This window comes from uncultured Martelella sp., assembly GCF_963677965.2.
GTDB lineage: Bacteria > Pseudomonadota > Alphaproteobacteria > Rhizobiales > Rhizobiaceae > Martelella > Martelella mangrovi.
In genome coordinates this window covers 53,659-109,030 of sequence record NZ_CAXXFM010000003.1, presented here as the reverse complement: position 1 = coordinate 109,030, position 55,372 = coordinate 53,659, and the positions used below count along the sequence as shown (strand labels likewise).

60 protein-coding genes and 3 pseudogenes (1 of these 63 cut by a window edge) are annotated in these 55,372 nt (G+C 59.1%); 46 read left to right on the top strand and 17 right to left on the bottom strand.

From position 1 onward, the window contains the following. The 5 genes in view from ACHZCU_RS19830 to cysG are tightly spaced (at most 12 nt apart) and all read left to right on the top strand, a layout consistent with a single transcriptional unit that may run on beyond the window. A protein-coding gene (locus tag ACHZCU_RS19830) for an ABC transporter permease (RefSeq protein WP_319520247.1) crosses the window boundary here: on the top strand, positions 1-221 show its final stretch. Its footprint begins 856 nt before the window's first position; 221 of the gene's 1,077 nt are visible here — the last part of the coding sequence; its start codon lies off the left edge, out of view; its stop codon occupies positions 219-221. 7 nt (positions 222-228) lie between these two features. After that, positions 229-1,995: a nitrate ABC transporter ATP-binding protein gene (locus ACHZCU_RS19825; protein ID WP_319520246.1), complete on the top strand. Its 1,767-nt coding sequence runs from the start codon at positions 229-231 to the stop codon at positions 1,993-1,995. Between the two features lie 5 nt (positions 1,996-2,000). After that, entirely contained in the window at positions 2,001-4,448 is a 2,448-nt protein-coding gene (nirB, locus tag ACHZCU_RS19820) for a nitrite reductase large subunit NirB (RefSeq protein WP_319520245.1), read from the top strand. 10 nt (positions 4,449-4,458) lie between these two features. Continuing rightward, positions 4,459-4,794: a nitrite reductase small subunit NirD gene (nirD, locus tag ACHZCU_RS19815; protein WP_319520244.1), complete on the top strand. Its 336-nt coding sequence runs from the start codon at positions 4,459-4,461 to the stop codon at positions 4,792-4,794. Between the two features lie 12 nt (positions 4,795-4,806). After that, positions 4,807-6,294: a siroheme synthase CysG gene (cysG, locus tag ACHZCU_RS19810; protein ID WP_319520243.1), complete on the top strand. Its 1,488-nt coding sequence runs from the start codon at positions 4,807-4,809 to the stop codon at positions 6,292-6,294. 13 nt (positions 6,295-6,307) lie between these two features. On the opposite strand, the gene ACHZCU_RS19805 is transcribed toward cysG, so the two are convergent. Next, positions 6,308-7,059, bottom strand: a protein-coding gene (locus ACHZCU_RS19805) for an IS5 family transposase (protein ID WP_319520242.1) whose coding sequence is annotated in 2 segments (ribosomal slippage) — positions 6,308-6,729 and positions 6,729-7,059 — 753 coding nt in all. Because the reading frame shifts where the segments join, the coding sequence is not laid out codon by codon here. 120 nt (positions 7,060-7,179) lie between these two features. Then, a complete protein-coding gene (locus tag ACHZCU_RS19800) occupies positions 7,180-8,100 on the bottom strand; it encodes a LysR family transcriptional regulator (protein ID WP_319520241.1) in 921 nt (306 codons plus the stop codon). 97 nt (positions 8,101-8,197) lie between these two features. On the opposite strand from ACHZCU_RS19800, the gene ACHZCU_RS19795 reads away from it, so the two are divergent. The 10 genes and pseudogenes from ACHZCU_RS19795 to ACHZCU_RS19750 all read left to right on the top strand — a co-directional run. Then, positions 8,198-9,028: an SDR family oxidoreductase gene (locus ACHZCU_RS19795; RefSeq protein ID WP_319520240.1), complete on the top strand. Its 831-nt coding sequence runs from the start codon at positions 8,198-8,200 to the stop codon at positions 9,026-9,028. 695 nt (positions 9,029-9,723) lie between these two features. Then, complete coding sequence (locus ACHZCU_RS19790) at positions 9,724-10,356, top strand: TetR/AcrR family transcriptional regulator (RefSeq protein WP_319520239.1); 633 nt, start codon at positions 9,724-9,726, stop codon at positions 10,354-10,356. A gap of 13 nt (positions 10,357-10,369) precedes the next feature. Next, positions 10,370-11,059, top strand: coding sequence for a DUF899 domain-containing protein (locus tag ACHZCU_RS19785; RefSeq protein ID WP_319520238.1), 690 nt, complete (start codon positions 10,370-10,372; stop codon positions 11,057-11,059). Positions 11,060-11,221: 162 nt separating this feature from the next. Then, positions 11,222-11,572 carry a hypothetical protein gene (locus tag ACHZCU_RS19780; RefSeq protein ID WP_319520237.1) on the top strand — a complete coding sequence of 117 codons (351 nt, stop codon included), beginning with the start codon at positions 11,222-11,224 and terminating at the stop codon, positions 11,570-11,572. A 27-nt stretch (positions 11,573-11,599) separates the two neighbouring features. Beyond that, positions 11,600-12,022, top strand: a complete 423-nt coding sequence (locus ACHZCU_RS19775) for a VOC family protein (protein ID WP_319520236.1) — start codon at positions 11,600-11,602, stop codon at positions 12,020-12,022. Between the two features lie 32 nt (positions 12,023-12,054). Continuing rightward, positions 12,055-12,918: pseudogene (locus ACHZCU_RS19770) on the top strand (alpha/beta fold hydrolase). Positions 12,919-12,980: 62 nt separating this feature from the next. After that, positions 12,981-13,457, top strand: coding sequence for a VOC family protein (locus tag ACHZCU_RS19765; protein WP_319520235.1), 477 nt, complete (start codon positions 12,981-12,983; stop codon positions 13,455-13,457). Positions 13,458-13,503: 46 nt separating this feature from the next. Further along, entirely contained in the window at positions 13,504-13,857 is a 354-nt protein-coding gene (locus tag ACHZCU_RS19760; protein ID WP_319520234.1) for a GFA family protein, read from the top strand. A 406-nt stretch (positions 13,858-14,263) separates the two neighbouring features. Next, positions 14,264-16,138, top strand: a complete 1,875-nt coding sequence (locus ACHZCU_RS19755; protein ID WP_319520233.1) for an EAL domain-containing protein — start codon at positions 14,264-14,266, stop codon at positions 16,136-16,138. Then, positions 16,135-16,376: pseudogene (locus tag ACHZCU_RS19750) on the top strand (AAA family ATPase); the annotation flags it as partial. The gene ACHZCU_RS19755 and the pseudogene ACHZCU_RS19750, both read left to right, overlap by 4 nt. A 375-nt stretch (positions 16,377-16,751) precedes the next feature. On the opposite strand, the gene ACHZCU_RS19745 reads toward ACHZCU_RS19750, so the two are convergent. Next, positions 16,752-17,564: an SDR family NAD(P)-dependent oxidoreductase gene (locus ACHZCU_RS19745; RefSeq protein WP_319520232.1), complete on the bottom strand. Its 813-nt coding sequence runs from the start codon at positions 17,562-17,564 to the stop codon at positions 16,752-16,754. Between the two features lie 101 nt (positions 17,565-17,665). On the opposite strand from ACHZCU_RS19745, the gene ACHZCU_RS19740 reads away from it, so the two are divergent. After that, the gene (locus ACHZCU_RS19740; RefSeq protein ID WP_319520231.1) at positions 17,666-18,577 is read left to right on the top strand and encodes a LysR family transcriptional regulator; all 912 of its coding nucleotides are present in this window, start codon (positions 17,666-17,668) and stop codon (positions 18,575-18,577) included. Between the two features lie 828 nt (positions 18,578-19,405). Then, positions 19,406-20,311, top strand: coding sequence for an alpha/beta hydrolase (locus tag ACHZCU_RS19735; RefSeq protein ID WP_319520230.1), 906 nt, complete (start codon positions 19,406-19,408; stop codon positions 20,309-20,311). 178 nt (positions 20,312-20,489) lie between these two features. Here ACHZCU_RS19735 and ACHZCU_RS19730 read toward each other — a convergent pair whose 3' ends face one another. Next, a complete protein-coding gene (locus tag ACHZCU_RS19730) occupies positions 20,490-21,353 on the bottom strand; it encodes an NAD(P)H-binding protein (protein ID WP_319520229.1) in 864 nt (287 codons plus the stop codon). 119 nt (positions 21,354-21,472) lie between these two features. Between ACHZCU_RS19730 and ACHZCU_RS19725 the strand changes: the two genes are divergently transcribed. Then, entirely contained in the window at positions 21,473-22,402 is a 930-nt protein-coding gene (locus ACHZCU_RS19725) for a LysR family transcriptional regulator (protein WP_319520228.1), read from the top strand. A 262-nt stretch (positions 22,403-22,664) separates the two neighbouring features. Here the strand turns inward: ACHZCU_RS19725 and ACHZCU_RS19720 are convergent. The 6 genes and pseudogenes from ACHZCU_RS19720 to ACHZCU_RS19695 form a co-directional block, all read right to left on the bottom strand. Beyond that, positions 22,665-23,733: pseudogene (locus ACHZCU_RS19720) on the bottom strand (tyrosine-type recombinase/integrase). Positions 23,734-24,313: 580 nt separating this feature from the next. Continuing rightward, entirely contained in the window at positions 24,314-26,899 is a 2,586-nt protein-coding gene (locus ACHZCU_RS19715) for an SIR2 family protein (protein WP_319520226.1), read from the bottom strand. Between the two features lie 514 nt (positions 26,900-27,413). Next, positions 27,414-28,235, bottom strand: coding sequence for an HNH endonuclease (locus tag ACHZCU_RS19710; RefSeq protein WP_319520225.1), 822 nt, complete (start codon positions 28,233-28,235; stop codon positions 27,414-27,416). Positions 28,236-28,546: 311 nt separating this feature from the next. Continuing rightward, positions 28,547-29,923, bottom strand: coding sequence for a GGDEF domain-containing protein (locus ACHZCU_RS19705; protein WP_319520224.1), 1,377 nt, complete (start codon positions 29,921-29,923; stop codon positions 28,547-28,549). Between the two features lie 108 nt (positions 29,924-30,031). Next, positions 30,032-30,322, bottom strand: a complete 291-nt coding sequence (locus ACHZCU_RS19700; protein WP_319520223.1) for a pyocin activator PrtN family protein — start codon at positions 30,320-30,322, stop codon at positions 30,032-30,034. Continuing rightward, a complete protein-coding gene (locus ACHZCU_RS19695) occupies positions 30,319-30,972 on the bottom strand; it encodes a hypothetical protein (protein WP_319520222.1) in 654 nt (217 codons plus the stop codon). The genes ACHZCU_RS19700 and ACHZCU_RS19695 overlap by 4 nt, the downstream gene beginning before the upstream one ends. Before the next feature lie 453 nt (positions 30,973-31,425). Here ACHZCU_RS19695 and ACHZCU_RS19690 point away from each other — a divergent pair, with 453 nt between their 5' ends. After that, positions 31,426-31,977 carry a hypothetical protein gene (locus ACHZCU_RS19690; RefSeq protein ID WP_319520221.1) on the top strand — a complete coding sequence of 184 codons (552 nt, stop codon included), beginning with the start codon at positions 31,426-31,428 and terminating at the stop codon, positions 31,975-31,977. Positions 31,978-32,075: 98 nt separating this feature from the next. Here ACHZCU_RS19690 and ACHZCU_RS19685 read toward each other — a convergent pair whose 3' ends face one another. From ACHZCU_RS19685 to ACHZCU_RS19670, 4 genes are all read right to left on the bottom strand, one after another. Continuing rightward, positions 32,076-32,276 carry a hypothetical protein gene (locus ACHZCU_RS19685; RefSeq protein ID WP_319520220.1) on the bottom strand — a complete coding sequence of 67 codons (201 nt, stop codon included), beginning with the start codon at positions 32,274-32,276 and terminating at the stop codon, positions 32,076-32,078. A gap of 252 nt (positions 32,277-32,528) precedes the next feature. Continuing rightward, positions 32,529-33,311, bottom strand: coding sequence for a WYL domain-containing protein (locus ACHZCU_RS19680; RefSeq protein WP_319520219.1), 783 nt, complete (start codon positions 33,309-33,311; stop codon positions 32,529-32,531). Then, positions 33,304-33,696 (bottom strand): hypothetical protein, encoded by a 393-nt coding sequence (locus ACHZCU_RS19675; protein WP_319520218.1) that lies wholly within the window; start codon positions 33,694-33,696, stop codon positions 33,304-33,306. The genes ACHZCU_RS19680 and ACHZCU_RS19675 overlap by 8 nt, the downstream gene beginning before the upstream one ends. A 198-nt stretch (positions 33,697-33,894) precedes the next feature. Next, positions 33,895-34,536 (bottom strand): S24 family peptidase, encoded by a 642-nt coding sequence (locus tag ACHZCU_RS19670; protein ID WP_319520217.1) that lies wholly within the window; start codon positions 34,534-34,536, stop codon positions 33,895-33,897. A gap of 99 nt (positions 34,537-34,635) precedes the next feature. Here ACHZCU_RS19670 and ACHZCU_RS19665 point away from each other — a divergent pair, with 99 nt between their 5' ends. From ACHZCU_RS19665 to ACHZCU_RS19630, 8 genes are all read left to right on the top strand, one after another. Then, on the top strand, positions 34,636-34,860 hold the full coding sequence (locus ACHZCU_RS19665; RefSeq protein ID WP_319520216.1) for a hypothetical protein: 225 nt from the start codon (positions 34,636-34,638) through the stop codon (positions 34,858-34,860). 367 nt (positions 34,861-35,227) lie between these two features. Further along, entirely contained in the window at positions 35,228-35,710 is a 483-nt protein-coding gene (locus ACHZCU_RS19660) for a hypothetical protein (protein WP_319520215.1), read from the top strand. Position 35,711: 1 nt separating this feature from the next. Further along, positions 35,712-36,281 carry a hypothetical protein gene (locus ACHZCU_RS19655; protein WP_319520214.1) on the top strand — a complete coding sequence of 190 codons (570 nt, stop codon included), beginning with the start codon at positions 35,712-35,714 and terminating at the stop codon, positions 36,279-36,281. A 5-nt stretch (positions 36,282-36,286) separates the two neighbouring features. Next, a complete protein-coding gene (locus ACHZCU_RS19650; RefSeq protein ID WP_319520213.1) occupies positions 36,287-36,559 on the top strand; it encodes a hypothetical protein in 273 nt (90 codons plus the stop codon). Positions 36,560-36,584: 25 nt separating this feature from the next. Then, a complete protein-coding gene (locus tag ACHZCU_RS19645) occupies positions 36,585-37,418 on the top strand; it encodes a YdaU family protein (RefSeq protein WP_319520212.1) in 834 nt (277 codons plus the stop codon). Then, entirely contained in the window at positions 37,402-37,848 is a 447-nt protein-coding gene (locus ACHZCU_RS19640) for a hypothetical protein (protein WP_106305717.1), read from the top strand. Before ACHZCU_RS19645 ends, ACHZCU_RS19640 begins: the two co-directional genes overlap by 17 nt. After that, on the top strand, positions 37,841-38,572 hold the full coding sequence (locus tag ACHZCU_RS19635; RefSeq protein WP_319520211.1) for a hypothetical protein: 732 nt from the start codon (positions 37,841-37,843) through the stop codon (positions 38,570-38,572). Before ACHZCU_RS19640 ends, ACHZCU_RS19635 begins: the two co-directional genes overlap by 8 nt. Continuing rightward, entirely contained in the window at positions 38,569-39,204 is a 636-nt protein-coding gene (locus tag ACHZCU_RS19630) for a transcription termination/antitermination NusG family protein (RefSeq protein ID WP_319520210.1), read from the top strand. The genes ACHZCU_RS19635 and ACHZCU_RS19630 overlap by 4 nt, the downstream gene beginning before the upstream one ends. Before the next feature lie 453 nt (positions 39,205-39,657). Here ACHZCU_RS19630 and ACHZCU_RS19625 read toward each other — a convergent pair whose 3' ends face one another. Then, positions 39,658-39,984 carry a GrlR family regulatory protein gene (locus tag ACHZCU_RS19625; protein ID WP_319520209.1) on the bottom strand — a complete coding sequence of 109 codons (327 nt, stop codon included), beginning with the start codon at positions 39,982-39,984 and terminating at the stop codon, positions 39,658-39,660. A 101-nt stretch (positions 39,985-40,085) separates the two neighbouring features. Between ACHZCU_RS19625 and ACHZCU_RS19620 the strand changes: the two genes are divergently transcribed. From ACHZCU_RS19620 to ACHZCU_RS19530, 19 genes are all read left to right on the top strand, one after another. Further along, the gene (locus ACHZCU_RS19620; protein ID WP_319520208.1) at positions 40,086-40,826 is read left to right on the top strand and encodes a hypothetical protein; all 741 of its coding nucleotides are present in this window, start codon (positions 40,086-40,088) and stop codon (positions 40,824-40,826) included. A gap of 147 nt (positions 40,827-40,973) precedes the next feature. Then, on the top strand, positions 40,974-41,636 hold the full coding sequence (locus ACHZCU_RS19615) for a hypothetical protein (RefSeq protein WP_319520207.1): 663 nt from the start codon (positions 40,974-40,976) through the stop codon (positions 41,634-41,636). After that, positions 41,633-43,708 (top strand): terminase gpA endonuclease subunit, encoded by a 2,076-nt coding sequence (locus ACHZCU_RS19610; protein WP_319520206.1) that lies wholly within the window; start codon positions 41,633-41,635, stop codon positions 43,706-43,708. The genes ACHZCU_RS19615 and ACHZCU_RS19610 overlap by 4 nt, the downstream gene beginning before the upstream one ends. Positions 43,709-43,724: 16 nt before the next feature. After that, complete coding sequence (gene gpW / locus ACHZCU_RS19605) at positions 43,725-43,958, top strand: gpW family head-tail joining protein (RefSeq protein ID WP_319520205.1); 234 nt, start codon at positions 43,725-43,727, stop codon at positions 43,956-43,958. Beyond that, entirely contained in the window at positions 43,955-45,727 is a 1,773-nt protein-coding gene (locus tag ACHZCU_RS19600) for a phage portal protein (RefSeq protein WP_319520204.1), read from the top strand. The genes gpW and ACHZCU_RS19600 overlap by 4 nt, the downstream gene beginning before the upstream one ends. A 4-nt stretch (positions 45,728-45,731) precedes the next feature. Then, the gene (locus ACHZCU_RS19595) at positions 45,732-46,616 is read left to right on the top strand and encodes a S49 family peptidase (RefSeq protein ID WP_227023631.1); all 885 of its coding nucleotides are present in this window, start codon (positions 45,732-45,734) and stop codon (positions 46,614-46,616) included. 25 nt (positions 46,617-46,641) lie between these two features. After that, positions 46,642-47,187, top strand: a complete 546-nt coding sequence (locus ACHZCU_RS19590; RefSeq protein WP_319520203.1) for a hypothetical protein — start codon at positions 46,642-46,644, stop codon at positions 47,185-47,187. A 5-nt stretch (positions 47,188-47,192) separates the two neighbouring features. Continuing rightward, positions 47,193-47,549 (top strand): head decoration protein, encoded by a 357-nt coding sequence (locus ACHZCU_RS19585; RefSeq protein ID WP_319520202.1) that lies wholly within the window; start codon positions 47,193-47,195, stop codon positions 47,547-47,549. A gap of 40 nt (positions 47,550-47,589) precedes the next feature. Then, positions 47,590-48,621: a major capsid protein gene (locus ACHZCU_RS19580; protein WP_319520201.1), complete on the top strand. Its 1,032-nt coding sequence runs from the start codon at positions 47,590-47,592 to the stop codon at positions 48,619-48,621. A 57-nt stretch (positions 48,622-48,678) separates the two neighbouring features. After that, the gene (locus tag ACHZCU_RS19575; protein WP_319520200.1) at positions 48,679-49,089 is read left to right on the top strand and encodes a hypothetical protein; all 411 of its coding nucleotides are present in this window, start codon (positions 48,679-48,681) and stop codon (positions 49,087-49,089) included. Continuing rightward, positions 49,086-49,421 carry a hypothetical protein gene (locus ACHZCU_RS19570; RefSeq protein WP_319520199.1) on the top strand — a complete coding sequence of 112 codons (336 nt, stop codon included), beginning with the start codon at positions 49,086-49,088 and terminating at the stop codon, positions 49,419-49,421. Before ACHZCU_RS19575 ends, ACHZCU_RS19570 begins: the two co-directional genes overlap by 4 nt. Further along, complete coding sequence (locus ACHZCU_RS19565) at positions 49,421-49,885, top strand: hypothetical protein (RefSeq protein WP_319520198.1); 465 nt, start codon at positions 49,421-49,423, stop codon at positions 49,883-49,885. Before ACHZCU_RS19570 ends, ACHZCU_RS19565 begins: the two co-directional genes overlap by 1 nt. A gap of 40 nt (positions 49,886-49,925) precedes the next feature. Continuing rightward, positions 49,926-50,342, top strand: coding sequence for a phage tail tube protein (locus ACHZCU_RS19560; protein ID WP_319520197.1), 417 nt, complete (start codon positions 49,926-49,928; stop codon positions 50,340-50,342). Beyond that, positions 50,342-50,749 carry a hypothetical protein gene (locus ACHZCU_RS19555; protein WP_319520196.1) on the top strand — a complete coding sequence of 136 codons (408 nt, stop codon included), beginning with the start codon at positions 50,342-50,344 and terminating at the stop codon, positions 50,747-50,749. The genes ACHZCU_RS19560 and ACHZCU_RS19555 overlap by 1 nt, the downstream gene beginning before the upstream one ends. Before the next feature lie 35 nt (positions 50,750-50,784). After that, entirely contained in the window at positions 50,785-50,976 is a 192-nt protein-coding gene (locus ACHZCU_RS19550; protein WP_394706144.1) for a phage tail assembly chaperone, read from the top strand. Continuing rightward, entirely contained in the window at positions 50,973-52,913 is a 1,941-nt protein-coding gene (locus ACHZCU_RS19545; protein WP_319520195.1) for a hypothetical protein, read from the top strand. The genes ACHZCU_RS19550 and ACHZCU_RS19545 overlap by 4 nt, the downstream gene beginning before the upstream one ends. Then, entirely contained in the window at positions 52,913-53,260 is a 348-nt protein-coding gene (locus ACHZCU_RS19540; protein WP_319520194.1) for a phage tail protein, read from the top strand. Before ACHZCU_RS19545 ends, ACHZCU_RS19540 begins: the two co-directional genes overlap by 1 nt. After that, positions 53,257-53,967 (top strand): phage minor tail protein L, encoded by a 711-nt coding sequence (locus tag ACHZCU_RS19535; protein WP_319520193.1) that lies wholly within the window; start codon positions 53,257-53,259, stop codon positions 53,965-53,967. The genes ACHZCU_RS19540 and ACHZCU_RS19535 overlap by 4 nt, the downstream gene beginning before the upstream one ends. A 13-nt stretch (positions 53,968-53,980) precedes the next feature. Beyond that, positions 53,981-54,787, top strand: coding sequence for an NlpC/P60 family protein (locus ACHZCU_RS19530; RefSeq protein ID WP_319520192.1), 807 nt, complete (start codon positions 53,981-53,983; stop codon positions 54,785-54,787). Here the strand turns inward: ACHZCU_RS19530 and ACHZCU_RS19525 are convergent. Both ACHZCU_RS19525 and ACHZCU_RS19520 read right to left on the bottom strand, forming a co-directional pair. Continuing rightward, positions 54,678-55,070, bottom strand: a complete 393-nt coding sequence (locus ACHZCU_RS19525; protein ID WP_319520191.1) for a type II toxin-antitoxin system HicB family antitoxin — start codon at positions 55,068-55,070, stop codon at positions 54,678-54,680. The two genes, ACHZCU_RS19530 and ACHZCU_RS19525, sit on opposite strands and share 110 nt — an antisense overlap. 15 nt (positions 55,071-55,085) lie before the next feature. Continuing rightward, complete coding sequence (locus tag ACHZCU_RS19520) at positions 55,086-55,268, bottom strand: type II toxin-antitoxin system HicA family toxin (protein WP_106306088.1); 183 nt, start codon at positions 55,266-55,268, stop codon at positions 55,086-55,088. Positions 55,269-55,372: the final 104 nt, after the last annotated feature.

The window sequence follows — 55,372 nt, the reverse complement described above, 5'->3', positions numbered from 1 at the left end:
GGCTTTCGCTCGGCGTTGGTTGGATGGTGCTGATCGCCGCTGAAATGCTGGCGCAGAACCCCGGTCTCGGCAAGTTCGTCTGGGACGAGTTCCAGAACGGTTCCTCGGATTCGCTCGCCCGCATCATGGTCGCGGTGATCACCATCGGCCTGATCGGCTTCTTCCTCGACCGGGTGATGTTCGCGCTGCAGACCGCCTTCACCTATTCGGCGAACCGGTAAGGAGGGCATGATGAACACCATTCTCCAGCTCAGAAACGTGGAAAAGGGCTTTGGCGAAGGCGTCAAGCGCAACCCTGTCCTTTCCGATATCTCGCTCGATGTGCAGGAAGCCGAGTTCATCGCGATCCTCGGCTTTTCCGGCGCGGGCAAGACGACGCTGATGTCGATGCTCGCCGGTCTCGAAAAGCCGGACGGCGGCGAAATCCTGTTTCGTGGCGCACCGGTCGAAGGCCCGTCGCCGAAGCGCGGCATCGTGTTCCAGAACTATGCGCTGATGCCGTGGCTTTCGGTGGAGGCCAATGTGCGGCTTGCCGTCGATGCCGTGCATCAGGACAAGCCGGCAAAGGAACGGGCCGCACTTGTCGACTGGTATGTGGCGATGGTTGGCCTGAAACACGCCCGCGACCGCAAGCCGTCGGAACTGTCAGGCGGCATGCGCCAGCGCGTCTCGGTCGCCCGCGCGCTTGCCTTGCAGCCGGATGTGCTGCTGCTCGACGAGCCGCTGTCGGCGCTCGATGCGCTGACCCGCGCCAAGCTGCAGGACGAGCTTGCCGATATCTCGCAGAAAGAGAAGAAGACCATCATCCTCGTCACCAATGATGTCGACGAGGCCATTCTGCTGGCGGATCGGATCGTGCCGCTGACCCCCGGTCCCAACGCCACATTCGGCCCGTCCTTCGATGTGAATATCGCCCGGCCGCGCGAACGCGCGGCGATGAATTCCGATCCCGATTTCATCCGCCTGCGCGCGTCGATCACCGAATATCTGATGGATGTCGGCCTCAGCGCGAAACCGGAAACGAGCCGTGTCGAAGCGCTTCCCAATGTCGTCCCGATTTCCATCAAGTCGACCTCGAAGCCGCTGCCGGCCGCCTATCGCGAAAAGGCCCAGTCGCCGATCGAGAGCGGCTATGTCGAATTCTCCAACGTCACCAAGATCTATCCGACGCCCAAGGGCCCGCTGACCGTCGTCGACGGCTTCGACCTGAAGATGAAGAAGGGCGAGTTCATTTCCGTGATCGGCCATTCCGGCTGCGGCAAATCGACGGTGCTCTCCATGGCGGCGGGGCTGAACCCGATCAATGCCGGCGGCATCATTCTCGACGGCCGCGAGATTTCCGGTGCCGGGCCGGATCGTGCCGTGGTGTTTCAGGCCCCCTCGCTGATGCCATGGCTGACGGCGCGCGAGAATGTCGCCCTCGGCGTTGACCGGGTCTATCCGAAGGCAAGCCCGGCCGAGCGGCGCGACATCGTCGAATATTATCTCGAACGCGTCGGCCTGGGCGATGCCATGCACCGGCCGGCGGCCGACATGTCGAACGGCATGAAGCAGCGAGTCGGCATTGCCCGCGCCTTCGCGCTGTCGCCGAAGCTTCTCCTGCTCGACGAACCCTTCGGCATGCTCGACAGCCTGACGCGCTGGGAGCTGCAGGAAGTGCTGATGGAAGTCTGGTCGCGCACCAAGGTCACCGCCATCTGCGTCACCCATGACGTCGACGAGGCCATTCTCCTGGCCGACCGGGTGGTGATGATGTCTGACGGGCCGAATGCCCGCATCGGCAACATCATGGAGGTCGACCTGCCGCGCCCGCGCTCCAGAAAAGCGCTGCTCGACCACCCGGATTATTACGCCTACCGCGAGGAACTGCTGGAATTCCTGGAGGCCTATGAAGGCGGGGCGGAGCCCGCCGAGGAACAGCTCGCCGCCATCAGGCAGAAGCGCGATCAGCGCATCAGCCGGCAGACCTGCAACAAACGCGTCGCAGCGGAGTAGATATCATGGCCCAGAAACTTGTCATCATCGGAAACGGCATGGCTCCCGGCCGCATGCTCGAAGACCTGTTCGAGCGCGCCCCCGGCCTCTATGACGTCACCATCTTCAATGCCGAGCCGCGGGTGAACTACGACCGCATCATGCTGTCGCCCGTGCTCTCCGGCGAAAAGACCTATGAAGACATCATCATCCATGGCGATGATTGGTATGAGGCGAACGGCGTGACGCTGCATCGCGGCGCGAAGGTCGCGAAGATCGACCGCGAGGCGAAGATCGTCACCGCCGAAAACGGCATCACAGCGGCCTATGACCGGCTGGTGATCGCGACCGGCTCCGCGCCCTTCATCATCCCCGTGCCCGGCCACGATCTGCCGGGCGTGCTCGCCTATCGCGATCTGGATGACGTTGATCGCATGCTGAAGATTGCCGAGGGGCAGGGCCATGCGGTCGTCATCGGCGGCGGGCTACTGGGCCTTGAGGCAGCCTACGGGCTGAAGCAGCGCGGCATGAGCGTCACCGTGCTGCACCTGATGGACACGATCATGGAGCGCCAGCTCGATCCGGCAGCGGCCTATCTGCTGGAAAAGGCGCTCGACGATCGCGGCATCGAGATCATCACCAAGGCCAACACCAAGAAAATCCTTGGAGAGGGCAGGGTCGAGGGCGTCGAACTGGAGGACAGCCGCATCATCTCCGCCGACATGGTGGTGATGGCGGTCGGCATCCGCCCGGCGGCGGGGCTCGCCAAGGATGCGGGGCTCGAAACAAATCGTGGCATTGTCGTCGATGACGGCATGGCGACGTCCGATCCCGCCATCTTCGCGCTCGGCGAATGCGCCGAGCATCGCGGCACCTGCTACGGGCTGGTCGCGCCGCTTTACGAAAGCGCCAGTGTGCTCGCCGACCGGCTTGCCGGCGGTGCGGCCGAATACAAGGGCTCGCATGTCAACACCAAGCTGAAGGTCACCGGCATCAAGCTGTTTTCCGCCGGCGATTTTGCCGAAGGGCCGGACCGTGAGGAAGTGGTGCTGCGCGATGCCACGCGCGGCGTCTACAAGCGCGTAATCCTGCAGGATAACCGCGTGATCGGCGCCGTGCTTTATGGCGACACCGCCGATGGCGCCTGGTATTTCGACATGCTGAAGCGCGGGACGGACGTTTCCGAAATGCGCGAGACGCTGATCTACGGCCAGGCCTATCAGGGCGGTGCTGCTGCCGATCCGGCTGCCGCCGTGGCAGCACTTCCTGATGACGCGGAAATTTGCGGCTGCAACGGCATCTGCAAGGGCAAAATCGTAACCGCGATCAAGGACAAGGGCCTGACCTTGCTCGACGATGTCCGCGCCCACACGAAGGCCTCGGCGTCGTGCGGCACCTGCACCGGGCTCGTCGAACAGCTGATGGCGCTGACGCTGGGGGATGCCTATAACCCGGCCGCCGTGCAACCGGTTTGCGGCTGCACCGATCTTGGCCATGACGATGTCCGCCGGTTGATCCGCGCCAAGGGGCTGAAGACCATCCCCGCCGTGATGCAGGAGCTTGAATGGAAGACCTCCTGCGGCTGCGCCAAATGCCGGCCGGCGCTCAACTACTATCTCGTCTGCGACTGGCCCGGCGAATATGCCGATGACTATCAGTCGCGCTTCATCAACGAGCGCGTCCACGCCAATATCCAGAAGGACGGCACCTATTCGGTGGTGCCGCGCATGTGGGGCGGCGTGACGTCTTCGAAGGAGTTGCGCGCGATCGCCGATGTTGTCGACAAATACGAGATCCCGACCGTCAAATGCACCGGCGGCCAGCGCATCGATATGCTGGGCGTGAAGAAGGAGGACCTGCCGGCGGTCTGGGCCGATCTCGGCAAGGCGGGCTTCGTCTCCGGTCAGGCCTATGCCAAGGGGTTGCGCACGGTGAAGACCTGCGTCGGCAACGACTGGTGCCGCTTCGGCACGCAGGATTCGACCGGGCTTGGTGTTCGCCTTGAAAAATTCATGTGGGGCTCGTGGACGCCGGCCAAGCTGAAGCTCGCCGTCTCCGGTTGTCCGCGCAACTGCGCGGAGGCAACCTGCAAGGATATCGGCGTGATCTGCGTCGACTCGGGCTTTGAAATCCATTTCGCCGGCGCGGCCGGTCTGGAAATCCGGGGCACCGAGGTGCTCGGCATGGTGAAGACCGAAGACGAGGCGCTGGAGCATATCGTGGCGCTCACCCAGATGTATCGCGAACAGGCGCGCTATCTGGAGCGCATCTACAAATGGGCAAAACGCATCGGCTATGACGAAGTGCGTGCCCAGATCATGGACAATGCCGAAAAGCGCAAGGCCTATTTCGACCGCTTCGTCGAAAGCCAGGAGTATGCCCAGGTCGATCCGTGGTCCGAGCGTGCCTCCGGCAGAGACAAGCACGAATTCAAGCCGATGGCCGTGGTCGGACATCCCGAGCCGGCGGAGTGAGGAGACCATCATGAGCAATGAATTCATCGCCATCGGCGAGATTGATGATATTCCGAGACGCGGCGCGCGCTGCGTGAACACCGCTTTCGGGCGCATCGCGGTGTTCCGCACCGCCGAGGATGACGTTTTTGCCATGGACGACCGCTGCCCGCACAAGGGCGGGCCGTTGTCTGAGGGGATGGTACATGGGCGCGCCGTCACCTGCCCACTCCACAATTTCGTGATTTCCTTGGAAAGCGGCGCGGCGCAAGGCGCGGACGAGGGCGAGGTGCAGACCTATCCGGTGCGGGTGGAAGGCGGACGGCTGTTCATCGCGCTTTCCGCCCTGCCGATTGCGGCGGAATAGGGAGACGGCCCCATGGCTGCCGGACGCGAAAAAACACCCGGCCGAATGGAAGAACTTGCTGTTCTGCCGCTGTTCTTCCGCCTGAAGGGCAGATCGGTGCTGCTCGCTGGCGCCAGCGAAGCGGCCGCCTGGAAAGCGGAGCTTCTGGCGGCGGCCGGCGCCGACGTGACGGTGTGTCTCGGCGGTGAGGAGGCCTGCAATGAATTGCAGGTGCTTGAAGACGACGGCCGTATCAACCTTCATTCCGGCGATTGGCAGGTAGTGGAATGGCGCGACCAGTGCCTGGCGCTGGCGGATTGCGACAGCGATGCTGAGGCGGAAGCCTTCGCCGCCCGCGCGAGGGCCGAGGGCGTGCCCTTCAACGTCATCGATAAGCCGGCCTTCTGCAGCTTCCAGTTCGGCTCGATCGTCAACCGCTCGCCGGTTGTTGTCGGCATTTCCACCGATGGCGCCGCCCCCATTCTCGGCCAGGCGATCCGGCGGCGGATCGAAACGCTGCTGCCGAAGGCGCTTGCCGAATGGGCGGGCCTTGCCGCCTCCCTACGCGATGCCATCGGCCAGAGGCTTAAGCCGGGCGGCGCGCGCCGGACCTTCTGGGAGCATTTTGTCGATCTGAGCTTTTCCGGCCGCCCCGACGAGGATGCGGCGGAACGGCTTCTTGTGCGTGCGACGCAGATCTCAACCGCGCCGCAAACCGGCAGCGTCACGCTTGTCGGCGCCGGGCCGGGCGATCCGGAACTCCTGACGCTGAAGGCCATGCGGGCGCTGCAATCGGCCGATGTCATCCTGTTCGACGACCTGATCTCTCCTGAAATCCTCGAACTGGCGCGGCGCGAGGCCAAACGCATGCTGGTGGGAAAACGCGGTGGGCGGACAAGCTGCCGGCAGGAGGATATCAACCGGATGATGCTCGATCTGGCACGGGCCGGCAAACGCGTCGTGCGGCTGAAATCAGGCGATCCTTCAGTGTTCGGGCGGTCCGGCGAGGAAATCGCGGCGCTTCAGCAGGCAGGCATCCCCGTCTCCGTGATCCCGGGCATCACCGCCGCAAGCGCACTTGCCGCCGGTACCACCACCTCGCTCACCCATCGCGACTGCGCCCAGTCGGTCCGCTTCGTCACCGGGCACTCGAAAAAGGGCGCGCTGCCGGAGGATATCGACTGGCGCGCCATCGCCGACCCGACGACCACGACGATGTTCTATATGGGCGGGCGCACCGCCGGCGAGATCAGCGCGCGGCTGATAAAGGAAGGCCTGCCGCCCGAAACCCCGGTTCTGATTGCCGCCAATATCAGTCGCCCGGATGAAAAACGCTGGCATGGCTCGCTTGCCGGCCTGGGCAAGGGCATGGCGGAAATCGGCTATGATAACCCCGTTCTGTTTGGTGTTGGCCGGGTCTTCACGCAGAAGCCGGCCATGACGGAGGTGATAGATGAGACGCAGGCTGTCTTTCACAAGCCTATGCACGGTGCACAGGCCTTTTCCGCATTGTCGCGCTAGGGTCTGTGGGGATTCATCGTGAGTTGATCACAGTGGCTGCGAGATAGATCATGGCCTCAAAGCTCTGGTCCGTTTTGCAGGCCCTCATAGCGATGCGCTTGAACTCTTTGAGTTTGCAGAAGAAGTTCTCGATCAGGTGTCGCCATTTATAAACTTCAGTGTCGATTTGGAGAGGCGCTGATCGACGCGGATGCTGGGAGATGACGATTTTCGCGCCGCGCTCGTTGAGATCGGCCACAATATTGTTGCTATCGAAAGCCTTGTCGGCGAGTACCGCACCGAACTCGAGGCCATCGATGAGCGGCGCGACGCCGTTCGTGTCGAAGCGATGGCCTGGCAGCAATTCGAACCGGACCAGATTACCCAAGGCATCGGTCAGGGCCAGTATCTTGGTGGTCATACCGCCTTTGGATCGGCCAATGGCCTGGCTCTGAGTCCCCCTTTTGCGCCCTGACCATGGCGGTGAACCTTGACGATGGTGGCATCCACCATGGCGTATTCCATGTCTGGTTCGTCCGGCAGAGCATCGAAGATGCGTTTGAAAATATCGGCCTCACGCCAATCTCGGAACCGCCGAAAGGCCGTGCTCCAGTTTCCGAACATGGCAGGAAGATCACGCCAAGGGCTGCCAGTGCGCACAATCCAAAGCACGGCTTCGATGAACAACCGGTTGTTCCTGCCGCTCCGGCCAGGGTCCGTCGGTTTGCCAAGGCAATGTGGCTCTATCTTCGCCCATTGCGCGTCTGTCAGTACAAAACGATCCATCCAAAGTGTGAATCAAATTCAGACTGATTTGTGAATCCCCACAAACCCTAGGACGATCGACATTCATCGCAGCCAGATGGTGATTGCGGCAAGGTAGGCAAATCCCGCGAGTAGCAAGCGTCAACTGCCGTCAGATCTGGCATCGACCCGGGGTGGCGGCGCTTTCACCAGGTTGATCAGTGCTCGCAGCGCTGCGGGCACATGGCGATGGCCGGGATAATAAAGCATCAGGCCGGAGTCTGGCGGGCACCAGTCTTCGAGAAGGGCGACCAGACGGCCCGCGGCGAGGTGATCGTTCACCGTGGTTTCGGGCACATAGGCGATGCCCAGACCGCGGATTGCCGCTTCGATGATCAGGTCATTGTCGTTCAGCGTCAGAGGTCCCGGGGGATCGAGCGCGATTTCCTGCCCGCGCTTCTCGAATTCCCATCGATAACGCTTTCCGCTCGGCAGACGCTGGCGGATCGAGCGATGGTTTTGCAGATCATCGGGGACGGCAGGCATGCCGAACCGGTTCACATAATCTGGCGCGGCAACGGCGAGAAACCGGAAGCGATCGCTCAGGCGCACCGCGATCATGTCCTGCGGAACCGCCTCGGCGAGCCGGACGCCCGCATCGAACCCCTGTTCGACAATATCGACGAGCCGCCCGTCGCAGACCAGATCGAGCGCGACATCAGGATATCTTTCCAGATAGGTCGGGATGATCCTGTCCAGCATCATCCGGGCGGCTCCCTTGTCCGCGTTGATGCGCAATGTTCCGCTGGGCGTGCCCCGCTCATCGGCGAGCGTGTCGATCGCGGCATTGAGGTTTTGCAACACCGGCTCGATCCGCTGCAGCAGCCGCAATCCGGCGCCAGTCGGCGAAACGCTGCGGGTGGTTCTGTTCAGAAGCCGCAACCCCATTTGCTGTTCCAGCTTCTTCATGCGGTGACTGAGCGCGGAGCGCGAAACTCCCGTCAGATCGGCGGCGCGGCGGAAACTCCGCTCGGCGGCAACCAGTGCAAAGGCCTCCAGATCGGCCAGGGATGGCTTTTCCATTCGTGAATTTCCTTCACCTGATCATACAGAAATGGCGCTCTTATAGCACCAATCATCCCGGACTACATCATGGCCGTTCTCATGAAAGGAGACTGATATGAGCAAGATATGGTTGATTACCGGCGCATCCTCGGGGCTCGGCCGGGAGATGGCGGCACAATTGCTGGCGCGCGGCGATCGCGTAGTAGCCACGGTGCGACGCCTGGACGCGCTTGACGATCTCGCACGACAGCATGGCGAAAACCTCACCGTCCTCACGATGGATGTCACCGATGTCGCCGGGATGCGCCGTGCGATGGATGAGGCCTTTGCAAAGGCCGGACGGATTGATGTTGTCGTCAGCAATGCCGCCTACGGGCTGTTCGGCGCCGGGGAAGAACTTACCGACGAACAGATCGAGCGCCAGATCGCTACCAATCTGACGGGATCGATCCAGGTCATCCGGGCGGTGCTACCGCATCTGCGACATCAGGGCGGCGGACGTATCATTCAGGTTTCCTCGGAAGGCGGGCAGATCGCCTATCCCAATTTCAGCCTGTATCACGCCACCAAATGGGGCATTGAAGGCTTCATCGAGTCCGTGGCCCAGGAGGTCGCCCCATTCGGGATCGATTTCATCATCGCCGAGCCCGGCCCGACCGGAACCAGCTTCGCCGCCAATCTGGTGCGCCCGGAACCGATGGCAGTTTACGAGGACACCCCGGCCGGGGCGGTGCGGCGCGCGGTCGACAGCGGAGACTTCGAGATCAACGGCGACGCCGTGCGCACGGTGGCGGCCATGATTTCCGCTGCCGACGACAAGACCCCGGCGCTGCGCCTCACACTGGGCAGCATCGCTTACGAGTCTATCTCCGCGGCGCTGGCCGGGCGGCTTGAGAACGTGCGCTCGCAACGCGATATTGCGCTGTCTGCGGACAGGGATGGCTAGGACTGGCCTGGCGGAAAGAGCGGGCGTCTGGGGTGCCAGTATAGGTACGGCCTGTTCCTGACTGTCGGAAGGCAGGCCGGTCATTTTCACGCTGGCGATCCACAGTTCACGGACCTTGCTCTCATCATGATGAAGGCATCGGAGGGACGACAGGGCTGGCTGTGGGATACATACCGGCCGGCCGGTGCGGCAACGCATCTGTCCGAGGTTTCGGACGGATGCACATTGTCGTTCACCGGTCGCCGCAACGACAACACGTTTTTCGCGTCCTATCTCAGTGAGACTGGTCAGGTTCGAGCAAATCCCGTTGGCGGCATCAGGTCGGGGTGAGGTGGCGTCGCAAGCCTGCATTCCTGAAGTGTTTGAAATCATGTGTGACCGCTTCGGCCTTCTCCTCAATACGGCGGCGTTTTGCATTCCCGCATTGCAAGTGAGGCCCTTGGGCGGCGCCGACAATGCACCGGACGCCGCCGTCCTCCTTAGGTGTCTCAAGCAGGGAATGCGATCGCGAAGGGTGTTGTTTGGCACTTGAAGCCTGAAGCGCGCCCGATCGTTCCGAGCAAGGTCTGGTGACATTCACACAAAGTTCTCAAATCAATCTTCGTATCGATCTTACGCCACTTTGTCCGGAGACTGGTCACCGATTTGACATAAAACCGACTAGTTGGTATGTCTATTAGAGGAGGAATTGGTGGATGCCAGAAAATACTGCCAAACCGGATGCGCGATCCAAGCTGCTCGATGCGGCGATGTCGCTGATACGCGCGAAGGGCTATACGGCCACCACCGTCGACGGGCTTTGTGCTGCCGCTGGCGTGACCAAGGGCGCTTTCTTTCATCACTTCAAGAGCAAGGACGAACTCGGCGTCGCGGCGGCGGAGCACTGGTCGGCGACAACCGGCGCATTCTTTGCCAGCGCCCCTTATCACGATCATGACGATCCCTACGACCGGTTGATCGGCTACATCGAGTTTCGCAAGACCATCATCGAAGGCGATCTCGCCGAGTTCACCTGTCTCGTCGGCACCATGACGCAGGAAGTCTATGGGTCGAACCCGGCGATCCGCGATGCCTGTGCGGCAAGCATTTTCGGGCATGCGGCCACACTTGAGCCCGACATCGAGGCTGCGATGAAGGCGCGCGGGATTGTGGCGGACTGGACGCCCGCCAGCCTGGCCGCACACACCCAGGCCGTGCTGCAGGGCGCATTCATACTGGCCAAGGCGACGGGCGACCGCGCCATCGCGCGCGACAGCGTCGATCACCTGAAACGCTATCTGGTACTTCTGTTCGAGGGACCATCGAAGATTGGTGCGTCGAATTCCTGAGGAGGATCATTACATGACTGAAAATCCAAACCATGTAACGAAGGCGATCTCCGGAATTGCCCGCCGGACGGTATCTCCGGATGTCTGGCGTAACGAACTCGTTGACCTGCGCAATGCGGAAAAGGGCCTGACCCGTGCTCAGGACCGCCTGGCCGCAAGGCGGCGGCGCATGCCGTGGACGAAGGTCGATGGCGACTATGTCTTCACCGGCCCGGAAGGCACCGGCACTCTGGCCGATCTGTTCGACGGCCGTCGGCAGCTCATCGTCTATCATCATATGCTGAAGCCCGCTGATCCGAGCCCGTGCGAAGGCTGCTGCATGGTGGCCGACCAGATCCCTCACCTCTCCCATCTGCACGCCCGCAACACCGCGCTCGTCTTCGTCTCGAAAGCGCCGATTGGCGAGATCGAGGCGTTCCGCAAGCGCATGGGCTGGTCGATGCCCTGGTACGAAACACGGGACAGCTTCAACGCCGACTTTGACGTGTCTTCGGGGTTCGGCCTCAACGTTTTCTACCGCGATGGCGCGGACATCTACCGCACCTACTATACGACCGGTCGCGGGGTTGAGACACTCGGCACGGTCTGGACATTGCTCGATCTGACGCCTCTCGGTCGGCAGGAAGACTGGGAGGACGCGCCTGAAGGTACGCCGCAGACCAGGCCGTATCGGTGGTGGCGGAGGCACGACGCTTATGGCTGAGACAGGTTTCCAGCAGTTGAGCGCTGACTCCATCGGTCTACCATTCGAAGCACAGCGAACCTTCTTCCGAGCGGGTGATGCAGTATGAACGACTGAAAGCGTTGTTGTTGTCAGACCAATCGGTCCGGTTGCAGGGGAACCGAAACTTTCGGGGGGAGGCAGATGAAAATTAATGGCAGCCGAGATTGCGGAAACTCGCCAAAGAACCGGATCGTGCAGGATATTGCCGTTGCTATTGAAACCGGAGACCTTCCAGAAAGTGCTGTCACCGACAGTACGGTCTGGCATCGCGCCGATGGCAGCAAATTGAAAGGGGCGGCATCGCTTCGCTGCGCCTTGGACGAGGTCCTGCCTGCGGATTCGATTATTGTGGATCATTCGATATCGCATGGAAAGGCAGGCGCTGCGAACGGTGTGTCGGTCCTCGCCGATGGACGCACACGTCGCTTTTGCCACGTTGTTGAATTCACAAGCGTGAAGGCCACAACAATCGCCGAAATTAACAGCTACTGATTTGGATAAACGAAGGAGAGCTATCCGATGGAACCGACAATCTACCTTTTCTTCAAGGGCAACTGCTTCGAGGCGATGACCCATTATGCCGAGGTGCTCGGCGGCGAGATCGGCGGCGTTTTCCGCAACGGTGACGCGGCCGACCCGGAACATCGGATGCCCGGCGGCGACGATCTGGTGATGAACATGGCCATGACTTTGGGCAGCGCCACGATCATGGCCTCGGACGTCCCGGCCGAAATGTACAGGAAGCCCGCCGGCTTCCGCGTGTCGATCGCGCCGTCCTCGCGCGGAGAATTCGACCGCATCCACAAGGCGCTGGCAGAAAATGCGGAAAGCGTCGAGATGGCGCCCGGCGAAACCTTCTGGGCCGAGCGCTTCGCCATGTTCACCGACAGATACGGCACGCCGTGGATGCTCAATTTCGAGGGCGATAAGGGCTCCGCCTGAACGGAGGTCAGCTCAAGCGGGGAGAGACAAGCATGTTCCGAATGGTCATTCTGGTCGCATTGCTTGCGGTCGCCGCCCCGGCATTGGCCGAAGGCGAGCCGCCAGGCGATCGCGTCGCGGTCAACGGTATGACGATGTATTACGAGGTCTCCGGAAAGGGCGATCCGCTGATCGTGCCGCGCGGCGCCTAGATGAACATCCCCTCGATGGGCGAAATCATCCCGATGCTTACCGAGACACACCGCGTCTATGCGCAGGAATTCCAGGGACACGGCCGCACGACCGACATCGACCGGCCGATCACCTATCCGAACCTTGCGGGCGATGTCGCCGCCTTCATGGATGCGGTCGGGGTCGAGAAGGCCGACATATTCGGCTATTCCATGGGCGCGGCCGCCGGGCTGCGGTTCGCCATCGACTTTCCTGAGCGGGTCGATCAGCTTGTCGCGGCATCGGTGGCGTATGATTACGAGGGCTGGCAGCCCGCCTTCACGGACTTCGTCCCGCAGATGACTGTCGAGATGTTCCTAGAGATGCCATTTGCCGCCGAATACCGCGAACTGGCGCCCGATCCGGACGGGTTTCCCGCGCTCGTCGAGAAGCTGATCGCGCTCGAGCATGAGCCGATGGCCTGGGGCGAGGAAGTGGCAGCATTGGAGACCCCGATGCTGATCATCACCGGCGACGCCGATGTCGCGACGCTGGAACATTCGGTCGCGATGTTTCGCCTGCTGGGCGGCGGGGTGATGGGCGACATGGGGCAACCGCTGCCGGAGTCCCGGCTCGCGGTAATGCCGGCGACATCCCACACCGCGGTCATCAACCAGCCCGCGCTTCTGCACGCATTCATCGAGCCCTTTCTTCAGGGGACGACACCGAAAGGGTTATTCGAATAGCGCGCGTTGCGCCTTATGCCGGGGCCGGCGTCCCGGCCACAACAGACACAAGGAGAAATTTCATGACCGATATCATCAACTGCCTTTGGTACGATCACGGCGAAGCCAGGAAAGCGGCCGAGTTCTATGCCGCCATTTTTCCCGACAGCCGTGTCGATCGCGTGAACACTGCCGCCTCCGATTATCCCGGCGGCAGGAAAGGCGACGAACTGACCGTCGAGTTCACCGTACTCGGGCGCAAGTTCGTCGGCTTGAATGGCGGCCCCAACTTCACGCCGAACGAAGCCGTCTCCTTCATGGTGGTTACAGAAGATCAGGAAGAGACTGACCGCTTCTGGAACGCCATCGTCGGCAATGGCGGACGGGAAAGCGCCTGCGGCTGGTGCAAGGACCGCTGGGGCCATTCGTGGCAGATCACGCCGAAGCTGCTGCTCGACCTGACGACGGGATCCGACAAGGACAAGGCCAAACGCGCCTTCGAGGCGATGATGACGATGGGCAAGATCGAAATCGCCGCCCTGAAAAAGGCGGTGGAATAGCCGTCAGGGACCATCTTGGTCGCCGCGACAGGAAGGAGTTCAGACGATGGAAAAACACCACAAGGGCGGATGCCAGTGCGGCGCTGTTGCCTACGAGGTCGACCTCGATCTCGATCAGTCGATCACCTGCAATTGCTCGCGGTGCCAGCCGCTCGGCGTCGTCCTGGCTTTTGCTGCGCGGGACAGGTTTGTCCTGCACTCTGGCGCGGAGAACCTCACCGAATACCGTTTCAACAAGCGCGAGATTGCGCATCTCTTCTGCAAAACCTGCGGCATCCAGAGCTTCTCCTACGGCCGGATGCCGGACGGGACGGAGATTGCGGCAATCAACGTCAATACGCTCGAAGGTGTTGATCCCCGGGCGCTCTTGCCTAGCCATCTTGACGGACGTTCGATGTAGCCGATCACCGCACCGGAGCACCAGATGACGTGTACCGAGAACAAAGGACAAGAGAGAGTATGAGCACTCAAAATCATGATCGACGACGCCTGTCGACAGTGTGTGGAAAGACTATCATTGCCGATCTCTGTCTGAAAACCTGTGTCGGATCATGAGGCTCTATATTTGTCGTCCGTCGAGCGCCACTGTCGTGCATTGACCTCGGGCATGGCCACGTGATCTCAGTCGACAGACTTTCCTGCTAATATGTCTCCTCCATGCATCCCTTGACGGGTATGACAAGCACGGTGAATTCCGCTTGTCCTCCCCGGCCGGCAGACGCGCAACGGGACGGGGATTCCTTGATAAGCACGATGGGGCGCCTCCTTTCTGGCCTATGCTTTCTCGCTCCGGCACGGGAGCGCAATTGGTAAGGTTCATTGCCAGGCGGGCTTCGTGTTATGACACTGCAAGAAGGGTCTTTTCGTGGTGCCGGACAGGCAGTCCTGCGGACACGAGACAAAACCTGTTTAGTGAAGAGAAAGCTTCCAGGAGGCTGCCTATGTTCTCGAGTTCTTCAATCCGGGCTACGGTTGACAACTTCCAGACGGTTTTGAATGCCATGCCACTGCCCGTTATCATCAAGGACCGTGATCATCGGGTGGTGGTTGCAAATGATGCCGCCTGTGTGTTTTTCGGGACGTCGCGGGAGGCCTTGCTCGGCTCTTTGGATGAGCAATTGCCGGAGGACCAACGGGCTGTCTTCTGGAAGGTCGACAACCAGGTCTTCGAGACTGGGGAGCCGAACGAGAATGAAGAGGTCGTCACCGGCGCTAAGGGGGACGTTCATGTCATCGTGACGCGCAAGCGGCTTGTCGAGCTCGACACCGCTGATGGCAGGGAGCCGTTCATCCTGGCTATTCTCTCGGATGTCACAACGATCCGGGAGGCCGAGGCGCGGGCCGCCTATCTTGCCGAGCACGACCCGCTGACGGGCCTTTCAAACCGGAACCGCCTGAATGAAACGCTTACCGAGGCCGTCGCTGCTTCCGGGCGCTCGGAGGCCAAGGTGGGGCTTCTGCTTCTGGACCTTGACGGGTTCAAGCAGGTGAACGACCGATACGGTCACGTCGCGGGTGATGAGCTTCTCCGGGTGGTTGCCCGGCGCCTGTCCGGTCATGTCAGGTCCGGCGATACGGTGTCGCGGATAGGGGGCGACGAGTTTTGCATCGTCCAGATGGGGGCCCGGCAACCGGCCGGCGCTTTCACCCTGGCGGAGCGCCTCATTCGCGCGCTCGAAGAGCCGGTTCTCGTCGGACAGATGCGCGTCTCCGTTTCGGTATCCATCGGAATTGCGCTGTTTCCGGATGATGCTTCGGACATTGACGAACTCTATAACAACGCCGACATGGCGCTGTATGCGGTCAAGCGGTCGGGCGGTGGCAGCTATCTTCGTTTCGATCACCCCCCTGAAGGGCACGCCTGGCAGGAATGGGACATTGAAAAGGAATTGCGCGCAGCGATCACCCATGGCGATGTATCGCTTGCCTATCAGCCACTGTGCGACGGCATGGATTCGGTTGTCGTCGGATATGAAGCGCTTGCCCGGTGGACGCACCCTGAACGAGGAGAGATTTCGCCGGACATCTTTATCCCGGCTGCCGAAAGAACCGGCATCATTCGCAGGCTCTGCGCCTGGATTTTGGAGACAGCATGCCGTGATGCGATGAAGTGGCCGGAACATGTGCGTGTGTCCGTGAATGTCTCTTCGAGCCAGCTTGAGGACGGAAACCTGGCCGAAACGGTCCGGCGTGCGCTTGACGTCTCCGGGCTTACACCCCGTCGTCTCGAACTGGAGATCAAGGAATCTGCTCTGATCGGCGCGACGGAGATAGTCGCGCAGACCTTTTCTCAACTGAAGGAGATCGGCGTTCTGCTCGCGCTGGATGATTTCGGCGCCGGAACATCGTCGATATCCAGCATTAAGCGCATGCCGTTCGACCGGATCAAGATCGATCGCAGTTTTGTTTCAAATCTGGATTCCGACGCCCGTTCCGTAGCGATCATCCGCGCGATCCTGGCGATCGGAAAAGAACTCAATCTGTCGGTCACGGCCGAAGGGGTCGAACACGAAAGTCAACGCCTCGCCCTCAGGCACATGGGATGTCCCGAACTTCAGGGATTCCTCCTTGGCCGACCGGAGCCGCCTTCAAGGGTGAACCAACGCGCAGAGCAGGCAAGCGAGGGGACAGACGCGTTCCATGGCAGCAGCGAGTCGACAGGGAAGGCGGAACCCTCGTGATTACACGTCTGGCAGTTTCCGGCTATCGTTCGCTGCGAAACGTGGTGCTGGACATCTCGCAGCTAACCTTCATTACCGGGCCTGACGGCGGTGGCAAGTCCAGTCTTTATCGCTCTCTCCGACTTTTGCGGAAGCCGCGCGGGGACGCTTGATTGCATCTCTCGCCGCTGAAGGTAGGCTCTCGTCCACCCTCTGGGCCGGGCCAGAAAAATTCAACTGCGGAATGGTCAAAGGGCAGCTCGGAATGCTGCGTCCGGAAGCGTGCAACACGCTGCCGAGCGGCTGCCGCGCCAAGATGATGGATGCGCTCTTCCGATGACGCCATCAGTCAGTTCGAAACGGGAGTTGGTCGACGATCATCGCGGAAATGGTTGGTCAGAATCTACGCAGCAAGCGCTTTGTGACGACCTGAATGGTCTGGATGGGGCTGCAGGCAGCGGCTCCCACTTAACCTATCAGTGTATAGACCCCTCTCACGCCTCTCGTGCTCAGATTAAGCAGCGCCGTGCAAACTGGCGCGACACCGTCTTGGGTTTTCGGGCGCTATGCGCCGTGGACGCGCAGGCGATCGCAATCTCGATCGCCCGTGCCGGAGTTTCGCCCCAGCGTCGCATTAATCGTGATCGACTGATTGGGCAATCTCCTGTCGTAACTGATCGACCTTTGCGGCGGCCCACTGCCGGGCGTCTTCGCCGAATACGAACCGCGCCGGCGCCTCGTTCTGTGACGCCAGCGCCACGATCCGCTCGGCGAGCAGGTTCGGATCACCCGGCTGCTTGCCGTTTGCGCCATCGACGAACGCGCGATACTGCGCGATCGCCTCGGCATAGTCCGGAATGTCGATGCTGCCGAAGCGCGCCGATTTCCCGTCCATGAAGTCGGTACGCAGCATCCCCGGCTCGACCAGCAGCGAGCGGATGCCCAGCGGCGCCAGTTCCTGCGCAAAACCTTCCATCCATCCCTCGACCGCGAATTTCGACGCCGAATAGACCGCGCCACCGCCATTGGAGACCAGCCCGCTGACCGAGGAAATAGTGATGATGAGGCCGGCGCGACGCTGACGCATGTGGGGGGCGACCGCGCGTGCCACGTTCATCGTGCCGAACAGGTTGACCTCGAACTGACGCCGCACCGCTTCATCGGTAAAGGTCTCGAAGAAACCCAGCTCGGCATAGCCGGCATTGTTGACCAGCACGTCGATCGCGCCGAACCGCTGCGCGGTCTCGGAGGCCGCCGCGTTGGCGGCCTCGGCGTCGGTGATATCGAGCGCGAGGGCGTGTAGACGATCGTGTTCCCCGAAGGCACCGCGCACCGCATCGGCGGAACGCGCCGTCGCCACCACCGTTTCGCCGGCATCAAGTGCCGCGCGCGCGATCTCGCGTCCAAGCCCCCGGTTCGCCCCGGTCACCAACCAAACCTTTGACATCGTCGTCTCCTTGCTCTTGTGCAGTTGTCGACTATGTAGCTATGCTAATGGATCAGTATAACCGTCTAATGAGTAATAGGCCCCAGTAGCAGGAATTATCAATGCGTCCGGATCAGTTCGGCGATCTCGCCATCTTCGCGGCGATTGCCTCCGACTGCAGTTTCACCCGAGCCGCGCAACGGCTCGGCGTCACCCAGTCTGCATTGAGCCAGACCATGAAGCGGCTGGAGGACCAGCTCGGCTTTCGCCTGCTCACCCGCACAACGCGCAGCGTTGCCCCCACCGCCGCCGGCGAGCGCCTGCTCGCCACCCTGTCGCCGGCTATTGCCGGGCTGGACGACGAGCTTGAGGCGCTAACCCAAGCACGCGGGGCCGCGATCGGCACTGTCCGGATCACGACGGGCAAACACGCCGCGGGCACGGTGCTGTGGCCGATGCTTCCCGCCTTCATGCGTCGCCACCCGGGCATCGAGGTGGCGGTGAGCGTGGAGGACAATATGACCGATGTCGTGGCGGGCCGCTATGATGCAGGCATCCGGCTCGGCGAGCGGCTGGAGAAGGACATGATCGCGCTCACGGTCGGGCCGCCACTGCGCGTCGCGGTGGTGGCGACCCCCGGCTATCTGCGCGATCTTCCGACTCCGATGGAGCCGGCCGATCTCACCGCCCATCGCTGCATCGCCTACGCCGACGCACAAGGCAGGCTGTCGCCTTGGTCATTCGAGCGCGACGGCCGCGCGGTGACGGTCAAGCCAGGCCGGGGACCGGTGTTCAACGATGGCGATCTGCTGGTCGCCGCCGCTCTCGAGGGTTTCGGCATCCTCTACATCCTGGAGGATCTGGTGGCGTCGCCGATAGCCGATGGCCGCCTCATCCGCCTGCTGGAGCCCTGGTGCGAGCCGTTTTCCGGCTACCACCTCTATTACCCCGATCGGCGCGGCACGACCGCTTTCGAACTGTTCAAGGAAGCGCTGCGCGCAGAAAGGACGGCGCACCTCGTGTGTCAGGAGTGAGTTGGTCGTCTCGCGATGAACAATATGGCGAGGGAAATCGCCTTGATGGCAAGCTTTTTTGTCGAGCTCCAGAGCAGCATTCCGCTCACATAAAACAAAGCGGTCAACCGTTCAACGACTCCAGTGAGCGGGTTGTCGGTTCATATCCCTTCAAGACCTGAAGCAGTCCATCAGAATGAGCGATGTACCTGAGCAGCGCACTCTAAAGGCGGTTTCGCGCCTCCATGCCGGACGCTCTGGACTACAATATCTATTCTCTAAGACCTGTCGTTGGCGCTTTTGAGCAACGCAAGACAGGAACAGCGGTATCGATGAGTGCGTATCGGGAGATCTCGAAAGTGGCGGGTATGGGACAGCTTCTCCACGGCAGCGCCGAGACCGCGCACAACGACAGTGATGGGAAACTCCCACCGCGCACATTGCCGTGGGTTACGGAAACGACGGCAAAACGGTCCTGAAATGGTGCGAGGGTCTTCTGTCGAAGATATTCCGATGGCACCGGAAAGAAGCGGTGCCGTACCCTGTCATCAAATATGAGACAGAAACCGAGGCACAGTAGACGGCCGAAAGGTTGGCGCAGTTTTTCCTAGGTAGTATTGCGTCGAATTTGACGAGCAACCGGCTCGAACGCATGAAGCAAGAAATCGCGGTTTGGGAGGAACTGACCCGATCGGCAGGCGGCTGATGGTGCATTCAAGTCAGGCGTCGCCGTAGTCTTGCGACCGAACAAGGAAAATTGGACCGAATTCGGGATTTGGCGCTTGCGCGGGCAAGCAGGCTCCATATTCTCGCTCTGTGTGCAGATGAAACGACACGAGGAGACAATTCATGACGGGCCAACTCGGTCTCCTGAAGACCGCCAAAACCGATATTTTGGAAATCGCCTACTGCCAGAGCGGACCTGACGATGGCTGGCCCGTGGTGCTGTCCCATGGTTTTCCCTATGACGTTCACGCCTACGCGGAGGTCGCCCCGGTCCTGGCTACTGCGGGCGCAAGAGTGATCGTCCCTTATCTGCGCGGCTTCGGTCCGACCCGCTTCCTGTCGAAACAGACCGTGCGTAGCGGACAGCAGGCAGCGCTTGGCGCCGACGTCATCGGGCTTATGGACGCGCTCGGGCTCGAAACGGTGATCCTCGCAGGCTTCGACTGGGGCGGCCTAGCTTCTTGCGTTGCCTCTGCGCTCTGGCCGGAGCGGGTGGCGGGCCTCGTCTCCTATGCGGGATACGACATCATCGATGTCGAGCGTCAGCGCCATGCGTTTTCGCCCTCGCTCGAACAAGCGATGTGGTACCAGCACCTGTTTCAAAGCGAGAGAGGCAGGGAATGCCTGCGTGAGAGTCGCCATGAGTTGTGCCGGATTCTGTGGTCACAATGGTCGCCGAACTGGTCTTTTGACGACATCGCCTTTCTGCGGTCCGCCGCCGCCTTCGACAACCCCGACTTCGTCGATGTGGTTACGCATTCCTATCGGTTCGATTTCGGTCTTGAGGAAGGCGACCCTGCGCTCGCCGCTCTCGAACGAAAGCTGTCCAAAAAACCCAAAATTGTTGTTCCGGCAGTGACGCTGGATGGAACCCAGGACCCCTTGAAACCGGGTGGCACGGCAGATCACGCGAACATGTTCACCAGCTACCATGAGCACAGGGTCTATGCATGTGGCCATGCCTTCCCGTTCGAGGCCCCCGAAGCATTTGCGGACGCAGTGCTCACCATTCACGACAGAGCGGCGTAGCCCGAAGTTTTCGCGCTACCCTTTGGGGGTTGGTATTTTTCGCAACGCGCCGAAACGAGGAAGCGCCGAGCTTTGCCGTTCGTTTCAGCAGCGAAGAAGGGCACATAAACGCAACAGCGAGAGCCTGCATTCCGGAGACACACAACTGGATGCAGGTCTCGCCTTGGTTGCCAAATGATCAACGGAGATTTGCTTTCAGGAACGTGTCCATCGTCACCGGGGGGCGGCCAAGAATTTTGGCCAGGGTGTCGTCAACCGCGGCGAATTCTCCTGCCCGCGCGGCTCGATAATAGTCCATCGCGACGCCGATGGCGCCTGGCGGAACGTCGGCATTCCGCAGTCTCGTCTCCATTTCGTGCTCGCTTGCGAGAACACGTGCGACGGGTCGCCCCACAATTTCGCTGGCAAGCTCAGCCAGTTCCCCGAGGTCTAGAGTCTGACTGCCGGTCAGAGGCGGGGTCGGTCCGTCAATGACGACGTCTCCCGCCAAGAGCGCAGCGTCGGCGGCGGCCAGATCGTCATGGGTCGTCCAGGCGACCTTGCCATCCTCCGGCGCGATCAATTCGCCCGCCTGAAAGGCACGCGCATTCATTGCAAGAGCACTTGCAGCATAGAAGCCGTGACGAAGCGCGGTCCAGCGGAGGTTCGAGTCCGCCAGCATCTTCTCGGTGGCGGCATGGTCCCTGCCGGGAGGAAACTGCGAGGTCGGGGAGCTCGCCACCTGGCTCGTGTAGAGGACACGTTCGACGCGGAGTTCGCGCGCCACAGCAATCGCCGTCGCGTGCTGCTTCAGCGGATCACCGCCCGTTGCGGCCGCATTCGAGGAGACAAGCAGCAGACGTTCGGCGCCCTGCCAGGCAAACCGAAGGCTGTCGGCGTCACCGTAATCGCCCTGGCGCACACGAACGCCGGCCGCCTTCAGGTCCGAGACCGTTTCGGGATCGCGGACGCTGATGCCTATCCTTTCAGCGGGCACGTGATGAAGAAGATTATTCACAACCTTGCGACCGAGTTGGCCCGAGGCGCCGGTGATGATCAGCATTCCGTTTCTCCTGCACTTGATTTCTGGGCGGACGAAACCGCCGCTTTCATCTTCGGGAGACAAACTGACTGTTCTAATTCGCTTTGATAATCCGTTATTTTTGGAATAGGCTGTTCTCCATGAAGAACAATGTTTCCCCTGACGACCTGCAGGTCTTTCTGGCGGTCCTGGCCGAAGGTGGGTTCCGCGCCGCGGCCGAACGGATCGGTGTTGCTCCGTCGAAAGTCAGCACGACAATTTCAAGGATCGAGGAAAAGCTTGGCGTGCCGCTTCTTCTGCGTACGACGCGCAGCGTGAGGGCGACGGAACAGGGGCAGTTGCTGGCTGAGCGCGTTGCACCACTCCTGTCTGAGGTGGATGCGGCTGTGATGGAAACGGCAAATTCCAAAGACCTCGTGCGGGGAAGGTTGAAGCTCAACGTACCGGGCGCTGTGATGCCTGATATCCTGCCGCCACTGCTCAGCGATTTTCAACGCCGTCATCCGGCAGTGGAGGTCGAGCTCGTCGTGGAAAACGGCCTTGTGGATATTATCGCAGCCGGCTGTGATGCGGGCATCCGCTATGGCGCCCATCTGGAAAAGGACATGATTTCCATTCGCGTCGGCCCCCGGGTTCAGCAGGTCGCGCTTGCTGCATCGCCTGGCTATCTCGCCGAACGCGAGCATCCGCGAACGCCCGCCGATCTCCTGCGCCACGACGCTATACGCTATCGCCTGCTGAGCGGGCGGCTTCTGCCTTGGGTGTTGAAGGACGGCGACCAGACGATCGACGTGGAGGCCGTTACACGGCTCACATTGAGCGTAAATGCCTTGAATACAGGCCTCACATTTGCCCGAAACGGATTAGGCATTATCGGCGCGTTCCGAAGCTGGCTTGAAAGCGACTTCGCCGATGGAACGCTTGTTCCGGTTCTCCCGGACTACTGGTCTGAACAGGATGGGCCACACCTGTACTATTCCAGCTGTTCGGCCTCGGCCCCGCTGCGGGCCTTTATCGATTCCTGCCAGAATTCTTCACGACAAAATTGCCGACTCCGCCCGGACATCTGAACTGTGCTTCTCGCAGAGGAACGATAGGCGGGTGTCTGAACGTCCGCTTCCGGCCCTGCTCCGGTCATTCCGTGGCGGTCTCTTGATGGCTCTTGACCAATGACGTATCATACAGGAACTCGCAGCGAATGTTGATATCGGGGTGCGAGCCCCCCGCAACCAACGATGCATCGATAGTTTGAAGACAGATCGCTTGGAGTGTGGCCTATTTTAGCCGATTTCAAAGGTTATGGCTGGCGAACCTTCGGCAAGGCGGGTAGGTTCAGTCTCTCTTGATCGCAAGTTGCGGGCCTGGCCAATTGGCATATTTGTCACCGGTCTCACGGATATGCGTATAGCGTTTTAGACTTACCCAAGACCTGTGTCCGCTGACCGCTGCGACATGCGGGATGTTCCAGCCCATCTCGAACAGGCGCGAGATGCCGTCATGGCGCAGATCGTGGAAATGCAGGTCTTCAATTCCGAGTAGCTTGCAAGCCCGCGTGAAGTTCGCAGTGATTGCATCCGGGGAGTAGGGAAAAATCTCCGATTTATGCTTGGGCATGCTGTCGATGATACGGATGGCTTCGTCGGGTAGGTTGACCCATGTATCATTGCCGAGCTTCTCACCCGGGTGCTTCATGTCTCGGACCAGAATACGTTTGTGTTGTTTCTGAAAGTCATCCCATGTGAGGCGGGTGATCTCTGCCTGTCGGCGGGGCGAGAAAAGAGCGAAAACGATCACCTTGTGCATTGGCATGGCCTGAGGTGTTCTTCGGCGCCGATCGATGAAATGCGTCAATAATCGGTTGAGTTCGTCGAGGGTGGGTCTGCGGTGTCGCTGTGCTGAACGGGATATGATCCCCATGCGGCGAGCCACCGTGATGGCGTCTCTCATTTCTCTGTCGTCAAGTCGGAAATCCCACATCGGCCGCGCGATGGCGAATATGGAGGCGAGGTGGCTTGCGTAATTCCCGATGGTTTGCGGTTGCCCGGGAAGGGACTGAAGGAACTCGATGATATTCTTCGACCTGATGGTCGAGCAGGGCATGTCGGCGATCGGATAGGTCGAGATGGTCTTCAGGACTTGTGCCTTCGTGCGTCCGATTTCTTTGACCGCTTCTTCGGTATAGCGCTCGATGGCCTTGGACAGCGGCGGGTCATATGCGTTTAACTCCTCCAGCGCGCCAGGTCTGGCCAGCTCTTTCTCGCGTTTCTTTATCCATGCGGCTGCAGCTGGGCGTCTGTCAAAGGTCTTTGTTTCATGATAGACGGAGCCCTCGCGCATCACTCGCACGCGAAAGGTAGCTGTTGCTGCCATCTTTTCGTTTGCGTGTTCTGATCGAGCCCATGGTGATCTCCATATTTGGTCCCCTGGACCAAATCCAGTATTAAGATCAGTGGATTCGGAGCATAGTGAGCTGGAATACGACGAGTTATCAGGTTCTTCTAAGTGGCTGAAAAAACTAAAAAACAAGAATTTCCAGCGGCATCCCGCTTTGCCATTGCACCGATGATCGATTGGACGTTCAGGCGAAATAGCCTATATTTTTTAGTTAGTTAGTTTTTTCGTAGCGAGACGTGTAGCATATAGCCTATTTGTTCTTTTTTGTTCCACATCAAGGATGCTGCCGAATTGTTGAGATCGGAATGTCTGAAAGGGGGGCGGTAAGCTGTCGGGCAACTTGTGTGAATAATGTGTGCCAAGACGACGTCCGTCTCCAAGAGGAGCCACACCGCTTTCGGCCATTTGCTGCCGTTCATTTGATCAACATTATGCTGCAGCTGTGCCGACCGTTTTCTGGACATTCGCTACGAAGACAAATTTTACATTACATTCAGGACAGCTCTTCCACGTCATCGCCAGCACTTCGTTATTTCAGCGCGGCAAGGCTAGTTTTCCGCTGTGAGTCGCGGCTCGTTTCCGGGGAACTACCTCCGTTTTCGTTTCGGCCTTCGCCCATTCCTCGCAGGCTTAGTTTTACCTCTGCCCTGAATATCTTCGTAGGGTGTTTTGCCATTTGTCAAGAAATGCAACAGTTCGGCCCTGGCGGTATCAAGTTGCTCATCCCTTAGAGATGGTCCAATTCTGCTGATTTCTTCGAAATATATTTTCGCCGTTTCTTTGGCGGCATCGATCTGCTTGTGTTTAATCAGTACTCTAATATGAAACCTTGCCAGTGTGGCGATTGCATATTGATCCGAACGGTTGGACCGATTTGCATGGAGATTTTCGAGTGTGGACACCGCGTGCCCAACGAGCTCAACGACAGTGCTGTTCCAAACACTTGCCTGTTCGGCAACTCGCAGCTGAACGTCCGCCAAAGCATGAGCGGCAAAGTCATTTTCTGGATAGGCCTGAATGGATTTTTCGAGAACAGGAAGCGCTTCATCAAATCGTTTCATCGAAGAGAGGTACTGACCGTATTGAAGCCAAAAGTGGCCATCTCTTTGGAACTCCAACTCAAACCGACTGTAAATGTCAGATGGAACAGCTTGAGCGCCCTTGATTCTGAAGGTTTCTTTCAGGAAATTATGATTAAGAATAAAACGGAACAGAATGCCGTCCTGCCGCCCAACGTTCTTTATTACAGGGACATCAAACTTTGTAAAAGCGCGGAGCATTGATATAATTGCGCTTTTCAAATTTTCAGTAGTGGCAACATTCTCCAACACATGCCGGACGTAGATCTCATGACGTGCCACCAAGCGATCATTTCGATCTTCGAATACAATTCCATCCAGCTCCTTAAGGGCGCTGGGAAATGATCTCTTTTGCGATATGCTGTCGTAGGCTTCTTTAGCCAGTCCTTTATTTATACCGGACCGAGCCAAGGTCGCAACACCACAAATCAGGAACAGGTACCGACAATCATCATCTGGGAGGCCAATGTACTCAGCGGCTATAATGTCACGAAAATTCCCAGACTGCGTTACCTCTTTCATGGCGATCAGAAGCTGACTTCGCGATTTGTCGAATTCCTTAATCCTATCCTGCGGAGACATTTTGTGGAATCGGGGAGCCGGCACGTAAGAAAGAATAGCTTTCGCCAATTCCTCATAGTCTTCAGGCGAAAACCTCTGGAATTCGAAAGATCTATAATTCACACCATCCAACCGCCTTCGAATGTGGTTCTTCCATTCATTAGTTCTGGCGTCGCCAACAAATAGCATTCGGCCAGTTTCTACCGACAGGAGGTCCTCCGCAAACGAGTCTCCGAAAAGAAATGTCTCTCCAAAGTAGACAATAATTTTCTCATCGGGGTAAAGACGAGCGAGTAAATTAATCGCCGATCTTAAAGAGGGGATGTTGCCACTGAGTTCATAAATTGGAATGCGACCTCCGTTGCCGGCAATCTGTTTCAAAGCCTGCATCACGGCAGTAGTCTTGCCGCTGCCCGATTGGCCGTACGCAACAAATAGACGTTCGTCCGAATGAAGGCTCTCTTCAAGTTGATCTATCAGGGAGCTTGTCTGGTCGAGACGTGGCGGAATGTTGGAAAAGACAACCTCCCAATTGGGGGGCTTTCCTTCCAAAAAAAGTCGTGCAGTAGTCTTCACCTCGGTATCTGAAAGTTTGGGTATTGAGATACCGCCTTCACCGTCTGCTATCATGCGCAGATGCTTTGCCACACCCAAGTCGGAGGCGGTGACGCCACCTCGCTTCACCAACGCTTTTCCCATTGAACCGCGAGTGGCAAGCGCGGATTTTGGTGAGACCCCCCCCGCATTTGTTTTCTGCTTCAGAAAGGTTACAAAGTCAGATAGATAGCCTTTGACGACCACTATACCTCGGGCTTCGAATTCTGCCAGCTGAATAGGAGTAAAATTATCTGGAGTAACCAAGAACGCAACACCAAGCCCCTCGCTACCTCGCGGGCGTGCTCGGTCTAGCTCCATAGAAAGAATAGGTTCCTTCAATTTACTGCCGATAAAGACCGGCAGTTTCTCGACATAATCAGCGACGGCTTGACGATACCAGGGGTGGCCTTTGGAAATAGCCTGATTGTATTCTGCTTCGGAAAAGATGTAGCCATGCTCTGGCTTCCACGCCTCACCGTGCAAGTGCACAACTTGCAAAAATGCCATATTGTCATCCGGAACGACTGGATCAATTAATCCATTGAAAGCCTTCATCCTTTGTGCAGCGTCAGTGCAATTGGTAACGGTGTCATCCAAATTCCATGTATAAAGTCGCGCCCAAGTGAACTTCACTAACCCATTCAATTCAGGTGATGGCTCACAGTGTCGAAATTCCTCGCGCAAGACCGCCTCAAACTGCTCGCGACTGATCCTGCTACCAACGACAGCTGTAACCACACTAGGAAGCGGCTCATCATTATACTCGAGTCCACCCATCTCTGCGAGTTTCGCAGCAAGTTGCCAGCCCTGCATGATCTTTTTGCCAACCTTGGAGAGGCTGGTTGCAGACGCCCCCGCGCCAAGGAACAGGACCGCTTCCCCTCGTTCAATTGCGCGGACCAGGATTTTTTCGTTTTCAGCTTTGAGCTCGTTCATCAAAACTTCACCCGTTTTTTGCTCGAATGCAAAATAGTATCACTTCAGCGTGGATGGTGAAGAGCATGCTACTTTTTCGCTAAGGCATTTTTTCCACAGCACGTTGACGGTGCGAATCACTTCAGTCAACCCGCGACCGTTGCTTTGATTCTGTCCATGACGAAATACTGAAGCGCAGCATCATCGCTTCTTTGACCAGATACTGGCGATGCACGACGCCTCAGGTTGCTCTGTGTTTCAACAGCACCGAGCCTCGCTCCCTCCAACCGCATCTCTTTCAAGAACGGGTGTATTTGGGAGCAAAACAGGATGGTTTCACTGGCTTAGTCAGTATGCTCGGGAAGGAGCTTCCATAATTCGTTCAACTCATGTGCTTGAAACCCGCATCCCCGGCGAATGACTGCTGACATGGATCGACCTCAAGATAGCGAATTTCGGAATTGAGGGCGCGTTGCTGACAGGTTTGAAGTTGGCACCCAGTTTTCGCGTATCGAGCCGTGAAAGCAGATGTCTCTCATTGGTCTTCGATTTCTACTAACCGGAGAGCAAGACGATCGTTCAGCTGTTTGCCGTCCTCCCCAAAGTGAATTCTTCTATGAATAGTTGGATCAATTGCTGCCACGTAGCGTGGGTCATCTGGGCCGTCATCTGAGAGGCGGCGTGTATGGTGTACTTCGAGATATGGTGCGCCTGACGCTGTTTTGAATGGTGCCGCTTCTCCGGTTAGTTCGCATTTGCCATCAGCTCTGGCCAAGACATAGTCGCGAACTGCCTTGCTCCTCTGCCTGTATGCCTGTCTGGCATTCGACCAGCGTTTCGATTGCGCAGGTTTGGATGCTTCGATTGCGCGCCTTCGTAAGACAGAGAGGGGGGTATCGGCGGACGGCTCAATCTCATATTTCTTTTCGTCGGGCAAAGGGCCACTGTCGGTGCCCAGCTTTACGAGGTGGAACTGTATACAGTCGCGAAGCTTGCCCTCTGTGTCTGGGCCGCGAAAGATGTCCCACGATTGGCAAGCAAAGCGGCCCAAGAAACGGACGGGTTTTGATTTTCCAAGCGCTTCAAAAAGCAGAAGCTCTTTTCCGTTGCTGTCGTGATCTCGAATGGCGGCGTTGCCGCGGATAAATGCCATATCGCCAATCTGGCCTTCGCCGGTATAGAGGAAGACACCTTCTTCCTTCCAGCCGTCGGCATAGCCGTGCTGCTGTCCAGCCTTACCGGTGAATATAAATATGAAGGGGTGCTTCGACGGAGTTGATATTCCGCCCTGTTTTTGCCCTCCAAAGTGCGCATGGATGTCTGTTGTCCGTGAATACAGTTCGCCCTCAATAAACATAGTGTCCTCCCATTGGGCCCTCGTACAACGAGACTTTACTAATGCTTGTCTTCCGATTCGCCTTTTCCTGCAACCTCGGATAGAATTCCGCTTTCTGTAGAGAGGAGCCCGACGATGGTTAGCGGATGGGATAAAAGCCCAGGCCCGGACAATGATTACGCAAGCCGACCCTGGACAAAGAAGCAGATGGTCTTGTGTGGCCTGGTTGCGGCCACGGGTTTTTTACTGCTGTGTGCGGCGGGACTTGGTTTGTTTCCGATTTAGTCAGTGCCGAGCGGTTTTCTTGAGATGAACGGGGCACTTGCCCGCACTTAAGCTGACGCGATGATGCAGTTTCTGCCATTTTGTTTGGCCCCATACAGGGCCTCGTCAGCGGATTTTACGAGCTGCATATAGTCAGGATGGCCTTTGAATTCGGCTATACCGATTGATGCTGTGATGTTGATATTTTTACCCTCGGATACTTCGATGCTGGTGTTTGCAATTTTCGCGCGGAGGCGTTCAGCTAAGGTCATGGCCTCTTCCTCGCCTGTTTCGACCAGCGCGATCAGGAACTCTTCACCGCCATAGCGGAAGGCGAAGTCGCCGATGCGGATCATGTCGAGCACCAGTTTGGCGCATTTCTGTAGCGCTATGTCGCCGCCGGCATGGCCGAAACGGTCATTGATCTGTTTGAAGTGATCGAGGTCGATCATCATGACGGTCAGCTTTTTGCGCATCTTTCTGGAGTAACCGATTTCCCGTGTCAGCACGGTATCCATGAAGCGCCGGTTCAGCATGCGCGTCTGTGGATCGTGGCCACCTTCGATGCGAGTGGCGGCATTGAAGCATTCACCCAGCAGTGATTTGATCTCGTTCACCTTTGCCTGAAGTAGGGCTAGCCCGCTGTGAATATCCCGGCCGCGATGAAGAGCAGGAAGGATTCGGCTGTCAATTTCTGAAATGGCAGCTTTGACGTGGTCGAGCTCCGCCATGCCTTCGAAGATGATGCCCCCTCGATGTATTAGCCAGAGGCCGAATTCCGAATCCCACAGCGGAGTGCGCTGGTCTTCGCCATAATCGGCAGCCACCGAAAACAGTATTGTCTGCGTCCATTCGGCGATTGCAGCCCGCTGCGCCTCCCGTTCCTGCGTGAGGTTCTGTCCGAGCGAAAACAAGCGATATGCCTCTTCGCTGCGTGCAGAGCGCGTCGTCTCGCGCGCGTATCCGGCCGTCATTGTTTCAAATGCAATATTGAGCGTGGAGGCGGAGACCCTCAGCATGAGTTTCAGATCTTCGGGCGGCGGCGCGGCCTTTAGAATGCGAAGCTGCAGGTCTTCGGCCAGCATGCGCCATGCCCTGTTCACGTGCTGGACAGGTAGATTGATGCGGGCGTGAACCGATCCGACACGCAGCTGTTTTTCGACCATTTCGAGAAAGTCAGGCGCTTGGTCTTCAGGAAACAAATCAAGTAGCCACTGTTTCAACGTATGGACCAACCGGTTTCTGACGAGCTCGTCGGGCAGCATTGCCGAAAGATCGTCATCATTCTGTAGGATCGAATAGAATTGCCTTGCCAGATGCGGTGCCTCAGCGCGCACGATTTCTGCTAACCGGCGGCGCAGCGGTCCCGATAGCGAATCTTGAAGCGTATCCCATTCCGCTTCCAAGCCGATGTTGTCTCTGTCGTGAAGAAATTGGTCAGGCACAGTGACACTCCCGAAGTGATTTGCATTTGCGATAGTGCATGATGTGAAGGGAGAGAGATGGCAGGACGGCCAGGCTCGTCGTCGGATGGGCGCCTATTATGCGTAGGCTTACTTTCGATGTAGCATATGGTGGTTCCTCAGCGCCATATCGTGCTGGCGATCAATGTAGTCTGCCAGATCGTTGATATGAACATACTTCTGAGATTTTTGAGAAGGCTCGGCCTGCGTGACGGGTATTTCTATGTCGCCGAGTGCGACCTTGCGAAGGAATTTTGCCGGGGTGAGGTGGGCAAAATAGTCCTCGCAAACTTGCTCGACTGTGATTGTTGCGCGGCCCTCGTACTGGATCATCAGAAAGAAAATGGTCTTCGGGCGAGGGGAGGTGTTGTCGGGAATCATCGCTGTTTCCTCCAGTTTTCGAAATCGTTCACCATGCCGCGCCAGCGCGCGGCGGCTTCGTTGCTTGTGTTCAGCTCGGTTCGGCTTGAAATGGCGAGGATCGACCGCACGCGCGCGGCGACGCGATCATCTGTCAGTGGCCGGGCGAGGGCGTGCCGAGCTTCCATGAACGCCTTGAAAGCGGGTTCGCTGCATTTCATGGCGCATTCGGCGGCATAGTTCTTTGCCGGCGCACCGCCGGCGCGCTCGATTTCCTTGCGTAGCCGTTCGTTTTCCGCCCATGCGGCATGAAGGTGCTTGCCGGTGCGCTCAAGCATGGCAATCAGATCGGCCGGGATGTCGATATGATGCAGGATCAGTTCGCGGTTTGCCGTCGGGCAGGCATGGGGCAGGGCGCATATGCACTCCGGCTCGCCCGGGTCCATCCCATCGACCTCAAGGTTCATGCCGTCCGCATCCGCGAAGACGTCTCGAACCTCAACCGCGGCGGAAACCAGCGCGCGGTAGGATTCGAGACGATCTTTTGATGACGGGCGGGCGTTGGTCATTGAACTGCCGTTTCCAATTGCTGGCACCAGTCGAAGAACTTGAGCGCGCCTTTCAACGGAATGAAGGGCGGTGGTGGTGTGGGAGAGGATGGCGTCAGTCATTGAGTTTCCTCAGCCATGCATGGCAAGCCACTCATCCAGCCGCAGCCAGAAGACGGCGGTGAGCAGAAGCATTGCGAGGTAAAGCGATAGGCTTTGGGTGCGGGTCATGCGTCACCGCCTTTCGAGTTGGATTGTGTGGAAAGGCGAATGCTTCCTGTTGGTAGCTCGCGAAAAAGTGGTCACAGGTATGTGCTTCGCGTATCCTGATTTGGTGTCGCCGGGCTTCCCAAACCGCCCGGCGACGATCATCCCCAAATGAAGTAAGCACTTGGAGACAATGAGAATGAGCAAGGAAACCAAAATACGTTTCGCCGAGGAAACGCGGTCCCTTGGGCCGCGCCAGCCATTGACTTCGAACAATCGGCCAAACCCGCAAACAGGGCCGGGGCCCCGCCAGCCGACACCAGCACCTGCCAAGCCGACCTCGCCGCCGCCACAGAAAGGAAAATGACCATGGAATATGATCGCGAGAATGTGAGCTTCAACGTGCTGAGAAATGCCCTCTACCACACGGCCAGAAGGCTGACTTTCGACCGCTGGAACCGTTGGGCGAGCGCTCTCGTGATCCTTCTCGGCGCTGCTGCTGTCGCCGATTTCTTCATACGTTTTGGCATAGAGACCGTTTATCTCAGCATTGCCGTCACCGTGGTTGGAACGCTGCAACTGGTTTTCGATTTTGGCGGCCGCGCGCGTGATCATCAGGCCTTGCAACGCGACTATTACAACCTGCTTGCCGAAATGGAGGAGGCGCCCGGAACCGGCGATTTGGCCGCATTCAGGGCAAAGATGACCAGAATTTCCGGTGATGAACCGCCAATGATGAAGGCGCTCGACGCCAAGGCCTATAACGACGCCATTGACGCGCTCGAGCTCAACGAGGACCAACGCTTGGTCATCCCGCTTGGCCACAGGCTCATGGCAAATCTTGTCTCGTTCAACGGTAGCCGCTACCCGAAAGTGTGCGAGCTGGAGGCGATCAACAGCGATGCTCTCAAGGGCGGCTGAACTGATCAGGTTCATTTTTTGGAAATAGTTCTTCATGTCCCGTCCTTCCGTTCGGGATGCCTGCCCGGCAAGGGGCAGGACACCGGAGCGGAACGGGGTCAATCCGCTGAGCAGTCGTGGGTGATCTCGGATGCCCAGAACCATGTTTCGGCGGGGTCGCCTGCCTTGTTCATATGACGGACTAGATAGCGAGGCGGGTGATCCGTGGCTTCAAGGCGCGCGACGACGATGCCAAAACACCCGGACGCAAAGTTGAGGATGACATGTTCCTCAAGGCGAAATTGAAACAGGCTATCCAATGTCTCTTCCTTCCCGTGGGTTGATGCCGCCGCCGGGTGGTTGCGGGATTATCCCGAACCTGAGTTGCTTGCGATGCACTCATGGCATCTCCGGCGGCGGCGGTGGTCAGGCCTGGGGATGGCCTGACAAAAGGAAGGGTATAAAACGTACCACCTGAATGTCAATTAAATAAGGTATAAAACATACCACTTTATTTTGGCTAAAAAAATGCCCGCTTAGAGCGGGCCAAAATGTGAGGGCTTTTGAAAAGGTCAGTTGATGACGGGCATGCCCGTGAGTTCTACGGCCATTTCGTTGATCAATTCCACCTCTTCAGGTGATTGGCGCCCGTCAGCCCGCATGACTTCAACTGTCGCAACTAGAAAGTTCATAATCGCATTTGGGTCTCTTGATGCGATGCGTTCCATAGCCGTCTCGATCTGTTTTTCGGTCGGTCTGAGGCCACGATAGTATCGCAGCAATGCAGCCACCATGGATTCGTCCATCATGATGCCCGAGGTTTCCGCCCTTCGAAGCAGATAGTCTTCGGCCGCGATCACTTCGGAATGTAAAAACTGTCCATCGGCGCGGGCCATTGCAGCGAGAAGCACAGCATCAGGGCGAATAATTGCCAGAATGGAAGCCCACAAATCCTGAGCAAGGCTGCTGGATCGAAACAGGCTTGAATTCAGACCGAACGTTTCAGCAAGAAAAGTCGGTACGTCGTCAAAAATCTCGCCATCAATTGTAATGCAGCTCTGTATCCGATCGACCCGAAATGCACGGATAGCTTTCCGTTCATGGCAAAATGCCCGGAGCATAAGGCTATCGGCTTTGCCTTTGTTGACGTTCCAAACTGATATCCGGCGTACGGACTTTTGTCCTGCGGAATCTATGTATTCGATGGCAAAAGTCTGCCCCTCAGCCTCTGCCGTTTCAAACTCGTCATCTGGTGGCAAGTCGTCCGTTTCTGGCAGATCGGAAGGCCTCGGGAAAATTACGTCGATGTCGGAGAAGGACGCGGTAAGGCGCTGTGCGAACCCGGTATCAGTCATTGGAGAAACCCTTCGTAAGACAGTATGGAATAGCCTGTTTTGATGCCCGCGTGCTGCCGTCGAGAGCATATGACAAGGGGTCGCCTTCCTCATGAATTTTTACATATAGTTTGCTCTGGCCGTTCTTCATCTCATGCAAAAAACGTGCGGCGGATTCATCTTCCAAATTAAGGTCGAACGCCAGATTACCAATCTTGGTCACAATGGCGTGTCCGAACCCCAGATGCGCTTCATTTTTATCCACAATGGCGCCCATCCAGATTGGTCGATCAGTAACGCTTTCATCGCCAACGACAATCGGCGTGACGATGCGAAGCGTAATCGCATTACTATCTTGATCGCAGACGATTACCGCGCCGCTATCGGCACTATCGAAATAGGTCATTATGAGACGCCCCTTATTGTCAAAAGGGTCATCTTCAACCGTAGCGGTCCAGCTGAAATATCCAGCCCGCGCGGATGCGGATAATAGTATAGACAGCAGCAATGTGCTGAACAGTATTGTTCGCTTAAACATAGTTTCCCCCGGTTGGTCGCAACCAAAGGGAATGTTAGCGTCGAGCGTAAGCGCGCGCAATCGGTCTCAGGCAGGAAAATCGAACAGCGTTCGTCTGACCCGGCCGATGATAGTTAGAGCGTTTGACGGATAGATCGTCTGGTGTTCACGATTGGTCGACTCTGGCTCAAGCCGTTCTGGATCTTTGCGGTAGCGTTTGTAAGTTGCCTCACCGTCATCTGTTGCCACGACATAAAAAGCGCCATCCACCGCTTCTCGCTCTCTGCGGTTGATAAATATGATAGAGCCAGGCGGTGAGAAAAGATCCATGGAGTCGCCTTCAACCCGTAAGGCGATCCAGTCGCCGCTGGGCAGCCCGCCAAGCGGTATCTCAACATGTGAATCGGACTCAACGTATCCGTTGGGTTCGGCGAGCTTTCCGGCGCTGATAAAGGATACAAGCGGAACAGTGCCTTGGTGTTCAGCTGTGTCTGGGGCTCCTTCGCCAAGATAGAGCCAATGGAAAGAGACGTTGAACGCTCGCGCATATCTGCGGCCGTCCGCAACGCCGAAACCATTTCGTCCGGACTCGTGCGCTTTGTAATTGTTGACGTTCCAGCCAAATTGAGATGCCGCCGATTTAACGCCTCCAAAACCGGCACGTTGCCGTGCTTCCTTCAGGCGCTCTGCGCGAAATTCTCGTTCTGACTGTTCTTGTCTGTTTGTCATGGTGCAATTTGTACCCTTATTGGGTGGTATAAATAATGCCCTATTGCGTTGACGGATGGTGGTATTAATTGTACCTCTTTTCGTATGAGACATAAGGAATTGATCAATCGTTGGCCGTCGATATCCGTTTTCGCGGACGATATCGGTGTGCGCTATGAAGCGGCGAAGGCGATGCGTCGGCGCGGCAACATCCCGGCCCAATATTGGAAGCGTGCGGTTGATGCGGCGCGGCTTCGGGGCATTGACGGCGTCGAATATGAGCGTCTGGCCGAGCTTGTGTCCGTTGCAGGCGACATGTCCCGCCAGCAGGCGGAGGCGTCTTGATGGGGTGGTATTTCCTTGCTCTCGCCATCGCTCTGGCAAGCGAAATGGCTGAGTATTTCGGTGTCGACACGTCCACAGTGTGCCGTTGGGAGAACCTGGGCATACCCACGCGTGGCGCGACCGGGAAGACTTTGCAACGAGAGTGGACAGCTTGTCTTGCGCTCCGGGAGCGCGGAATGACGTTCTTGGGCGCGGAAACTACCAGTCGACGGTGTGCGATTTTCCCTCTCATTCGATTGGCGATTGCGCCTCTGAGTGAACTCAGAGGCTTGGCTGTGCTTGGCGGCGACAGTGCGTCGATAGCAGTTCCTAACGGGAAGCGCCGTGAATGCTTCCCCCGAAATCATTCTCACAACGAGGTGCTGTGATGGAGCGTTTGCTGACGCAGAAGGCTGTCGATGGCCTGCGCGAGGCTTCCCGCCGTTCTGTCGTGCAAGGCGGCGGTCCGGAGCGGTTTCAGTATGTCACGCGGGTGACGCAGGGGCAGCTTTCCAAGTGCTGGACGCATGACCCGAGCCGGAAAACCCAGCACGTGATGGCAATCGACGTGGCGGTGGAAGCCGACATGGAGGCCGGCGCGCCAGTGATTGTTGGCGAGATGGCGCGGCTGCAAGGGTATCGGCTTGTGCGCGATGACGGGGCTGACAGCGCCGGCGGCGGGCTTGGCATTGCCGATATCGGCGCGTTTCAGGACGCCTTTCATGCGCTGTCGCAGTCCATGATTCAGGCCGTTGCCGACGGCAAGGTCGATCCGCGCGAAGCGGCCGAAATCCTCGAAAAATACGCGAACTTCATGCGGGTTGCCCACGCTGTGGAGAGCAAGACGCATGGATGCGAAGGCGAGGTCTGAGATGACCATCGAAACGCAAAACACGCGAGACACCAGCCGCTGCCGGATCACTTCGGTGTGCGGCTTTTCCTTTTGCAGCCGCTGCGGCGGCAATGACTACGACGACAGGCCGTTTGCCTGCGTCGACCTGACAACGATGAAAGGTTCCGAAGCCATGGCGACACCAAAGACGAAAACGGCAACGACTGCGGCCAAGAAGGCGGAACCGCCACCGCAGATGCAGCGCGAGGACCGGCGCATAGTCGCCGACAAGATTGCCGATGTCTACGATGACACGGGATATATCGCGCCGTGGACGGATGAGCTTGTGGCGCAGGATCTGGGCGTGCCGCGCGCATGGATCGCAGAAATGCGCGATTTCATGTTCGGGCCTGCCAACGAAAATCCAGAGCTGGCCGCGAACCGGCGCCTGTTTTCGGAATGGTCTGCCGCCTATGAAAATCTCCGCTCTGATCTGGCTGCCCATGCGGAAATGAGCAAGCAGCTGCGCAACACTGCGCTCGATCTGCAGCGCCGTGCCGAAGAAATCGGCGTTCAGCAGAACCGGATCGTTCGGGAGTGCAAGCTGTGAGGGTGGTGAGGATTACCCGAATCCTGTGCCCGCATTGTGCGGGGCAGGGCTATCTGGCCGGTGACCGTCGCCGCTGCCCGGTTTGCTGCGGCAATGAGCGGATTTCGGCCGATGATGCCCGTGCCTATGCCATCGCGCAACGGCGCATGTCCGACGCCAATGGCGCGGGCGAATTGTCGTGGCCACAGAAGCGGAAATGCGCAGCGATTGCCGAGGGCATCTATGAGCTTCTGCAGGAACTGCCGCCCTGGCGGGAGCATCGGAGGGCGACGGGATGACCACACGCATGAGGGAGGCATTGCCATGAGCGAGATGCCATATGTCCGCTTTTACATGTCCGATTGGCTTTCTGCTACGCGGGGCATGAAGGCGGCCGAAATGGGTGTGTACTTCACGCTGCTGGCGCTGATGTATGAGCGCGGCGAGCCGCTGACCGAAAACCATGAGCGGCTGGCGCGGCAGTGCGGCTGCACGAAAAAGGTGTTTTCCCAATACCTCGATGTTTTCCTCGATGATGGGAAAATCATCCGCTCCGAGGGCGGTCTCTGGAACCGCCGCGTGGAAAAAGAATTTCAATTTCGCGAAAAAAGTTCGGAAGACAAAAAACAGGCCGCGAAAAAACGCTGGAAAAAAGGCAATAAAAACAATGAGGCGAGCATGCAGGTGCATAGCACTTGCAATGCAGCTGCAATGCTAAAGCCAGAAGCCAGAGTTAAGAAAGAAAGTGTTCCTAAAGGAACACAAAAGAAATCGCCCCGATCGGTTCTCTGCGATGTGCTGTCGCCGGAGGTTGCCGATGCCGTCATCGAACATCGCAAGGCGCTGCGAAAGCGGCTGACTGTGCATGCGGCTGAGCTGCTTTCCCGAAAATTTGCGCTGATGCCGGATCCAAACGCTGCGGCGGAAACCATGATCGGTCGCGGCTGGCAGGGGTTTGAGCCGGGCTGGATGCAGGAACGGCAGCAGGGCGCGCCTCGGGCATCGCCGGCAAAGCCCACACGCGGCGACGAAATCAGGGATCACAATCAACGCGCTCGGGACAGTTTGCGCAAACGGATGGGACAGGACGATGGCAGCGAAGATCGTAAAATTATCGACATCAGCCGGGGAGATTGGAAGGTTGCGCAAAGCTCTTGAGCCGGCAAACGAACGACAGTCCGATCTCATGCTCGATGCGCTGATGGACCGTGGATTTGCGATCCCCGACAGCGTCAACGCGGACAAAGCCGGGCAGTTTTATGCCGAGGCGATGCGGGGCAAGCCGATCGGTGCGCTGCGCCGGGTGTTCGAGAACCTGCGGCTCGGCCGCTATCCGAAATTCCAGTCGTTCCTGCCCAAGCCTGCCGAGCTTTCGGCGCTCGTCGATGCGGCGGCGAAGCATGACCGGGACCTGCTCCGGATCGAGCACGAGCAGGCCGAAGCGGCGAAAGAACGGGAGGCGGAACGGGCACGGCGGGAACTGACCCCGGAAGAACGCGAGCGCCGCCGTCGCAGGGCAAGAGCCGTGCGGGAGATGATCGGCACTGCGACCGAAACACGGAAGGTGGAGGAAAGCGAGGATGACTGAGGTTGAGAACCGTAAGGCCGTGCGTCGAGCTTTCCTAAAGTTTTATCGGCAGTGGCCGACCTTTGGGGACGACAGCGACGAACGGGCGTTTGCCGAATGGCAGGCGCTGTCGCCGGAAGAACGGCAAGCTGCCGATACGATGCTTTCGGGGTTTCTGGCGTTCGAAGCGATGAACGGTCGGGCGGTGAAGTTCGCTGCCAGCACCTATCTGCGGGAAAAGCGTTGGACGGCTGTGCCGGAGGGCTTGGAAGGCGCGGGCGGTTCGGTGATTGCTGCGACCTTCGGCAAGGCGTGGATGGCGGAACGCTTTGTCCGGCTTGGCGAACCATGCGCGCGGCTGCCGGCGCTGACGCGGTTTCAGGAACTGGAAATTGCCGAAGGGCGGGCAGACCGCAAGGCGCTGTGGCGCGAGCGGATGGCCAAGATGGGCTGGACGTCGGTCAATGCCATGAACGATCAGGCGATCCGCTTTCCCGGCAAGGGCATGCGGGTTTCTGGCGAGATCGCTCTGCTTGGGGCGGACTTCGAGGTAGTGCGGGTCGGCGGCGATCAGTGGGCGGCATGGGAAGCTGAGCATGCGGCGCGCGGCTGGCCGTGGCTGCCGGAGATGGGCCGGGTGGAATGGGTCTATTTCCCGGCTCTTGGGACTGGAACACCGGGCGAGGCGCTGGAGACATTCTTCGGCAAACTGGACAGGGCAAAACAGGTGGAGGCGGCTCAATGACGGAATACCGGAAGATCGGAACCTCGGTCGATCTGGCCTATGGCCTGAAATTCGAGGATCGGCTGCGGTTGATCCGTTTCTCCGGCCGGGCGGCTCTGGCCGAAAAGGCGGCGAAGGACGCGCCGTGGTATGTTCTGCAGGTGATGACCGGGCGGGAGCAGGCCGTTTGCGATGCGTTGACGGAATGCGGCGCCGAAGCGCTGTCACCTACGCGAAAAGGGCCGAAGCGGCGACGCCGGCACAAGGTTCTGCCGCCTCAGGATATCCCGCTGATGGCCGGCTACGTGCTGGTGAGGTTTGCCTTGTCGGAGGCGGCGGTCAGCTCGCTTTTAGGGTTCGAGCATGTACGCGGGATGCTCGGTGGGTGGCTCAGCCCGTTTGCGCTGGAAAACGACAGGGTGGTCAGGATCATGCAGAAGGCCGGCGATGGCCGGTTCGATTGGGAGCGGATCTCGAAGATCATGGTTGTTGCCGGGGAGCGCGTGCGCATCGGCGAGGGGATGTTTGGGGGGCTTGAGGCCGAAGTGGTCACGCCCAACAGCAAGGGCAAGGGCGACGTGGTTGTCGAGGTGGATATGTTCGGTCAGAAAACGCCAATGAATTTGCCTCTTGCAATTCTCGAAAAGTTATGAATTTTATAGAGGCATTGGTTGATTCGGTTCTCAGTGACCTTCGCTCTCGCGCCCGAAACCCGCCCTCACGATAGCCGATCGGCAGATGCGATTGAGGGCCAGTGCGTGAGCTATGTCTTTTCCAGCTATTTCAAATGATCGTCCCTTGGTAAGAGGGTCTCACAGGACTGTGTGATTTCCTTATTGCACCTTTTAGGTTACCTTTAAAAAAAAGGACGGGTGTGTTTCTTCCTGCAGAAGGCGGATCGTGAAAGCGGTCCGCCTTTGTGCGTTTAGGGCAGAGATCATTTTCTCAATACGCTATCTCTGGACGCTTTTCCTTTGAACCGCAATCTCAGAGATTTCATAGTTCGCAGAAGGAGCAAATTGATGTGCGCACAAAAAGAAACGACAGTGACCAAAATCGACCAACTTCTTTTGGCGATGGACCGTTTGTCTGCTGCTATTGAGAATCTACTCGCTGATGAGAGTGAGCGTCGCCTTGAAGCTCACGCCGGGAGCTTGCGGGGAGTTGCCGGTAGTGGAGATAATGTCTCCTGATACTTTACCGTGCAGCTCGAGTTCGGCCTCGTCGGCTCCCAAAACCGAGGTAACGCCTGGCACGCGAGAGTGGTGCGCAATGGAGAGTTTGGCGGATAGCACGTCTTCTTGAAGCGTGTAACTGCCGATATAGTACATCGTAGAATCGCCGCCCCAGATTTTTCCATCTTGGGCGTGTACAACGCCGAACCCAGCGTCAAGCGGGGTGTTGAATTCCGCTTTATAAAGTCCGTTTTTCATAGGTCTCTCCCTGTTGGGTTTTTTACTTATGAGGCCGGGAAGCGATGATTCGCGATGGGGTGTCAATCTGGTGGTTGTTAGCTCAAGAGTAGTCCATTCCCATGCTTTCCGCCCATATCGACATCGACCTGACGCGCTTTGAGGCAAAGCTGACGTCGGTGCAACGCCGTGAACTGCCGAAGGCGGAAGCGCTGGCGCTGAACTGGCTGGCCTATGACGGGATGCGGGCGGTGCGGGCAAAGATGAAAGTCGTGTTCGACCGGCCTACCGCGCGGGCCATTCGCGGGATCGTCTATGACAAGGCGAGCGAGAGCAATCGGGTTTCAGCGGTCGTTGTTGGTGGATCGGGGCGCAAGGGCGGACTTCCGGCGGCGGCCTATCTCGGCCCGGAAATCCATGGCGGCATGCGCCGGCACAAGTCGTTCGAGGAACAGCTGATCGGCCGGGGGCTGATGGGGCGCAATCAGGTCGCCGTGCCAGCAGACCGGACACCGCTCGACCGCTACGGCAACATGACGCAAGGGTTTTTGAACCGCGTGATGCGGGATCTGAGGATCGACTATCGCGGGGCTGGGGCGACGCGGGTTGCCAGCGGCTCGAAGCGGCGGAAGCGCCGGGCAAAGCCCAACCAGTTTTTCGTGCCGGAAGGACGGTCGGACCTGTTCCCGGGGGTCTGGTTTTCTGGACGTACGGAACGGGAATTCTATCCGGTGATCCTGTTCGTGCGGATGACGTCCTATTCGGAGCGGCTGAAGCTGAACGAGATTGTTGCCGATCTGGTGCGGCAGAAGAAGGACCGAACCTTCCGCCGGGCCTTCAAAAAGGTCTTCCCAAAGACCTGACCTCAAACACATTCAAAATTGCGACGGGTCCTTCCTGGGGCCCTTTGCCATGCGGGTATTTGGCACCGCGCGGGTTCGTCAGTCTGATCCCGAAACTCAAGCCTAAAGTCCAAGCCTAAATTAAAGTCAGGGACGTGTTTAGCCACCATGGAAACCATGCCGGACAGCATGAGCAAGGCCGAGTTTGCGGCCCTGATCTCGGTATCTGCGGGCCGGGTCTCGCAATATCTGAGCGCCGGCCAGATCCATGGCAGGGCGATCGAGGGCGAGGGGCGTTTTGCCCGCATCCGCCCTGATGTCGCCATCGGCCAGCTCGGTCTCACCATTGATCCCTCCCAAGGGTACGGCGCCAACGGAAAAGCCCCTACAGCGACAAGCAAGAAACAGGCTGATTTCCCGCGTGCCGAGCGCCGGGCGAGCGCGGCGGCGGAATTGCCGCTGCGCTCGCCTGCTAACGAGGAGGAAGAGGAAGACCTTGCCGAGCAGCTTGCCCGCGAGCGGCTGCAGCAACAGCGATACAAGACCGCCCAGATGGAGCGGCAGGAAAAGGCGGAAGCCGGGATCTATACCCGCACGGAAGATGTCCGCCGCGAGATCGGCCGGGCCTCGTCGGAAGCCTTCAAGGTGATGGAGCAGGGATTGCCGGATCTGGCAACGGCCGTGGCGGAAGCCTTCACCCTGCCGCAGCGCGATATCCAGAAGGTACTGGCGCGCAAGTGGCGGGATGTCCGGGTGAAGGCGGCGGAAGCGTTTCGCGAGGATCGCGACCAGACACCGGAGATGATCGAGGAAGAGGCGGGCGCCGAATGACCATGGTGTTCAATCCGGAGCGGCTGATGTTCGAGGCTCTGGCAAGCGCCTGCGAGCCGCCGCCACCGGTCGATTATCTTGGCTGGGCCAAGAGCAATATCGTGTTTTCCGAGCGCATCTCGGCGTTTCCGGGACCGTACCGGGAAGACATGTTCCCGTTCTTCTCCGAGATCCTGCGGGCGCTGTCGCCGGACGATCCCTGTTCTATCGTCACTCTTTCGAAGTCGGCGCAGGTTGGTGGGACGGTGCTGGCGAACATCTTCCTGCTTGGCACGCTCGATCTCGACCCCTGCGATTTCCTCTATGTCCATCCGACCGAGGAAAACGCCTCGCGCTGGTCGAAGACAAAGCTGATGCCGCTGCTGCGCGAAACGGTTTCCGTGCGGGCGCTGTTTCCCGAAGCCGGTCGTGATGGCGGCAATTCGATCCTGTACAAGGAACGGGTCGACGGGCGCGGCGCGGTGCAGGCCGCCGGCGCCAATTCGGCAGCCGGTCTTTCGATGATCTCGCCGCGCGCCCAGGTGCAGGATGACTTAGCCAAATGGGTCTATAACGAGGCGGGCGATCCGGAAAGCCAGGCCGACAGCCGCTCGAAGGCCTTCTTCAATCGCAAGGTCTTCAAGATCTCGACGCCGCTGATTGCGCCGGGATGTCGGATTACCGCCAATTATCTCGCCGGCACGCAGGAACGCTATCATGTGCCGTGCCCACATTGCCATGAGCTGCAGCCGCTCGAATGGGAGAACATGCGCGATCACATCGATCCGCAGCATCCCGAGCTGGCGCACTTCGTCTGTGTCCATTGCGGTTGCGAGATCCACGAGCATCATCGCCAGTGGATGGTCGATCCGGAAAACGGTGCAGAATGGGTGGCCAAATATCCGGAGCGGGCGCGGTATCACCGCTCGTTCCATGTCTGGGTGCCGTATTCGCCGCTGGAAAGCTGGGAGGCGATTGCCCGGGCATGGCTGAAGGTCCAGTCGGGCGGCGAGGATGACAAGGAAAAGGGCGCTGGCGCCGAGCAGGTGTTTTTCAACGATACGCTCGGGCTTGCCTATGAGGCCGACAACAAGGCGATTGCCTGGGAGGATTTGCGCGACCGGGCCGAGGAAACCGGCTTCCGACGCGGTGTTGTTCCGGGCGATATGCTGGCGCTGACGATCGGCATCGATGTCCAGGGCGATCGCGTCGAATGGTTGCTTCGCGGCTGGGGCCGCAACAAGACGAGTGCGGTCATCGATTACGGCGTGATCGATAGCCGGGCGGGCAGCCACCTGCCGGGCTATCGCGAGCATTCGGGCCATATCTCGGAACATCTGGTCATGGAGGCGCTTGACCGGCTGATTGCCAAACGCTGGCCGGATGAGAACGGGCGCTTGCGTGAGGTCGATCGGGTCGCGATCGACGGCAATGCCTATACCGAAGATGTCTGGTTCTGGGCCCGGCGCCATCCGCGTTCGAAGGTGATCATGGTGCGCGGTGATAATCGCGATGCCGCGCCGCTCCTCAGTCAGGTGCGCGAATACGACAAGCGCGGCCGGCCGAAGAAACAGAAATGGTCGACGCGGTTCTTCAACTTCAATGCTTCGGTGATGAAGATGGGGCTTTATCGGGATTTCCGGAAAGACGATCCCGAACAGCCGGGCTTCATCAGCTTTGCCATCGGTCTCGGGGACAATTTCTATCAGCAGGCCACATCCGAGGTCCGGATCAAGGAAAAGGACCGCAACGGTTATCCGCGCTGGGTTTGGAAACTGCCCGATGGGCAGCGCAACGAAGTGCTCGACATGCTCAATCAGTCACGCGCTGCGGCCATCCGGCTCAACGTGCCTTACTGGACGGATGAGGAATGGGATGCGCGGGCAGAAGAGCTTGCCCGGCAGGAACCGGAAGAACAGGGCGATCTTGAGGACCTGATCGGCAGCCTTGCTGTTGCGGTGAAGGCTGTCAGCGATGCGGGCAAGACGCCGGAACAAAAGCCGACTGCTTCACCGGACGCGCCCGTTTCCGACCGCGTTGCGGCGGCGATGCGCCGGGCCGAGCGGGCCGCGCAGCGCACCCGACCGGGATAACAAGAGGACAGATATCATGCCTTCGACAGACGAACGGCTGACGCTGGAAACCCGGCTCGGCGAGGCGAAGCTTGCGCTTCACCGGCTGGAGATCGGGCAGAGCGCGGTGACGCTTTCCTATGATGGCGAGAGCGTCACCTATTCCGGCGCCGATCGGTCATCGCTTCGCGCCTATATCCGCGACCTCGAAACAAAGCTCGGGCTTCGCCGGTCATCGCGGCCGCGCGGGCGGGGAGTGATCTTCGGATGACAGTGGAAATTCTCGGACCGGACAGCCGGCCGCTTGCCGCCGATGTGCGCAATGCCGCCCGCCTGCAGGCTGCCCGTAACCGGCAAATGGCAGCGTCCGTGTCGGGCGAGGCCGTGACACGGGCAGCCTATCAGGGTGCATCCTACGATCATCCAAGCTTTGCCGGCTGGAAGGCCGGCAACTATTCCGGCCAGTCGGCGCTCACCTTCTCGCGGTCGACACTGGTCGATCGGTTGAACGATGTGGCGCGCAATGACGGCTGGGGTGCCGCCGGCACGTCGCGGCTGGTCGACAACATCATCGGTGCGGGCTGGAAGCTTGCGGCCCGGCCGAACCACACGACGCTGAACCTCACCTTTGACCAGGCCGAGGCAATCGCCACGCAGATCGAGGGACTATGGCGGGACTATACGCAGGACGTCGACATGTGGTGCGACGCCGAGCGGACGAAGAACATGGCCGGCATTCTCGGCCTTGCCGCGCGCAATCGCTTCGGCCCGGAGGGCGAGAGCTTTGCCGTCATCGTCTGGCAGGAGGGTGCACCGCTGTTTTCCACGGCGGTGCATATGATCGATCCGGCCCGGTGTTCGAATCCGAAGGGCACGCTCGACAGCGAATATCTGCGCGACGGCGTGGCCATCGATGGTTACGGCGCACCGGTCGGCTATCACTTCCGCAAGAGCCATCCCGGCGATGTCTATGCCGGCAATACCAAACTCTGGTCCTGGGAATATGTCAGCCGGTCGACCGAATGGGGCCGTCCGGTTGTGGTTCATGCCTTCGATCCGAAACGGCCGGGCATGACGCGGGGGGCTTCCGACTGGGCGCCGATCATGCGTTCCATCAAGCAATCGACGGATTACGAGGATTTTGAAAGTCAGGCGGCGATGCTGAATGCGATCATGGCCGCCTTCATCGAAACCCCGTTCGATCCCGAAGAGATGATGGCAGCGCTCGATGCCGATGGCGGCGAGGGTGCGCTGGGCAGGATCTATGGCGAGATGTCGGAAGCCCAGAAGGCTTATTATGGCGCCGCACCGATCAGCTTGCCGGGTGTTCGTGTCAACACGTTGCTGCCCGGCGAGAAGGCCAATCTGACGAAACCGGAACACCCGAATGCGAACTTCGAGGTGTTCGTCAATGCAGCACTTCGCAAGGTCGCCTCTGCCGTGGGGCTGACCTATGAGCAACTGACCATGGACTGGAGCCAGGTGAACTATTCCTCGGCGCGTGCAGCGCTTCTGGAAATCTGGCGCGGGTTCACCGCCAAGAAAAGCAGTTTTGCCGCTCAGTTCATGGCACCGATCTATCGGGCCTGGCTGGAGGAAGTCTTTGACAAGGGTCTTATTGAATTGCCGGAAGGCGCTGTTTCGTTTGAGGAAAACCCTGCCGCATGGTGTCACGCCGACTGGATAGGTCCGGGCCGCGGCTGGATCGATCCGCTGAGAGAAGCGCAGGCTGCCGGTGAACGGCTTGATCGCAAGCTGACGACGCTGCAGCAAGAATCGGCCGAACAGGGCCGGGACTGGAAGATGGATGCCGACCAGCTTGCCCGCGAGGCCCGCTATTATCGAAACCTCGGCCTGAAACATCCGGCGGAAATGGAAACCGGCACGGCCGGCCATGATGGCGGGCCGCCATTGGATGAAACCGATCAGGACACGGAGATCGAGGAGGGCGTCAACGGACGGAGCAACACCGGACGCGGGGCGGGGCGTTCCGCCCGGCGCCATCCACTCGGTATCCCCGCAATCGGCAGGAAGGGCTGAAGCCATGAACTATCCCGAAATCGCCAGCCGCATGTTCAACACGCCGCTGATGCTGCAGCCTGCCAAGGCAGACACCATCGCCCGGGCTTTTGCTCCGCGTGTTCTCGGCCTGCCGGACGGGGATGCGGGCCAGATGGGACTGATCGGCGAGAAGATCAGAACCGATGTCGATGACTGGGGCGAGAGGACCTATCGCGGTGTTGAACGCCCGATGGATGGCATCGGTCTGATCGAGATCGAGGGCTCGCTGGTCAACAAGGGGCGCTGGATCGGCAAGTCCTGCGGCATGACCTCTTATGAGGGGATCGGCATTCTGGCCGATGACTGCCGCGCGGATGACAGCATCAAGGCTGTTGCGATCGAGGTTGACAGTTTTGGCGGCGAGGTCACCGGCGCCTTCGATTGTGCGGAGAAAATCTTCGAACTGTCGCAGGTCAAACCGACGATTGCGGTTTTGACGGATCACGCCTGTTCGGCCGGTTACCTTCTGGCCTCGGCGGCCCGTCAGATCGTTCTGCCCTCGACCGGTCTTTGCGGCTCGATCGGTGTTGTCTCGGTTCATGTCGATGTCAGCGGCTGGCTGAAGAAGGAGGGGCTGAACGTCACTATCCTGAAGGCCGGCGCGCACAAGGCCGATCTCAATCCTTATGAGGCCATCCCCGAGGATGTGCTGGCGCGTGAGCTTTCCGAGCTGGAAGAGCTGCGTGTCGAATTTGCAGAGACGGTTGCCCGGTTCCGTGCCGGGCGGCTTTCGAAAGAGCAGGCGCTTGCCACGGAAGCGGGCGTCTATCGCGGCGCAAAGGCGGTCTCGATCGGGCTTGCCGATGCCGTTGCGCGCCCCTCGCAGGTGCTTGCTGCCTTCGGGGCTGAACTGGGCCGTGCGGCCTGAAACGACCAACCAAAAGGAAATCGATATGTCGAATGTCACGCGCGGCCTGTCCGCAAGCGTGCTCGCCGCCACGCGCGGCGGCAGGGCCGGAAACCGGATGGAAGACGATCCGGAAAAGGAAAACCCGGAAGAAGAGCTCGAAAACGGGAAGAAGGACCCCGAGGCCGAGGCGGATGATCCCGATCCGGACGCCGAAGACGAGGGCGCCCCCGGTGATGATCCCGAGGGAGAAGACGAAAAACCTGTCTCGGCGACCGCTTCGGCTCGCGCCGATGAACGCTCCCGGATCCAGGCGATCCTGACGCATCCGAAGGCCTCGGCCAATGCCGAGCTTGCCGGGCATCTGGCGTTCTCGACCGCCTATTCGGCAAAAGAGGCGAGCGCGATCCTGAATGCCTCGAGCCCTTCGGCTTCAACGGGCGGCAATCGCCTTGCCGATCGCATGGCGGGCAAAACCCCGAAGCTCGGCGCCGGCGGTGCACCTTCTGCCGCTTCCGAACGTCAATCGCTGCTGGCAGCTGTCGGCGGCGCCATCAACGCGCGGCATGGCCGCCGCAACACCGGAGAGTGAGACCCATGGAAACGGCAAGCTTTGCCCCCAATGACCTGATCGTCGGCGACGTTCAGGTTGTCACCCGCACAGTCACTATCGCCAGCGGACAGGCCCTGAAGCGCGGCGCGGTGCTTGGCGAGATCACGGCGGACAGCAAGTACACGCTGTCGCTGGCCGCTTCGGATAACGGCTCGCAAGATCCCGACTGCGTTCTCGCCTTTGATGTCGATGCCTCGGGCGGCGACGTGGAAGCGCAGGCCTATTTTGGCGCGGCAGTTGACGCCGCAAAGCTCACCTTCGGCGCCGGTCATGATGCTGCAAGCGTCGAGCAGGCTTTCCGCCGCAAGGGGGCCGCACTCTTTGTGCGCAGGCTCGACTAAGCCAATCCGCCAAACCTGAAAAATACAGGAAATCAATGCCATGAGTGAACTTCTTCTGAATACGGCGGAACTGGTAACGGTTCTGCCGCCGCGCGACCGGCCGGAAGCCTTTCTGCGCAATCGCTATTTCCCAACCACGGTTCTCTCCGAACAGGAGGAAATCGTCTTTGACCGGATCCTGCCCGATCGCGAGCTCGCGCCGTTCGTCCATCCGGATGTGCCGGGCAAGGATGCGGCCAATCGCGGGTTTACCGCGACCAGCCTGAAGCCGGCCTATGTGAAGCCGCAGAACACGCTGCGGCCCTCCGGCAATCTGATCCGCATGCCCGGCGAACAGGCCGGCGGCGCGGTCTCGCCCGAACAGCGCTACGCCCAAAACATCGCCCAGATCCTCGATGACCAGGACATGCGTATCACCCGGCGCGAGGAACTGATGTGTTCGGAAGTCCTGCGCACCGGTCGGGTGATTGTCGAGGGCGAGAACTATCCGACCCAGACGGTCAACTACCAGCGCGCGCCCGAGCTCACCATTGCGCTTTCGGGGGCTGCCCGCTGGGGCGAGAGCGGCGTTGATCCTTATGACGATATCGAAAACTGGATCGATCTTCTGGCGATCACCGATGGCTTTACCGCCCGTGAGGTAACGCTCGGTCCGGGGGCGGCAACGCTGTTGAAGCGCTCCGAACGCTTCCAGAAGCTTCTCGACATTCGCCGGCAGGCGAGCGGCTCCATGGAGTTCGGTCCGGTGTCGACTGGCGCCGAGGGCAAGTATTCCGCCGTGCTCGGCCAGGTCGGCGAGACCACCTTCCTGCAGTATTCGCAGGGCTACACGGCAGGCGGTGTTAAAAGCAATTTCTGGCCCAGCTATGGCGTCGGCATTCTCGATCCGCAGGGGTTCATGGGCCACTTTGGCTATGGCGCCATTCTCGATGACCAGGCGCTCGTGCCGATGGAACGTTTCCCCGATATGTGGCGGGAGAAGAACCCCTCGCGCACCATCCTGCAGACGCAGGCAGCCCCGCTGCCGATCGCGCCGGAACCGAACGCCAGCCTGTTTGCGCTCGTTCGCTGATCACGGTCGGGCGGCGAAAGTCGCCCACCCAAACCAGACAATAATGGAGCAAAAACAATGGCAAATACACGCAAGTTCAATACGACAGTGAAGATAGGCGGCAAGACCTATGCGCCAGGCGAGGATGTGCCGGTCTCGAAGAACGGTCTGAGTGAAGCCGATGCTGAGAACCTCGATCAGGTGTTCGGCAAATGGCGCAAGGCGTCCGACACGACGATCGACAAGCGGATTGCCGCACTGACGGAAGAGCGGGACACACTCGCCGATCGCGTCGAGGCGCTGACCAAAGAACGCGATGCGCTGGCGGACAAGACCGATGGCAGCGAGGACGTCGCCGAACTGACCGAAAAGCTGAAGGCCGTCACCGAAGAACGCGATCAGCTTTCCGAGGACAATGCCACGTTGGCCGGTGAGTTGAAGAAACTGCAGGCCGACGAGGATGACGACAAGGCAAAGGACAAGACATGAGGATCGAACGGCCGGCGATCTTTGACGGCATGGGCGAGGCCTTCGCCGGCACGTTCGGCAATGTCGATTGCCTGTTCACCGTGGACGGAATCGCTCTCCCGGATCCGGTGCGCGGGATCCTCCGGCAGAAACGCGAGCTGGAGCTTGCCGATGCGTTCGGCCGGCAGGATGTCGAGGCCGTCACCCATGTGCTTTCGGTTCCTGCGACCGGGCTTGAAGACCTCGAAAGCGAGCGGGATACGGTCACCATTGGCGGCAAGGCCTACGGTATCCGCAATGTCACCGATGACGGCCGCGCCATGCTGAAAATCTGGCTGCGAGGCGATATCTGATGGCGCATCTCCGCACCCAAATCTTCGATGCGATCCTCGCCCGGCTATCCGCAATTCCGGAGTTTGCCGGTGACGGCAAGGTCAAGCGGGCGCGCACCAGCGCCATCCGCGAAAGCCTGCTTCCGGCGCTGACCGTCACCTGGGCAGAACATCAGGAAACGGCCGAACTTCGGCCCTGCGCGGGGCTGAATGGTGAGGATGGCTATGACCGGCGTTTGCCGATCGACGTTATTGTTCACTTCAAGGCCGAGGAACCGGATATCGAGTTCGACCGGATTGCCGTGCTGATCGAGACCACGCTCGGAGCAGCGATCAAACTCGATGGCCTGGTGATTGAGATGACGCTTTCGGAAAGCCGGGCCTTTGTTGATCGCGCCACCGGCATCGCGCTTGGTGCTGGGACGCTGACCTTTGTGGCGGAATACAAGACCCTCGCCGCCGATCCCGAAACGGCGGCGCACTGACTCACAGATGACATCCCGAAACGAACAAGGAAACATGATCATGGCACTTGGCCGCGAACTGATCATCAAGCGCAAGAATGACGCGACAGAGGAGTTTGATATCGTCTGCGTTGTCGAGCAGCGATCGCTCAACATCAACAATGAGGAAGTCGACACCACCAAACCGAATTGCAACAATCCGGGCGGTGTTCTGAAATATTCGTCCATCGGCGGCGTCCAGTCGGTTCGCTGGTCGGGTTCCGGAGCCTATGTCAGCTCGGCGACACAGGCTCTGGTGCTGAGCGATATTCTTGCGCAGGCCCGGGCAGAGTATCAGGTCACGGTACCCTCTGTCGGAACGTTCGAGGGGCTGATGACTATGCTGTCGGCGAACTTCCAGGGGGATAAAACAGGTGAGCTGACCTGTGATCTTTCCGGCGTCTTTGATGGGGACGTCGCCTTTGCGGCGGCTGCCTGATGAACGCATTCGCCAATGAACTGCGCGGCGAGGCGGCGATCACGATCGGCAGTGAAAGCTTTGTCGTCGCCGTCACCTTTGCCGGCCTGATGCGCCTGTCGCAGGCAATCGGCGCGCGTACCATGGACGAGATCTATCAGCGCCTGCTCGGCTTCGAGCCCTTTGCGGTTTCCTGCGCGATCCGCTGCCTTGCCGTCGCCGATAGCGATGAGGACATGGCCGCCATCGCCGCCCGGGTTCTGTCGGGCAAGAATATCTCGGCCGCCGACCAGGCTAACTGGCGCACCGGCATCGAACAGGCGCTGACCGCCCATATCGAGGCGGGCAATGCGCTGCGCGAAACATCGTCGCCTCTGGAAGACGTGGAGGCGGCCGTCACCGGAAAAAAGCCTCAGACAGCGTCCTGATTACCGATCACGTCAGGACGCTGTTCGAACTGGCGGTGGCTTCCGAGCGTCTCAGTTGGTCGCCAGCCACGTTCTGGGCTGCAACACCCTTAGAACTCTCCATGGCCATTGCCGGCGTAACGGGCAAGTCGTCGCAGGCTTCCCCTGTCAGCCGCACGCGGATCCGCGAGATCGTTTCCAGCCATGGCCCGCAAAAATCCATTCGTCAGAAGGCTGACAGCAGATGAGCAGACCGGATATTCCTGTCCGTATCGGTGCGGATGATCGTGAGTTCAAGACGGCGATGACCCGGATCCGGATGCAGGCGCGCACCGCGGCCAATGATACGGCCAGTTCGTTCATGTCGATCAAGAAGAAGGTCGGCGGGCTGGACGGTATATTCGGGGTATTGCGGGGCGGTCCGGCGGGGCTTGCCGCCTCCCTCGGGCTCGGGGTGATGGTCAGCGAAACCCAGAAGGCTGTCAACGCCGTGGCCGATCTAGGCAAGGCCGCCAAAACGGCCGGCGTTGATTTTGAAGTATTCCAGGAGCTGCGTTATGCGGCCGTCAAGAGCCGGATCGAGCTTAACGCCCTGACTGATGGCCTGAAGGAAATGCAGCTTCGGGCCGATGAATTCGTCAAGACTGGCGGTGGCAGTGCCGCTGAGTCCTTTCAGCGGCTTGGCGTGAATGCGCGCGATCTGACACGAATGCTGCGCGATCCTGCCGCAATGTTCGACACCTTGATCGGGAAGATCAGGCTCTTGGATCGGGCGGCACAGATCCGGGTTCTGGATGAAATCTTTGGTGGAACTGCTGCCGAACAGTTTTCGTCGTTAATGGATGAATCCGTCCAGAGCATCGCCGACGCCCGCCAGGAAGCCCGTGATATGGGCGCCGTCATGGACGACGAACTGCTGAGTAAGGCCAATGACATTAATGCGGCATGGGAAACGATGGCGCTGGTGATCGGCACCAATGTGAAAGGTGCGCTCGTCGATATTGCCAGTCTTATGGGCGACCTTTGGGTGAGCATCGATGAATTTACCGCCATCTTGATGAAAATCCCGCGCGAGATGGAGAATATCCGCGATGCCGGCGAGATGATGGGATCGCTGGCGAGTATGAGGCCTGGTGACAGTGATCTTGGCGTGGTGAAAGGCGGGCGTGTCAATCCGGGAGCGACACAGGAAGAAATCGACGCAAATAATGAAGAACTGCGCAAGCAGCTCGATGCTTCATCTGCCATCACGCAGGAGATCGATCGTCAGAATAGTCTGACCACGGAACAGCTTGCCCTTGAACGCGAAATTAATTCACTGCGCGGGCAATACGAGACGGCCGGTGCCTATTACACTGAAGATCTGCTGAAGCAGAAGGCGCAGGAGACTATTGATGCCAAGGCGGCGCGTAAAACATCGCGCCGGACCGGCGGTAAAGCCGGCGGTGGTTCTTCTGCTTCTACCGCGATTGATCGGGAGCGCGAGGCTGTCGAAAAACTCATTCAGGCGCTGCAGGACGAATTGCAGATGTCTGAAATGACTGCAGACCAGAAAAAGGTGTTCGAGAACCTGCGGCGCGCGGGAACCGCAGCGACCGATGCGGAAAAGGCCTCGATCCGGGAGCTGACGCTCGCAATCGAGGAACAGAAGGACAAGCAGGAGGCTGCGGCCGACACTGCCGATTTCTTCCGCGACACAGCGCGCGACAGCTTTATGGCGTTGGTACCGGCGATTGAGACGGGCAATGCCGCCCTCGATACACTGATCAACAAACTGATCGAGGCGGCAGCGCAGGCCGCGCTGTTCGGCGACGGGCCGCTTGGCGGTCTGTTCGGTGGCGGCCTGCTCAGTGGCTTTCTGCCGGCGCATGCCACGGGCACGAACTTCACCCAGGGAGGCGTGGCGCTGGTTGGCGAACGTGGCCCGGAGATCCTGAACTTGCCGCGCGGCGGCGAGATCATTCCCAACCACAGGCTTGGCTCGGTGAAGTCATCGTCGTCTGCAGGTTCAGTGATCAGCTCGGTCAACATCGGCGATATCAACGTATCGGTACCGGATGGCACTGACCCCAGGGACGCGGCAGCGATGGGCAGGGAATTCCGCAAACAGATCGATGCTGCTGTCGACAAGCGCCTTCAGGAAAACGCCCGGGCACGGGGCATGCTTGCAGGAGGGCCGTTCTGATGGCCGACAAGTTCGAACCGTCGGCATGCCCGGCAATCACGAGTACGAAATCGGTGGAGCTGCGTACGCTCGAGACCCGTTTCGGTGACGGATACAGCCAGCGCGGCGGTGACGGGCTCAACACAACGGGTGTGACATTCAACGCCATGTGGCCAGGCCTCACGCTGGAGGAAGCCGACCGGATCGAAGCGTTCTTCCTGTCACTGCGCGGTTTCCATGCGTTTGAATGGAAACTTCCACGCGACAGGGAGGCTAAACTCTATCGCTGCAAGTCCTGGACCCGAACCGGGGCTGGCGGCGCTCATGACACGATCAACGCGACGATTGAGAGGGTTTACGACCTATGACCCTGATTTCCGAAAACGCGCAGTCGCTTGCCGTTGGTGACATCATCCATCTTTATGAACTGGATGCCTCGGTGATCGGCGGCGGGATCTATCGCTTCACGTCATCGGCGTTTGAAGAGGCACCGGTGTCCTGCGGCGGTCATGTCTATGAACCGACCCCGATTGAAACAGACGGCTGGGAGATGTCCTCGCAGGGCACCATGCCACGCCCGACGCTGAAGGTGGCCAATGTCTCGGGTGTATTGTCTGCCGTCGTCAACGAATTCGGCGATCTGGTCGGGGCGACGTTTCGGCGTATCCGCACCTTTCGGCGGTTTCTGGATGGCATGGAAGATGCGGATCCCGATGCGCATTTCCCCATCGATGTCTATCGGATCGAGCAGAAGACCAACCAGAACCGCGTCTATATCGAATGGACGCTGGCAGCGGCGATGGATCAACAGGGGCGCAAGCTGCCTGGCCGGCAGGTCATCCAGAGTGCGTGCACCCATACCTACCGGCGTTTTAATCCTGAGACCGGCACGTTCGATTATTCGAAAGCAACATGCCCTTATGCGGGGTCAGCCTGTTTCGATGCGAAGGGCAATAGTGTGGCGCGGTCGGAGGACCGTTGCAGCAAGCTTTTGCAATCCGGCTGTGTGAAGCGTTTCGGCCATGGCGATCTGCCGACGCGGGCGTTTCCCGGTGTCGGGCGGGCCAATACCTGAGAAGGCAGCAATCATGTTTGACGATGATGTTGCGCGGGATGCCCGTGCGCATGCGCTCGAGGTCTGGCCGCAAGAAGCCTGCGGCGTGGTGTCCGGCGGACGTTACATCCGGGTGCCCAACATTGCCGGGGATCCGGAAAACAGCTTTGAAATGCCCGCCGAGACCTGGCTGAACTATCAACCGGAGGCGGTCATCCACAGCCACAATGCAAAGCTTCACCCGCATTGCCCTTCAAGGGCCGATATGGAAACCCAGATTGTTGCCGGCATTCCGTTCGGGATTGTCAGCTGTGACGGTGAGGTGACGACACCGGTCCTTTGGTGGGGCGATCATTGCCTTGACGCGCCGCTTCTGGGGCGGTCATTCGTGCCGGGTGTCTTTGACTGCTACGGGCTTGTGCGCAGCTGGTATTGGCAGGAACGCGATATCCGTCTGCCGGACTTTGCGCGCTCGAAAATCTGGTGGGAAGAGGGTGAAAACCTTCTGGCCGGTCATTTTGAAGAGGCGGGCTTTTGGCAGATCGATGCCGGTGAAGCCCGCCCCGGTGATGTGTTCTTCATGCAGCTTGTTTCAAAGGTGCCGTGTCATTCCGGCATCCTGCTGGAAAACGGTCTTTGCCTGCATCACCTCGACGGCCGGCTGTCACGGCGCGAGCCGATCGGGCCGTGGCTGAAGCGGGTTACGCATTGGCTACGGTATGGAAGTTCAGTCAACCAGCGATTTCACGACGCGCCAGATCGGCCAGAAATGCCGAGCGGGTCAGGCCATGAGACTTGGCATACTGATCCACGGCAGCCAGAAGGCCGGCATCCATGGTGATGTTGGCTTTCGTGGTCCGGCCGCTCAACTGAACCAAAGGAACGGCCAGAAGAAACCCGCCCTCGGCAAGGTCATGGGCGACTTCATCATCGGCGCGAACAGCATCGAGCGAACGTGTTTCCGGAAGTTCTTCCCCTTCCAGATGGAGCGCCAGTGCCTCACTGGCATTGGCCAGAAGATCGTCCATATCGTCGGCGGCTGAAAAGCAACCGGGAACATCGGGGAAGTGTACGCCAAAAGCGCTGTCACCTTCCTGATGAACAACTGCAATGTAGTAACGCATGGCGCTTTCCTTTCCTTACAGCCAACCGGCCTGTTTATAGATGTTCCGCACAGTGCCGATTGGCAAGTCCTTCTTGGGGTGAGGCACCGTAACGGTCTTGTCACCCTTTTTGAACTTGTGGTGGGAACCTGTGACTTTCACCAGTTCGAAGCCATCGTTTTCCAAGTGCTTAATGATCTTGCGGCTGTTGGTGTCCATCAATTCAATCCCTTTTATGCGTATATATATACGCCTAAATAGGATGACATGCAAGGTTTTGTGCGTATAAAAATACGCATTGTGTGAGCTATGAAAAGAACCAT

Coding starts and splice junctions, on each gene's coding strand:
- ACHZCU_RS19825 (WP_319520246.1), top strand. CDS start 229: ATGATGAACACCATTCTCCAGCTCAGAAACGTGGAAAAGGGCTTTGGC.
- nirB (WP_319520245.1), top strand. CDS start 2,001: ATGGCCCAGAAACTTGTCATCATCGGAAACGGCATGGCTCCCGGCCGC.
- nirD (WP_319520244.1), top strand. CDS start 4,459: ATGAGCAATGAATTCATCGCCATCGGCGAGATTGATGATATTCCGAGA.
- cysG (WP_319520243.1), top strand. CDS start 4,807: ATGGCTGCCGGACGCGAAAAAACACCCGGCCGAATGGAAGAACTTGCT.
- ACHZCU_RS19800 (WP_319520241.1), bottom strand. CDS start 8,100: ATGGAAAAGCCATCCCTGGCCGATCTGGAGGCCTTTGCACTGGTTGCC.
- ACHZCU_RS19795 (WP_319520240.1), top strand. CDS start 8,198: ATGAGCAAGATATGGTTGATTACCGGCGCATCCTCGGGGCTCGGCCGG.
- ACHZCU_RS19790 (WP_319520239.1), top strand. CDS start 9,724: ATGCCAGAAAATACTGCCAAACCGGATGCGCGATCCAAGCTGCTCGAT.
- ACHZCU_RS19785 (WP_319520238.1), top strand. CDS start 10,370: ATGACTGAAAATCCAAACCATGTAACGAAGGCGATCTCCGGAATTGCC.
- ACHZCU_RS19780 (WP_319520237.1), top strand. CDS start 11,222: ATGAAAATTAATGGCAGCCGAGATTGCGGAAACTCGCCAAAGAACCGG.
- ACHZCU_RS19775 (WP_319520236.1), top strand. CDS start 11,600: ATGGAACCGACAATCTACCTTTTCTTCAAGGGCAACTGCTTCGAGGCG.
- ACHZCU_RS19765 (WP_319520235.1), top strand. CDS start 12,981: ATGACCGATATCATCAACTGCCTTTGGTACGATCACGGCGAAGCCAGG.
- ACHZCU_RS19760 (WP_319520234.1), top strand. CDS start 13,504: ATGGAAAAACACCACAAGGGCGGATGCCAGTGCGGCGCTGTTGCCTAC.
- ACHZCU_RS19745 (WP_319520232.1), bottom strand. CDS start 17,564: ATGTCAAAGGTTTGGTTGGTGACCGGGGCGAACCGGGGGCTTGGACGC.
- ACHZCU_RS19740 (WP_319520231.1), top strand. CDS start 17,666: ATGCGTCCGGATCAGTTCGGCGATCTCGCCATCTTCGCGGCGATTGCC.
- ACHZCU_RS19735 (WP_319520230.1), top strand. CDS start 19,406: ATGACGGGCCAACTCGGTCTCCTGAAGACCGCCAAAACCGATATTTTG.
- ACHZCU_RS19730 (WP_319520229.1), bottom strand. CDS start 21,353: ATGCTGATCATCACCGGCGCCTCGGGCCAACTCGGTCGCAAGGTTGTG.
- ACHZCU_RS19725 (WP_319520228.1), top strand. CDS start 21,473: ATGAAGAACAATGTTTCCCCTGACGACCTGCAGGTCTTTCTGGCGGTC.
- ACHZCU_RS19715 (WP_319520226.1), bottom strand. CDS start 26,899: ATGAACGAGCTCAAAGCTGAAAACGAAAAAATCCTGGTCCGCGCAATT.
- ACHZCU_RS19710 (WP_319520225.1), bottom strand. CDS start 28,235: ATGTTTATTGAGGGCGAACTGTATTCACGGACAACAGACATCCATGCG.
- ACHZCU_RS19700 (WP_319520223.1), bottom strand. CDS start 30,322: ATGATTCCCGACAACACCTCCCCTCGCCCGAAGACCATTTTCTTTCTG.
- ACHZCU_RS19695 (WP_319520222.1), bottom strand. CDS start 30,972: ATGACTGACGCCATCCTCTCCCACACCACCACCGCCCTTCATTCCGTT.
- ACHZCU_RS19690 (WP_319520221.1), top strand. CDS start 31,426: ATGGAATATGATCGCGAGAATGTGAGCTTCAACGTGCTGAGAAATGCC.
- ACHZCU_RS19680 (WP_319520219.1), bottom strand. CDS start 33,311: ATGACTGATACCGGGTTCGCACAGCGCCTTACCGCGTCCTTCTCCGAC.
- ACHZCU_RS19675 (WP_319520218.1), bottom strand. CDS start 33,696: ATGACCTATTTCGATAGTGCCGATAGCGGCGCGGTAATCGTCTGCGAT.
- ACHZCU_RS19670 (WP_319520217.1), bottom strand. CDS start 34,536: ATGACAAACAGACAAGAACAGTCAGAACGAGAATTTCGCGCAGAGCGC.
- ACHZCU_RS19660 (WP_319520215.1), top strand. CDS start 35,228: ATGGAGCGTTTGCTGACGCAGAAGGCTGTCGATGGCCTGCGCGAGGCT.
- ACHZCU_RS19655 (WP_319520214.1), top strand. CDS start 35,712: ATGACCATCGAAACGCAAAACACGCGAGACACCAGCCGCTGCCGGATC.
- ACHZCU_RS19645 (WP_319520212.1), top strand. CDS start 36,585: ATGAGCGAGATGCCATATGTCCGCTTTTACATGTCCGATTGGCTTTCT.
- ACHZCU_RS19635 (WP_319520211.1), top strand. CDS start 37,841: ATGACTGAGGTTGAGAACCGTAAGGCCGTGCGTCGAGCTTTCCTAAAG.
- ACHZCU_RS19630 (WP_319520210.1), top strand. CDS start 38,569: ATGACGGAATACCGGAAGATCGGAACCTCGGTCGATCTGGCCTATGGC.
- ACHZCU_RS19625 (WP_319520209.1), bottom strand. CDS start 39,984: ATGAAAAACGGACTTTATAAAGCGGAATTCAACACCCCGCTTGACGCT.
- ACHZCU_RS19620 (WP_319520208.1), top strand. CDS start 40,086: ATGCTTTCCGCCCATATCGACATCGACCTGACGCGCTTTGAGGCAAAG.
- ACHZCU_RS19615 (WP_319520207.1), top strand. CDS start 40,974: ATGGAAACCATGCCGGACAGCATGAGCAAGGCCGAGTTTGCGGCCCTG.
- ACHZCU_RS19610 (WP_319520206.1), top strand. CDS start 41,633: ATGACCATGGTGTTCAATCCGGAGCGGCTGATGTTCGAGGCTCTGGCA.
- gpW (WP_319520205.1), top strand. CDS start 43,725: ATGCCTTCGACAGACGAACGGCTGACGCTGGAAACCCGGCTCGGCGAG.
- ACHZCU_RS19600 (WP_319520204.1), top strand. CDS start 43,955: ATGACAGTGGAAATTCTCGGACCGGACAGCCGGCCGCTTGCCGCCGAT.
- ACHZCU_RS19595 (WP_227023631.1), top strand. CDS start 45,732: ATGAACTATCCCGAAATCGCCAGCCGCATGTTCAACACGCCGCTGATG.
- ACHZCU_RS19590 (WP_319520203.1), top strand. CDS start 46,642: ATGTCGAATGTCACGCGCGGCCTGTCCGCAAGCGTGCTCGCCGCCACG.
- ACHZCU_RS19585 (WP_319520202.1), top strand. CDS start 47,193: ATGGAAACGGCAAGCTTTGCCCCCAATGACCTGATCGTCGGCGACGTT.
- ACHZCU_RS19580 (WP_319520201.1), top strand. CDS start 47,590: ATGAGTGAACTTCTTCTGAATACGGCGGAACTGGTAACGGTTCTGCCG.
- ACHZCU_RS19575 (WP_319520200.1), top strand. CDS start 48,679: ATGGCAAATACACGCAAGTTCAATACGACAGTGAAGATAGGCGGCAAG.
- ACHZCU_RS19570 (WP_319520199.1), top strand. CDS start 49,086: ATGAGGATCGAACGGCCGGCGATCTTTGACGGCATGGGCGAGGCCTTC.
- ACHZCU_RS19565 (WP_319520198.1), top strand. CDS start 49,421: ATGGCGCATCTCCGCACCCAAATCTTCGATGCGATCCTCGCCCGGCTA.
- ACHZCU_RS19560 (WP_319520197.1), top strand. CDS start 49,926: ATGGCACTTGGCCGCGAACTGATCATCAAGCGCAAGAATGACGCGACA.
- ACHZCU_RS19555 (WP_319520196.1), top strand. CDS start 50,342: ATGAACGCATTCGCCAATGAACTGCGCGGCGAGGCGGCGATCACGATC.
- ACHZCU_RS19545 (WP_319520195.1), top strand. CDS start 50,973: ATGAGCAGACCGGATATTCCTGTCCGTATCGGTGCGGATGATCGTGAG.
- ACHZCU_RS19540 (WP_319520194.1), top strand. CDS start 52,913: ATGGCCGACAAGTTCGAACCGTCGGCATGCCCGGCAATCACGAGTACG.
- ACHZCU_RS19535 (WP_319520193.1), top strand. CDS start 53,257: ATGACCCTGATTTCCGAAAACGCGCAGTCGCTTGCCGTTGGTGACATC.
- ACHZCU_RS19530 (WP_319520192.1), top strand. CDS start 53,981: ATGTTTGACGATGATGTTGCGCGGGATGCCCGTGCGCATGCGCTCGAG.
- ACHZCU_RS19525 (WP_319520191.1), bottom strand. CDS start 55,070: ATGCGTTACTACATTGCAGTTGTTCATCAGGAAGGTGACAGCGCTTTT.
- ACHZCU_RS19520 (WP_106306088.1), bottom strand. CDS start 55,268: ATGGACACCAACAGCCGCAAGATCATTAAGCACTTGGAAAACGATGGC.